Origin of the sequence: Mycolicibacterium bacteremicum (assembly GCF_002086115.1) — a bacterium.
Taxonomy (GTDB): domain Bacteria; phylum Actinomycetota; class Actinomycetes; order Mycobacteriales; family Mycobacteriaceae; genus Mycobacterium; species Mycobacterium bacteremicum.
The window spans coordinates 1-57,268 of sequence record NZ_MVHJ01000031.1; the positions used below are offsets into that span (position 1 = coordinate 1).

Annotated in this window: 55 protein-coding genes (1 of these 55 cut by a window edge); 24 read left to right on the plus strand and 31 right to left on the minus strand. The window is 68.9% G+C overall.

Annotation, left to right across the window (positions count from 1 at the left end; all coding sequences use genetic code 11):
• Positions 1–374 precede the first annotated feature (374 nt).
• The 4 genes from BST17_RS24155 to BST17_RS24170 are packed head-to-tail and all read left to right on the plus strand — an operon-like array spanning position 375 to position 4,598.
• Positions 375–1,256: a LysR family transcriptional regulator gene (locus BST17_RS24155; RefSeq protein ID WP_083061440.1), complete on the plus strand. Its 882-nt coding sequence runs from the start codon at positions 375–377 to the stop codon at positions 1,254–1,256.
• Between the two features lie 47 nt (positions 1,257–1,303).
• The gene (locus tag BST17_RS24160; protein ID WP_083061441.1) at positions 1,304–2,527 is read left to right on the plus strand and encodes an MFS transporter; all 1,224 of its coding nucleotides are present in this window, start codon (positions 1,304–1,306) and stop codon (positions 2,525–2,527) included.
• Positions 2,528–2,580: 53 nt separating this feature from the next.
• A complete protein-coding gene (locus BST17_RS24165) occupies positions 2,581–3,807 on the plus strand; it encodes an acyl-CoA dehydrogenase family protein (RefSeq protein ID WP_083061442.1) in 1,227 nt (408 codons plus the stop codon).
• Between the two features lie 5 nt (positions 3,808–3,812).
• A complete protein-coding gene (locus BST17_RS24170; protein ID WP_109750275.1) occupies positions 3,813–4,598 on the plus strand; it encodes a tyrosine-protein phosphatase in 786 nt (261 codons plus the stop codon).
• On the opposite strand, the gene BST17_RS24175 is transcribed toward BST17_RS24170, so the two are convergent.
• From BST17_RS24175 to BST17_RS24210, 8 genes are all read right to left on the minus strand, one after another.
• Positions 4,591–5,073 carry a DUF456 domain-containing protein gene (locus tag BST17_RS24175; protein ID WP_083061443.1) on the minus strand — a complete coding sequence of 161 codons (483 nt, stop codon included), beginning with the start codon at positions 5,071–5,073 and terminating at the stop codon, positions 4,591–4,593. The genes BST17_RS24170 and BST17_RS24175 overlap by 8 nt on opposite strands.
• 3 nt (positions 5,074–5,076) lie before the next feature.
• Positions 5,077–5,775 carry a haloacid dehalogenase type II gene (locus tag BST17_RS24180; RefSeq protein ID WP_083061444.1) on the minus strand — a complete coding sequence of 233 codons (699 nt, stop codon included), beginning with the start codon at positions 5,773–5,775 and terminating at the stop codon, positions 5,077–5,079.
• Positions 5,775–6,737, minus strand: a complete 963-nt coding sequence (locus tag BST17_RS24185; protein WP_083061445.1) for an NADPH:quinone oxidoreductase family protein — start codon at positions 6,735–6,737, stop codon at positions 5,775–5,777. The genes BST17_RS24180 and BST17_RS24185 overlap by 1 nt, the downstream gene beginning before the upstream one ends.
• The gene (locus BST17_RS24190) at positions 6,734–7,597 is read right to left on the minus strand and encodes an SDR family oxidoreductase (protein WP_083061446.1); all 864 of its coding nucleotides are present in this window, start codon (positions 7,595–7,597) and stop codon (positions 6,734–6,736) included. Before BST17_RS24190 ends, BST17_RS24185 begins: the two co-directional genes overlap by 4 nt.
• Before the next feature lie 97 nt (positions 7,598–7,694).
• Complete coding sequence (locus tag BST17_RS24195; protein WP_083061447.1) at positions 7,695–9,098, minus strand: aldehyde dehydrogenase family protein; 1,404 nt, start codon at positions 9,096–9,098, stop codon at positions 7,695–7,697.
• A gap of 93 nt (positions 9,099–9,191) precedes the next feature.
• Complete coding sequence (locus BST17_RS24200) at positions 9,192–10,124, minus strand: class I SAM-dependent methyltransferase (RefSeq protein ID WP_083061448.1); 933 nt, start codon at positions 10,122–10,124, stop codon at positions 9,192–9,194.
• 49 nt (positions 10,125–10,173) lie between these two features.
• Positions 10,174–10,809 (minus strand): TetR/AcrR family transcriptional regulator, encoded by a 636-nt coding sequence (locus BST17_RS24205; RefSeq protein WP_083061449.1) that lies wholly within the window; start codon positions 10,807–10,809, stop codon positions 10,174–10,176.
• An 82-nt stretch (positions 10,810–10,891) separates the two neighbouring features.
• Complete coding sequence (locus BST17_RS24210; RefSeq protein ID WP_083061450.1) at positions 10,892–11,863, minus strand: pirin family protein; 972 nt, start codon at positions 11,861–11,863, stop codon at positions 10,892–10,894.
• A gap of 140 nt (positions 11,864–12,003) precedes the next feature.
• Between BST17_RS24210 and BST17_RS28870 the strand changes: the two genes are divergently transcribed.
• Complete coding sequence (locus BST17_RS28870; protein ID WP_023985078.1) at positions 12,004–12,159, plus strand: hypothetical protein; 156 nt, start codon at positions 12,004–12,006, stop codon at positions 12,157–12,159.
• Between the two features lie 64 nt (positions 12,160–12,223).
• On the opposite strand, the gene BST17_RS24215 is transcribed toward BST17_RS28870, so the two are convergent.
• Complete coding sequence (locus tag BST17_RS24215) at positions 12,224–13,966, minus strand: phosphoenolpyruvate--protein phosphotransferase (RefSeq protein ID WP_083061451.1); 1,743 nt, start codon at positions 13,964–13,966, stop codon at positions 12,224–12,226.
• 39 nt (positions 13,967–14,005) lie between these two features.
• Between BST17_RS24215 and BST17_RS24220 the strand changes: the two genes are divergently transcribed.
• From BST17_RS24220 to BST17_RS24255, 8 genes are all read left to right on the plus strand, one after another.
• The gene (locus BST17_RS24220; protein ID WP_083061452.1) at positions 14,006–14,785 is read left to right on the plus strand and encodes a DeoR/GlpR family DNA-binding transcription regulator; all 780 of its coding nucleotides are present in this window, start codon (positions 14,006–14,008) and stop codon (positions 14,783–14,785) included.
• A complete protein-coding gene (pfkB, locus tag BST17_RS24225) occupies positions 14,782–15,759 on the plus strand; it encodes a 1-phosphofructokinase (protein ID WP_083061453.1) in 978 nt (325 codons plus the stop codon). The genes BST17_RS24220 and pfkB overlap by 4 nt, the downstream gene beginning before the upstream one ends.
• A 20-nt stretch (positions 15,760–15,779) precedes the next feature.
• Entirely contained in the window at positions 15,780–17,768 is a 1,989-nt protein-coding gene (locus BST17_RS24230; protein ID WP_083061454.1) for a PTS fructose transporter subunit IIABC, read from the plus strand.
• Between the two features lie 38 nt (positions 17,769–17,806).
• A complete protein-coding gene (locus BST17_RS24235; RefSeq protein WP_083061455.1) occupies positions 17,807–18,064 on the plus strand; it encodes an HPr family phosphocarrier protein in 258 nt (85 codons plus the stop codon).
• A gap of 172 nt (positions 18,065–18,236) precedes the next feature.
• Complete coding sequence (mycP, locus tag BST17_RS24240) at positions 18,237–19,610, plus strand: type VII secretion-associated serine protease mycosin (protein WP_083061456.1); 1,374 nt, start codon at positions 18,237–18,239, stop codon at positions 19,608–19,610.
• Complete coding sequence (gene eccE, locus BST17_RS24245) at positions 19,607–21,010, plus strand: type VII secretion protein EccE (RefSeq protein ID WP_083061457.1); 1,404 nt, start codon at positions 19,607–19,609, stop codon at positions 21,008–21,010. Before mycP ends, eccE begins: the two co-directional genes overlap by 4 nt.
• Complete coding sequence (locus BST17_RS24250; RefSeq protein WP_083061458.1) at positions 21,007–22,590, plus strand: PPE domain-containing protein; 1,584 nt, start codon at positions 21,007–21,009, stop codon at positions 22,588–22,590. The genes eccE and BST17_RS24250 overlap by 4 nt, the downstream gene beginning before the upstream one ends.
• On the plus strand, positions 22,587–22,910 hold the full coding sequence (locus BST17_RS24255) for a YbaB/EbfC family nucleoid-associated protein (RefSeq protein WP_109750277.1): 324 nt from the start codon (positions 22,587–22,589) through the stop codon (positions 22,908–22,910). Before BST17_RS24250 ends, BST17_RS24255 begins: the two co-directional genes overlap by 4 nt.
• On the opposite strand, the gene eccD is transcribed toward BST17_RS24255, so the two are convergent.
• The 12 genes from eccD to BST17_RS24315 form a co-directional block, all read right to left on the minus strand.
• Positions 22,907–24,445, minus strand: a complete 1,539-nt coding sequence (eccD, locus tag BST17_RS24260; protein WP_083061459.1) for a type VII secretion integral membrane protein EccD — start codon at positions 24,443–24,445, stop codon at positions 22,907–22,909. The genes BST17_RS24255 and eccD overlap by 4 nt on opposite strands.
• On the minus strand, positions 24,442–25,884 hold the full coding sequence (locus tag BST17_RS24265) for a MinD/ParA family ATP-binding protein (protein WP_083061460.1): 1,443 nt from the start codon (positions 25,882–25,884) through the stop codon (positions 24,442–24,444). The genes eccD and BST17_RS24265 overlap by 4 nt, the downstream gene beginning before the upstream one ends.
• 90 nt (positions 25,885–25,974) lie before the next feature.
• Positions 25,975–26,262 (minus strand): WXG100 family type VII secretion target, encoded by a 288-nt coding sequence (locus tag BST17_RS24270; RefSeq protein ID WP_083061461.1) that lies wholly within the window; start codon positions 26,260–26,262, stop codon positions 25,975–25,977.
• Between the two features lie 32 nt (positions 26,263–26,294).
• Positions 26,295–26,597: a WXG100 family type VII secretion target gene (locus tag BST17_RS24275; RefSeq protein ID WP_083061462.1), complete on the minus strand. Its 303-nt coding sequence runs from the start codon at positions 26,595–26,597 to the stop codon at positions 26,295–26,297.
• A gap of 91 nt (positions 26,598–26,688) precedes the next feature.
• The gene (locus BST17_RS24280) at positions 26,689–28,032 is read right to left on the minus strand and encodes a PPE family protein (RefSeq protein ID WP_234807801.1); all 1,344 of its coding nucleotides are present in this window, start codon (positions 28,030–28,032) and stop codon (positions 26,689–26,691) included.
• A 48-nt stretch (positions 28,033–28,080) separates the two neighbouring features.
• The gene (locus BST17_RS24285; protein ID WP_083061463.1) at positions 28,081–28,377 is read right to left on the minus strand and encodes a PE domain-containing protein; all 297 of its coding nucleotides are present in this window, start codon (positions 28,375–28,377) and stop codon (positions 28,081–28,083) included.
• A gap of 169 nt (positions 28,378–28,546) precedes the next feature.
• Positions 28,547–30,307, minus strand: coding sequence for a type VII secretion protein EccCb (eccCb, locus tag BST17_RS24290; RefSeq protein ID WP_083061464.1), 1,761 nt, complete (start codon positions 30,305–30,307; stop codon positions 28,547–28,549).
• A complete protein-coding gene (gene eccCa / locus BST17_RS24295) occupies positions 30,304–32,538 on the minus strand; it encodes a type VII secretion protein EccCa (RefSeq protein ID WP_083061465.1) in 2,235 nt (744 codons plus the stop codon). The genes eccCb and eccCa overlap by 4 nt, the downstream gene beginning before the upstream one ends.
• Entirely contained in the window at positions 32,535–34,085 is a 1,551-nt protein-coding gene (gene eccB, locus BST17_RS24300) for a type VII secretion protein EccB (protein WP_083061466.1), read from the minus strand. The genes eccCa and eccB overlap by 4 nt, the downstream gene beginning before the upstream one ends.
• A 2-nt stretch (positions 34,086–34,087) precedes the next feature.
• On the minus strand, positions 34,088–35,806 hold the full coding sequence (gene eccA, locus BST17_RS24305; RefSeq protein ID WP_083061467.1) for a type VII secretion AAA-ATPase EccA: 1,719 nt from the start codon (positions 35,804–35,806) through the stop codon (positions 34,088–34,090).
• Positions 35,799–36,302, minus strand: coding sequence for a hypothetical protein (locus BST17_RS24310; RefSeq protein WP_083061468.1), 504 nt, complete (start codon positions 36,300–36,302; stop codon positions 35,799–35,801). Before BST17_RS24310 ends, eccA begins: the two co-directional genes overlap by 8 nt.
• Positions 36,303–36,310: 8 nt before the next feature.
• Complete coding sequence (locus tag BST17_RS24315; RefSeq protein ID WP_083061469.1) at positions 36,311–37,165, minus strand: ESX secretion-associated protein EspG; 855 nt, start codon at positions 37,163–37,165, stop codon at positions 36,311–36,313.
• 222 nt (positions 37,166–37,387) lie between these two features.
• Here BST17_RS24315 and BST17_RS24320 point away from each other — a divergent pair, with 222 nt between their 5' ends.
• Positions 37,388–38,626, plus strand: coding sequence for a MinD/ParA family ATP-binding protein (locus BST17_RS24320; RefSeq protein ID WP_083061493.1), 1,239 nt, complete (start codon positions 37,388–37,390; stop codon positions 38,624–38,626).
• Between the two features lie 8 nt (positions 38,627–38,634).
• On the opposite strand, the gene BST17_RS24325 is transcribed toward BST17_RS24320, so the two are convergent.
• Positions 38,635–39,321, minus strand: a complete 687-nt coding sequence (locus BST17_RS24325) for a transcriptional regulator (protein ID WP_083061494.1) — start codon at positions 39,319–39,321, stop codon at positions 38,635–38,637.
• A gap of 357 nt (positions 39,322–39,678) precedes the next feature.
• Here BST17_RS24325 and BST17_RS24330 point away from each other — a divergent pair, with 357 nt between their 5' ends.
• A complete protein-coding gene (locus BST17_RS24330; RefSeq protein WP_083061470.1) occupies positions 39,679–39,969 on the plus strand; it encodes a WhiB family transcriptional regulator in 291 nt (96 codons plus the stop codon).
• 55 nt (positions 39,970–40,024) lie between these two features.
• Here the strand turns inward: BST17_RS24330 and BST17_RS24335 are convergent, their stop codons facing one another.
• A complete protein-coding gene (locus BST17_RS24335) occupies positions 40,025–40,471 on the minus strand; it encodes a hypothetical protein (protein ID WP_133053577.1) in 447 nt (148 codons plus the stop codon).
• A 279-nt stretch (positions 40,472–40,750) separates the two neighbouring features.
• Here BST17_RS24335 and BST17_RS24340 point away from each other — a divergent pair, with 279 nt between their 5' ends.
• The gene (locus BST17_RS24340; RefSeq protein WP_083061472.1) at positions 40,751–41,716 is read left to right on the plus strand and encodes a pirin family protein; all 966 of its coding nucleotides are present in this window, start codon (positions 40,751–40,753) and stop codon (positions 41,714–41,716) included.
• Positions 41,706–41,972, plus strand: a complete 267-nt coding sequence (locus tag BST17_RS24345; protein ID WP_083061473.1) for a GNAT family N-acetyltransferase — start codon at positions 41,706–41,708, stop codon at positions 41,970–41,972. The genes BST17_RS24340 and BST17_RS24345 overlap by 11 nt, the downstream gene beginning before the upstream one ends.
• A gap of 16 nt (positions 41,973–41,988) precedes the next feature.
• Here the strand turns inward: BST17_RS24345 and BST17_RS24350 are convergent, their stop codons facing one another.
• The 3 genes from BST17_RS24350 to BST17_RS24360 are packed head-to-tail and all read right to left on the minus strand — an operon-like array spanning position 41,989 to position 43,804.
• A complete protein-coding gene (locus BST17_RS24350; RefSeq protein ID WP_083061474.1) occupies positions 41,989–42,489 on the minus strand; it encodes a pyridoxamine 5'-phosphate oxidase family protein in 501 nt (166 codons plus the stop codon).
• A gap of 35 nt (positions 42,490–42,524) precedes the next feature.
• Complete coding sequence (locus BST17_RS24355) at positions 42,525–43,199, minus strand: enoyl-CoA hydratase-related protein (RefSeq protein ID WP_083061475.1); 675 nt, start codon at positions 43,197–43,199, stop codon at positions 42,525–42,527.
• Positions 43,196–43,804, minus strand: coding sequence for a TetR family transcriptional regulator (locus BST17_RS24360; RefSeq protein ID WP_083061476.1), 609 nt, complete (start codon positions 43,802–43,804; stop codon positions 43,196–43,198). Before BST17_RS24360 ends, BST17_RS24355 begins: the two co-directional genes overlap by 4 nt.
• A gap of 93 nt (positions 43,805–43,897) precedes the next feature.
• Between BST17_RS24360 and BST17_RS24365 the strand changes: the two genes are divergently transcribed.
• Positions 43,898–44,836, plus strand: a complete 939-nt coding sequence (locus BST17_RS24365) for a DUF808 domain-containing protein (RefSeq protein WP_083061477.1) — start codon at positions 43,898–43,900, stop codon at positions 44,834–44,836.
• A 58-nt stretch (positions 44,837–44,894) separates the two neighbouring features.
• Here the strand turns inward: BST17_RS24365 and katG are convergent, their stop codons facing one another.
• Positions 44,895–47,111 (minus strand): catalase/peroxidase HPI, encoded by a 2,217-nt coding sequence (gene katG, locus BST17_RS24370; protein WP_083061478.1) that lies wholly within the window; start codon positions 47,109–47,111, stop codon positions 44,895–44,897.
• Between the two features lie 36 nt (positions 47,112–47,147).
• A complete protein-coding gene (locus tag BST17_RS24375) occupies positions 47,148–47,573 on the minus strand; it encodes a Fur family transcriptional regulator (protein ID WP_109750279.1) in 426 nt (141 codons plus the stop codon).
• A 194-nt stretch (positions 47,574–47,767) separates the two neighbouring features.
• On the opposite strand from BST17_RS24375, the gene BST17_RS24380 reads away from it, so the two are divergent.
• On the plus strand, positions 47,768–48,922 hold the full coding sequence (locus BST17_RS24380) for an alpha/beta hydrolase family protein (protein WP_083061480.1): 1,155 nt from the start codon (positions 47,768–47,770) through the stop codon (positions 48,920–48,922).
• Between the two features lie 6 nt (positions 48,923–48,928).
• Here BST17_RS24380 and BST17_RS24385 read toward each other — a convergent pair whose 3' ends face one another.
• Positions 48,929–49,693, minus strand: coding sequence for a TetR/AcrR family transcriptional regulator (locus BST17_RS24385; protein WP_083061495.1), 765 nt, complete (start codon positions 49,691–49,693; stop codon positions 48,929–48,931).
• Between the two features lie 106 nt (positions 49,694–49,799).
• Between BST17_RS24385 and BST17_RS24390 the strand changes: the two genes are divergently transcribed.
• Entirely contained in the window at positions 49,800–50,222 is a 423-nt protein-coding gene (locus BST17_RS24390; RefSeq protein WP_083061481.1) for a hypothetical protein, read from the plus strand.
• 69 nt (positions 50,223–50,291) lie between these two features.
• Here the strand turns inward: BST17_RS24390 and BST17_RS24395 are convergent, their stop codons facing one another.
• Positions 50,292–52,580: an Ig-like domain-containing protein gene (locus BST17_RS24395; protein WP_133053578.1), complete on the minus strand. Its 2,289-nt coding sequence runs from the start codon at positions 52,578–52,580 to the stop codon at positions 50,292–50,294.
• Between the two features lie 651 nt (positions 52,581–53,231).
• Between BST17_RS24395 and BST17_RS24400 the strand changes: the two genes are divergently transcribed.
• The 3 genes from BST17_RS24400 to BST17_RS24410 all read left to right on the plus strand — a co-directional run bounded on the left by BST17_RS24400 (position 53,232) and on the right by BST17_RS24410 (position 55,346).
• Complete coding sequence (locus BST17_RS24400) at positions 53,232–54,179, plus strand: GGDEF domain-containing protein (protein WP_234807802.1); 948 nt, start codon at positions 53,232–53,234, stop codon at positions 54,177–54,179.
• Entirely contained in the window at positions 54,179–54,826 is a 648-nt protein-coding gene (locus BST17_RS24405) for a GNAT family N-acetyltransferase (RefSeq protein ID WP_083061483.1), read from the plus strand. Before BST17_RS24400 ends, BST17_RS24405 begins: the two co-directional genes overlap by 1 nt.
• An 85-nt stretch (positions 54,827–54,911) precedes the next feature.
• Positions 54,912–55,346 (plus strand): hypothetical protein, encoded by a 435-nt coding sequence (locus BST17_RS24410; protein WP_234807803.1) that lies wholly within the window; start codon positions 54,912–54,914, stop codon positions 55,344–55,346.
• 1 nt (position 55,347) lies between these two features.
• Here the strand turns inward: BST17_RS24410 and BST17_RS24415 are convergent, their stop codons facing one another.
• Positions 55,348–56,028, minus strand: coding sequence for a GAP family protein (locus BST17_RS24415; protein ID WP_083061485.1), 681 nt, complete (start codon positions 56,026–56,028; stop codon positions 55,348–55,350).
• 92 nt (positions 56,029–56,120) lie between these two features.
• Here BST17_RS24415 and BST17_RS24420 point away from each other — a divergent pair, with 92 nt between their 5' ends.
• Positions 56,121–57,268, plus strand: partial view of an alpha/beta hydrolase gene (locus tag BST17_RS24420; protein ID WP_234807804.1) — the 5' portion only. 679 nt of this gene lie beyond the right edge of the window; only the first 1,148 of its 1,827 coding nucleotides appear in the window; it begins with the start codon at positions 56,121–56,123; its stop codon lies beyond the right edge, outside the window.

A 57,268-nucleotide genomic window follows, 5' to 3' on the forward strand; every position in this document is an offset into this window, starting at 1 on the left:
GTGGCGTCCATGATGGATACCGGCTTTCACACTCGGTGCCCGAGGGCACGATGAGGCAACACATGCCTGGTCCCGCAGGACCAGGGCAACCTTGCCGCGACCGGGGCCACGGTCTGGCGCTCACCGGGTGAAGATTGGGAGCGATGTTGCATTCGAACTTATGTTCGATCTTACGCCGAATATCGCTGTCCCGCAAGGGAGAGATCGAAGGTCATCCGAACCACCCCGTGCCGTGCCGGACCGCTGCAGGACAGCGGCCAGTGCCGCGGTAGCTCCGGGTCGTCAACCCAGCCTTGTTGCGTCCACCGGCGAGTTCGGCCACCGCTCATCGCGACCGAACACACCCCGCACCTCCGCCGCCCTAGACTCCACCCATGGACCTCGACGAGCTGCACTGGTTCGTCGTCCTGGCCGAGACCGAGCATGTCACCGACGCGGCCGCCGAACTGGGAATCAGCCAGCCGACCCTCTCCCGCGCGCTGAGCCGGTTGGAGAGCAGGATCGGCGCACCGCTGTTCGACCGGGTGAACCGCCGCCTCCAGCTCAACACCTACGGCGCAATCCTGCTCGAGCACGCCCGCCGCAGTATCGCCGAAATCACCAGCGCCGCAGAGCGGATCGCCGCACTGCGGGATCCGGACACCGGGACGGTGCGGCTGGCCTTCCTGCATTCCCAGGCCGGCGGCTTCGTGCCGGACCTGCTGCGCCGCTTCCGCGCCGAGGCGCCGCAGGTGCAGTTCGAACTCTTCCAGGGCGCCACGCTGGACATCCTCGACCGTCTCGACGGCGGGCACGTGGACCTGGCCATCACCTCGCCACGCCCCGCCGGGTATCCGTGGCGGGTGCTCTACGGTGAGCGCCTGTGCCTGGCCGTCCCCCGCGAGCACCGATTCGCCGAGCGCAGCCGACTGCGACTGGCTGACACCGGTGATGAGCCCTTCGTGGCACTACAACCGGGGTTCGGGCTGCGTCAGCTGACCGACGAACTGTGCGCCGCCGCCGGTATCGCACCCACGATCGTGTTCGAGGCGATGGAAATCCCGACCGTAGAAGGCTTGGTGGCAGCGGGATTCGGCGTTGCCGTCGTACCGGTGCCACACCCCGATCGTGCCGACACCGGGGTCGCCTACATCCCGCTGTCCGAGCCCACCGCCAAGCGTCAACTGGGTTTGACGTGGCGACCGGATCGAGAGCTGCCGCCCGCGGCATCCCGGCTCGTCGAGTTCGTCATGCATAATCTGCATGAACTCGCCTAATTCCATACATTGGACACATTCGCTACGCCACTCTTAATCTCGGCTGAGTGACCACGACCCTGAGCCCGACCGACTGGCAGGGGCATTCTCGCGGCTCGTCCGAGTACCGTCGCCTGCTGGCCGCCCTGTTCTTCGGTGGTGTCGCGACATTCGCCCAGCTGTACTCGCCGCAGGCCGTGCTACCGATGATCGCCGGCGATCTGGGCACCGGTGCCGCCCACGCCGCCCTGCTGGTCTCGGCGGCCACCGTCGGTCTGGCCATCGGGGTCATCCCGTGGGCGGCCCTCGCCGACCGGGTCGGCCGCGTCCAGGCGATGACGTTGTCCATCACGGCGGCAACGGTTCTCGGACTGCTGGTTCCGCTGGCACCCACTTCGGAGCTGCTGCTGGCCGGCCGCTTCTTCGAAGGCCTCATGCTGGGCGGGGTCCCGGCCATCGCCATCGCCTATCTGTCCGAGGAGATCGATCCGGGCCATGCTGCCCGCGCCGCGGGCAGCTATGTGGCCGGCAGCACCATCGGCGGACTGACCGGTCGCCTGATCACCGGGCCGGTGGCCGAGTTCGCCGGATGGCGTATCGGCGTCGTCACCGTCGCGGTGCTGTGCGCACTGTCCGCCGCCGCCTTCGTCAAACTCGCACCGCCGGCGCGCGGATTCCGGCCGGCCCGCATCCAGGGTCTCGGCCGCCGACTGCTGGACAATCTGCGCTCGCCCCGCCAGCTCGTGCTTTATAGCCAGGCCTTCCTGCTGATGGGTGGATTCGTGGCGATCTACAACTTCCTCGGCTTCCGGCTGGCCGCGGCGCCGTTCGACCTTCCCCAGACGATGGTCAGCCTGGTCTTCCTCGCCTATCTGGCCGGCACCTGGGCCTCGGCCCGGGCCGGTGCCGAGGCCGGCCGGTTCGGCCGCAAGCCCGTGCTGCTGACCTCGATCGCCACCATGATCATCGGCACCGCGCTCACCATCAGCTCGCAGCTCCCGGTGGTACTGATCGGACTCCTGATCGCCACCGCCGGATTCTTCGGCGCACACGCGATCGCCTCCGGCTGGGTCGGCGCCGCGGCCGGGGCGGGCAAGGCGCAGGCTTCCGCGTTGTACAACCTGTTCTATTACGCGGGCTCCAGCGCCATCGGCTGGTTCGGCGGAGTGGCCTTCGACGCGGCGGGTTGGACCGCGGTCGCCGGTGTGGTGATCGGACTGGCGGTGCTGGCCGGCGCGCTGGCCTTCGCCGCGCTGGAGAATCCGTGTCGCGACCGGCTCCGGGCCGGCTGACCGATGCCGCCCGGGGTTTCAGTTATCTAACCTAGTGGCATATCGTGGCGGCCATGGACTTCGCGATGTCGGCCAAAGCAGCTGATTACCACAAGCGTCTCTCCGACTTCATGGTCGAGAACGTCCTCCCGGCCGAGGAGTCCTACCACGCCTACCGGGAGGAGAAGGGCCCCAAGGACCACACGGTGCCCCCGGTCGTCGAGGAGCTCAAGGCCAAGGCCAAGGCGGCCGGGTTGTGGAACCTGTTCCTGCCCTCGGAGTCCGGGCTGACCAACCTGGAGTACTCGCCGCTGGCCGAGCTGACGGGTTGGAGCATGGAGATCGCCCCCGAGGTGGTGAACTGTGCCGCCCCGGACACCGGCAACATGGAGACCCTGCACCTGTTCGCCACCGAGGCCCAGCGCGCACAGTGGCTCGAACCGCTGCTGGCCGGTGAGATCCGCAGTGCGTTCGCGATGACCGAGCCCGCGGTGGCCTCCAGCGACGCCCGCAACATCGAGACCACCATGCTGCGCGACGGCGGCGACTACGTGATCAACGGCCGCAAGTGGTGGATCACCGGTGCCGCCGATCCGCGCTGCAAACTGCTGATCGTGATGGGCCGGACCAATCCCGACGCCGCGTCACACCAGCAGCAGTCGATGATCCTGGTTCCCGCCGACACGCCCGGCGTCGACATCCAGCGGTCGCTGCCGGTGTTCGGTTGGCAGGACCAGCACGGCCACTGCGAGATCGTCTTCGACAACGTGCGGGTGCCCGCCGAGAATCTGCTGCACGAAGAGGGCAGCGGGTTCGCCATCGCCCAGGCCCGGTTGGGGCCGGGCCGCATCCACCACTGCATGCGTGCCCTCGGTGCGGCCGAGCGGGCACTGGCCCTCATGGTCGACCGCGTGCAGAAGCGCGTCGCCTTCGGTAAGCCGCTGGCCGAGCAGGGTGTGGTGCGCGAGCAGATCGCCACATCACGCAACGAGATCGACCAGGCAAGGCTGCTGTGTGAGAAGGCCGCCTGGACCATCGACCAGAACGGCAACAAGGCCGCTCACGTGCTGGTCTCCCAGATCAAGGCGGTGGCTCCGCAGGTCGCCTGCAATGTGATCGACCGCGCCATCCAGGTGCACGGCGGCGCCGGCGTGTCCGATGACTTCCCGCTGGCCCGGCTCTACGCGTGGCACCGCGCGATGCGGCTGTTCGACGGACCCGACGAGGTGCACATGCGCACCATCGCCCGTGCCGAACTGGGCAGGGAGAAATCGGCCCTCGCGGCGGCTGTGACACAGTAGAGAACGTGGAACTGACGGGAGCCTGGAACTTTCGCGACGTCGCCGAATCGACCGGTATCCGGCCCGGGCTCCTGTTCCGATCCAGTGAGCTGAGCAGGCTCACCGACGAGGGCCGCGCGGCGCTGCTGAGCCTGGGCATCCACGATGTGGCCGATCTGCGGTCGCGTCGCGAGCTCGAGCGCCGTGGCCCGGGTCAGGTACCGCCCGAGGTGGCGCTGCACCACCTGCCGTTCCACTTCGAGGACGACTCGGCCCAGGACGCGCCGCACGAGGCGACCTTCCAGCGGGTGATGTCGGAGTCGCCCGAGGGTGAGGATGTCGCCGAGTCCGCCAAGCGCTACATGACCGAGGTCTACGAGGAATTCCCCGCACTGACCGGTGCGCAGGTGGCGGTCCGTCAGGTGATCTCACTGCTGGCCGACGGACGACCGGTCATCGCGCACTGCTTCGCGGGTAAGGACCGCACCGGCTTCACGGTCGCCACCGTGCTGGAGGCCGTCGGCGTACCGCGCGATGCGATCGTGACCGACTTCCTGCGCAGCAACGACGCCATCGACCCGCTGCGCGAATCCATCATGGAGTCGGTCAAGGCCCGTGCCGGCGAGACACCCGAGGTGCTGACCTTCGCCGAGGCCCGGCTCACCGATGCCGTGCTCGGAGTGCGTGAGGAGTACCTCGACGCGGCGCGCCGCAAGCTCGACGAGCGATATGGTTCGCCGGCCGGTTTCCTGCAGGCCGCCGGTGTCACCGACGACGACCTGGCCCGGCTGCGGGCTCAGCTGACTAACTGAGCAGCACGCCGATCACCCAGGTGACGGTCGCGAGCAGCGCACCGGTCAGCTCCACCCCCACCGACAGCGCGACGCCCTTGAGCGCGTGCACCGTCGAGGCCCACGCGCGGGTGGGATCCCGGCGCAACGCCAGCTCGGCCAGATACACCCCGAGCACGAAACCGATCAGCAGACCGATCACCGGGATGACGAAGAATCCGACGATGCCGGCGATGGCGCCGAGCACCAGGACCGAGGTGCGGACATCGGCCCGGCGCATGCGTTGCACCGGCCAGGTGTACTTGATGATCTCGGCGGCCACATACAGTGCCGCCGCGATACCGAAGGTCACCCAGGACGTCGTCGAGCCCTCCACATAGGCCCACACCCCGATCGCCCCGATGACCAGCAGGCCGCCCGGCAGGATCGGCACGATGATGCCGACCAGGCCGATGGCGATCGCCAGCGCGACGCCGATGATGCCCAGCGTTTCCATCGGTCAGGCCCCCAGCTGTCGGGCCAGGTCGATGAAATCGTGTGCCACGACGTCGAACTCGCCGTCCTCGACGGTCGGCAGCGGGTGGCCGGGCCCGCGTTCCAGCGGCCGCACGACATAACCGGTACGCAGTCCGCTGTCCCGCGCGGCCCGCAGATCGCCCGGGTGACACGCCACCAGCATCAGGTCGCCCGGCGCCACGTCGAGCAGTCGCGCACACCCCTGATAGGCCTGCGGATCGGGTTTGTAGTGCCCGAACAGCTCGGCGGAGATGACGCAGTCCCACGGCAGCCCGGCATTCTTGGCCATATCGGTCAGCAACGAGACATTGCCGTTGGACAGCGTGGTGATGACGAAGCGCTGTTTGAGCCGTTGCAGTCCGGGGACCGCGTCCGGCCACGGAATCAGCCGGTGCCAGGCCCGGTTCAGGTCGTCGATATCCGACTCGGGCACTGCGGCATCACCGAGCAACTCGAGCAGGATCTCCCGGTGCAGATCGTCGATGCGGGTCCACGGCAGCTCACCACGACGTACCCGATCCATGGCCGGGGCATAACCGGCCCGCCAGGCGTCGGCGAACGACACCCAATCCCGTTGCAGGCCCTGGCGGGATCCGAAGGATTGCAGTTCGGCGATGATGCCGGACCGCCAGTCCACCACCGTGCCGAACACGTCGAATGCCAACGCGCGCGGGCCGGTCACTACGGCTCCAGGACGAGCTTGCCGTGAATCTTGCCGTCCGCCAACGCCTGCAGTGCCGCGGCACCGTCGGACAGCGGATACCGCACCGGCGGCGGTGGTCGCAGACCCGCCTGCACCAACGCGCCGAGACCGGCCGCCATCTCCGCACCCGCGCCCGGGGTCACCCGGGCGAACTCACCCCAGCCCACCCCGACGATGCTGATGTTGCGCAGCAGCAGCCGGTTGACCTTGACGGTGGGGATGCCGCCCGCGGCGAAACCGATGACCAGCAGCCGACCTTCGGGGGCCAGCACCCGCACGGCGTCGTCGAACGGGTCACCCCCGACCGGGTCGACGACCATGTTCACGCCTCGACCGCCGGTGGCGTCCAGCACGGCCTGGCGCCAGCCGTCGGCCAGCGGCAACACCACGTCGGCCCCGAGGCCGGTGACGAAGTCGATCGCGTCCGGACGGTGCACCATCGCGATCACCTTGGCGCCCAACGCCTTGGCGATCTGGATGCTCGCCACGCCGATACCGCCGGCGGAGCCGAGCACCAGCACGGTCTCCCCGGCCTGCAACGCGCCGCGACGGGTCAGGGCGAAGTACATCGTGGTGTAGTTGCCCAGCAGGCACACCGCCGTCGCATCGTCGATCCCGTCGGGGACCGGCAGCAGCGAGTCCGGGGCCACCGCGACCTGCTCGGCGTATCCGCCGATCATGGTGAATCCCGAAACATGCTGCCCGACGGCAAAACCGGAGTCGGCCGGCGCCGACCGTACGGTGCCGGCCACCTCCAGGCCCGGGGTGAACGGTGCCTCCAGCCGGAGCTGGTACTCACCCCTGGTCAGCAACAGGTCGGGAAAGCAGACGCCGGCCGCACCGACATCGACGATGACCGCGCCACCGGCAAGGGGCGCGTCGACATCGGTGTAGACCAGCCCCGCGGGTCCCGTGAGCTCCTGTGCTACAAGCGCTTTCATCCGAGCTTGAAGCTGGCCTGCTGTGCTGCCGACAGGTCGGTGATCTCGCCCCACTTGGCGGCCACATCGTCGACCGACGGAACCTCACCGAAGGTGATGCCCTCGTTCTGGAACAGCGCGGTGCGCTGCACCTTGCCGCCGCCGACGATGAAGATCGAATCGGTGTCGGGCAGTTCCTCGGTCATCAGGTAGGCGACCACCGGGGCCACGTACTCGGGGGTCAGCTTCTCGAAGACCTCCGGCGGCAGGATGTCCTGCGTCATCCGGGTCGCCGCGATCGGCGCGACGGCATTGGTCTTGATGTTGTACTTGGCGCCCTCCTGGGCCAGCGTGTTGATCAGGCCGACCAGGCCCAGCTTGGCCGCGCCGTAGTTGGCCTGGCCGAAGTTGCCGAACAGGCCACTGGTCGAGGTGGCGACCACGACGCGGCCGAAGCTCTGCTCGCGGAAATGCGGCCAGGCGGCGCGGATGACGTTGTAACCGCCATAGAGGTGCACCTTGAGCACGGCGTCCCAGGCCTCGAACGTCATCTTGTGGAAGGTGCCGTCGCGCAGGATGCCGGCGTTGCTGACCACGCCGTCGACCTTGCCGAACTCGTCGATGGCGGTCTTGATGATGTTCTCGGCGCCCTCGGTCTCGGCGACGCTGTCGTAGTTGGCGACGGCACGGCCGCCGGCGGCCTTGATCTCCTCGACGACCTGATCGGCCATGTTGTGTCCGGCGCCGGTGCCGTCACGGGCTCCGCCGAGGTCGTTGACCACGACGCTGGCACCTTCACGGGCCAAAGTCAGGGCGTACTCACGGCCAAGTCCACCGCCGGCACCGGTGACGACGACAACGCGATCCTGCACTCCGGGCATGGGATTCCTCTCTGAAGGCGCTAACAGGCATGACTATCGAGACGTTCCATCTCTGTATACGTCGCGCGATCCGGTCCCGGTGACCCGGGTCACCGCTTTAGAACAGCTTGCGGGCCAGCTTCCACGCCCGGTCGGTGTAGGGCGGGTAGATCAGCTTGCCCAGGTCGGGACGAGTCGGCTTGGTGAGCACCGACTTCCGGTGGCTGAACTCCTCGAAGCCGTACCGGCCGTGGTAGGCCCCGGTACCGGACGGACCGACCCCGCCGAACGGCAGCTTGGTGGTGGCGAAGTGGAAGATCAGGTGGTTGACGACCATCCCGCCGGCAGGCACGTCACGGATCACCCGTTCGCGGACGGCCTTGGCCTTGGTGAACAGGTAGGCCGCCAACGGCTTGGGCCGGGCGTTGACGAATTCGATTGCCTCGTCCAGGTTCTGGACGGTGACGATCGGCAGCACGGGGCCGAAGATCTCGTCGGTCATCAGCGGCTCGCTCAACGACGGGTCGACGACGACGGTCGCGTCGAGTTCCAGCGCGTCCGGGTTGGCACCCCCGCCGATGACGACCTCACCCTCGGTGGCTGATACCGCGGCGGCCAGCCGGTCGAAGTGGCGGCGGTTGACGATCCGCTTGCCGCCGGTCGCCTCGGATTCGAAGGTCTGCACGGCGGCCTTGATCTTGGTGACCAGTTCATCCCGGATCGAGGCGTCGGCCAGCACATAGTCCGGGGCGATGCAGATCTGCCCGGAGTTGATCAACTTGGTCCAGGCGATGCGCTGGGCCGCGACGTCGATATCTGCGTCGGCGGCCACGATCACCGGGCTCTTGCCGCCCAGCTCGAGGGTGACCGGGGTCAGGTGCGCCGCGGCGGCCTGATAGACCTTGCGGCCGATCTCGGTGCCGCCGGTGAAGCAGATCTTGTCGAAACCCTGATCGATGAGTGCCTGGCTGACCAGACCGTCACCCTCGATGACGGCGACCGCCGCGGGGTCGAGGTACTTGGGGACCAGATCGGCCATCAGTGCCGAGGACGCCGGGGCCAACTCGGACGGCTTGAGCGCGACGGTGTTGCCGGCGGCCAGCGCGCCGACGGCGGGGCCGAGGGTGAGCGCGAAGGGGAAGTTCCAGGCACCGATCACCAGCACGGTGCCGTAGGGCTCGTATTCCACCCACCCCATACCGGGCAGCTGCGAGAGCTCGAGGAGCCGGTACCGGCGCTTGGCCCACTTTCCGACATTCTTGGCGGCGTCGGCTGCCTCGGCGGCGGTGCTGGCGACATCGGCCAGCCACGCCTCGAAGGGCTGGCGACCGAGGTCGGCCTTCAGCGCGGCGGCAATGGCCGTCTCGTTGTCGACGACCAGGCGCTCCAGCGCCCGCAGCTGGCCGCGGCGCCATTCGATATCGCGGGTGCGACCGGTGGCGTAGGTGGCGCGCAGCCCGGCGACCACGGCCGGGATGTCCGCGCCGACCATCGAGGTGGGCGCATCGGCATGAGTGGTCATGGGACCGTCCTTCCTGAGGAGAGGAAATTCGATCCTAACCAGTTGGTTGGGTCGGCCGTAAGAGCCGAAATCGTCGGTACGCGAAACCCGTCGTCAGAGCCGCGTGGCGGTGACGAACTGCGAGAAGGCGTCGTCGTCGGGCACATCGGGTCCGGCCGGCAGCGCCCACCGATCGAGTCGGCGCATCTCATCGGCGGATTTGCGGACCGTGCTGTCCCAGCCGTGACCGGCCAGCCAGGTCGCCAGGTCCGCCCGGTCGGGGTCGTTGTACATCAGCTCGCCGACGTCGATGCTGTCGTCGAGGCCGAACTTCTCCCGGATCGCTGCGAACCGTTCCTTCATCTGTGCGCGGCGTTCCTCGGCCTGCATCGGCGCCGTCTCGGCCGCGATCCGGCTGCCCGCCGCGCTGAGGTCGGTGATCTGCTCGAACAGCCGGTCCTGGGCGTCGGCGGGCAGATACATCAACAGGCCCTCGGCCAGCCAGGCCGTCGGCACGGTGGCGTCGAAACCGGCGGCGCGCAGGGCGGCGGGCCAGTCCTGGCGCAGATCCACGGCCACCTCGCGGCGGGTGGCGGTCGGCTGCACACCGTGCTCGGTGAGCACCTGCTGTTTGAACTCCAGCACCTTGGGCTGGTCGATCTCGAAGACGATGGTGCCCGCGGGCCACGGCAACCGGTAGGCCCGCGAGTCCAGGCCCGAGGCCAGGATCACGACCTGGTGCAGCCCGGCCTCGGCGAAATAGTCGTCGAAGAAGCGGGTGCGCACGGCCTGGTAGTTGCCCATATGGGTGAACAGCAGCGCAGCCTCGGGGTCGGTCTCGTTGGCGCGGGTGACGAACTCGTCGTCGAGCATGACGCTCCACGGGCCACCGCCGGCGGCGTCGACCAGGGTGCGCGCGTAGGGGTCGGAGATCAGCGGGTCCGCCGCAGCGGTCTCGGCGGCGCGGGCGGCAGCGACCATGACGGCGGTGGTGCCGACGCTGGTGGCGATGTCCCAGCTGTCGTCGTGGGTGCGCAGTGAGCTCATGGCGCCATGCTACCGATCGTTAGCCTTGCTATCGGCCGGCGCCGGTCAGCTATCCGGCGGGCTTCCAGAGCTTGTTAGCCAGCAGCAGTTCCAGCTGGGCGATGACGGCCTCCAACTGGTCATGGGTGCCGACGTACCCGGCGTAGAAGCCCATTCCCCACATCACCGCGACCAGCATCTCCACCAGGGTGTCGACGTCGGTATCGGTGGTTAGCTCGCCGTTGTCGACCGCTTCGCCGACCGCCCACCGGACGAACTCGCGGGAACTGGCCAGCGAGTCGTGATCGTCCTGGCTGAGCTCGGGATGCCGCTGCGCCTCGAGCACCGAGGTCACCAGGAACGCCGCGACCGAGCGGTCCTTGCTGTCGGCCTGGACGGCGATCGAGAAGAACGCCGAGAGCCGACGCAGCAAGGTGGTCTCGGACCGGGCGCGCTCCAGTCCGCTCTGCACCACGATCGAGTTGGTGTGCTCGACCACCTCCCGGTAGAGCACCCGCTTGCTCGGAAAGTAGTGGTTGATGGCCGGCCGCGTCAGGTCGGAGCGAACCGCGATCGCCTGGAAAGTCGCTGCGTCGTAACCGAGTTCGCTGAACACCTCACGGGCGGCCTGCAGGATCCGCTCACGGGTCTCGGCGGCCTTGGCGGCCGGCGGACGACCCGGACCCCTGCTGGCTATATGCGGCACAGTCAAATTGTGCCACAAATCACCGGCCCCACTACCACCTGATCGTTGCGTACCGACGGGATGATGCAGATCCAGCAAACACTCAGCGGCTCCGGTGCGGCATCAGCGCATCGGGCGGCAGCGAGCCGAACCGGCCCGCGTTGAAGTCTTCCAGAGCCTGCAAGACCTCCGACTTGGTGTTCATCACGAAGGGCCCGTACTGCACGACCGGTTCGCGGATCGGCCGGCCGCCGAGCAACAGCACCTCCAGCGCGGGCCGGTTGCCGTCCTGGCCGGCGTCAGCGGTGATCTCGATGCGGTCGCCGGGGCCGAGCACCGCCAGCTGTCCCTGCTGGATCGGATGGCCGACCGGGCCGACGCCGCCCCGGCCGGACAGCACGTAGACCAACGCGTTGTAGGTGCGATCCCAGGGCAGATTCAACCGCGCGCCGGGTGCAATCGTGCTGTGCGCCAGGGTGATCGGCGTGTGGGTACTGCCCGGACCGGCATGCCCGTCGATCTCCCCGGCGATGACGCGCACCAGCGCGCCGCCGTCCTCGGAGGACAGCAGGGCGACCTGGCCGCCCTCGATGGACTGGTAGCGCGGTGCGGCGAACTTGTCCTTCCGCGGCAGATTCACCCACAGCTGCACGCCGTGGAACAGGCCGCCACTGTCGACGAGTTCGGCCGGCGGGGTCTCGATGTGCAGGATGCCCGACCCGGCCGTCATCCACTGGGTGGCGCCGTCGGTGATCAAACCGCCACCGCCGTGGGAATCCTGATGGGCGAAACGTCCGTCGAGCATGTAGGTGACGGTCTCGAAGCCGCGGTGCGGATGCCAGTCGGTGCCGCGCGGCTCACCGGGCTGATATTCGATTTCGCCCATCTGGTCCATGTGCACGAACGGGTCGAGGTCGGCGGCGCTGACGCCGGCGAAGGCGCGCACGACGGGGAATCCTTCGCCCTCGTAACCGCGGGGGCCGGTGGTGATGGACCGGACCGGGCGGTCGGTGTCGGTCGGGGTGGGCCCCGCGATGCGGGGCAGGGTCAGGGTGTCGGCTGTGACGGCAGGCATGTCCGAATTAACCGGACCGCAGTCCGAATCATTCCCGTCTCGTTTCGGCCGCAAAACGAACTCAAGATCGAAAACCGGTTTGAGTTTTGACGGTTAGGGAAATTCACCGTCCGACAACACTTCTACGGATGGGAATCATCATGATCATCCTCGGCGTCATCCTGCTGATCATCGGGTATTTCACGAGCCTGTCGATCCTGTACACGATCGGTGCGATCCTCGTGGTCGTCGGCGTGGTGCTCTGGATCCTCGGCGCGGTCGGCCGTCCGGTCGGTGGCCGAAAAGCCTGGTTCTAGCGCAGATTTCCACCCGCTCGCCGCGAGCCGTGCATCCCCACGCACGCTCGCGGCGAGCCTCGTCTCAGCTCAACGCGTCGGATGCCACCGCACGCGCCTCGGCGGCGCTTCCCGTCGACAGCACCGCCCGCGCCGCGGCCCGACACTGCTCCAACGTCACCGCAGCCAGCGCCGCACCCACGCCGGGCACCGCCGTGGCGGCCGCCGACAGCGACGTGATGCCCATCCCCACCAGCACGCAGGCCAGCAGCGGATCGGCCGCGGCTTCGCCGCAGACACCGACCGGCTTGCCGGCCGCCGCACCCGCCCGTGCGGTCATATCCACCAGTGCCAGCACCCCGGGCTGCCACGGATCGGTGAGCGTGGCCAGTTCGGCCGACATCCGGTCGGCGGCCATCGTGTACTGGGCCAGATCGTTGGTGCCGATCGACAGGAAGTCGACGTGCTCCAGGATGTGGCCGGCCAGCAGCGCCGCAGCCGGGATCTCGATCATGACCCCCGGCGTCAGTCCGAACGAACGCGCCTGCTCGGCAAAGGTTTTGGCCTCGTCCGGGGTGGCGATCATCGGCGCCATCACCCATGGGTCATTACCGGTGGCCGCGGCCGCGGCGGCGATGGATTCGAGCTGCCGGGTCATCAGGCCCGGGTTGCCGAAGGAGATCCGGACGCCGCGCACCCCGAGTGCCGGGTTGGCCTCGTCCGGATGGCCGGCGAACTTCAGCGGTTTGTCCGACCCGGCGTCCAGCGTGCGGATGACGACCTTGTGGCCGTCGAAGGCCGTCAGCACCTCGCCGTAGATCCGCGCCTGCTCCGGCACCGAGGGTTCGGTATCGCGGTTCAGGAAACACAGTTCGGTGCGGAACAACCCCACACCTTCGGCCGGCGTCTGCCGGGCTGCCTGCGCGGCCGCGCCGTCCTGCACGTTGGCCAGCACCGCGACGGCGTGTCCGTCGGCGGTCGCGCCCGGACCCTTCCACTGCGCCACCCGCTGCGCCTCGACCCGCGAGGTCTGCACGGCGCGTTCGGCCTCATCGGCATCGGGTGCGACGGTGACCGTGCCGCGCGCACCGTCGACCATCACCGCGACACCGGCGGGCACCTCATCGAGACCGTCGACGGCCACCACGCACGGTATCCCCAACTGGCGGGCGATGATGGCGGTGTGGCTGGTCGGCCCGCCGAGGGTGGTGGCCAGCGCGACTACCAGGGCGGGATCCAGGCCCGCGGTATCGGCCGGCGCCAGATCCTCGGCGCACAGCACCGACGGGACATCGGGCATCGGCACACCCGGTTCCGGCAGCCCGGCCAGCTGGGCCAGCACGCGGTCGCGCACATCGCGCAGGTCGGTGACCCGCTCGGCCATCAGATCGCCGGCCTTGGCCAGCGCGTCGGCGATCTTGCCGATGGCGCCGCCGACGGCCTGCTGCGCCGGACTGCCCGCGGTGATGCGCTTCTCGGCATCCTTGAGCCACGCGCGGTCCTGGGCCAGTGCGGCGGTGGTGGCCAGCACCTCGGAGGCGACGCCGGTGGCATGGCCCGCCCGGTCGCGCAGCCGGGCCGCCACGGTGGCCGCCGCCTCCTTGAGCCGGTCCACCTCGCCGGGCCGGTCGGCCTCGGACAGTTCGGCGGCGGGTTCGGTGGCGACCGCCGGGCGGGCACCGGGCCGGATCACCGGTGCGTAGGCGACGCCGGCGACCACCGGGACGCCCGACAGCACCTTGGTCTCAGTCACGGGTGAGGAACTCATGTGATTCAGATTACAAGAAAGCATTGACAAGTCAACAGAATCAGGCGTAAAACCACACATATCAACATTTCACCTGGAGCTCGTGCCGAACGGAGCCCGATGTACGCCGAGGAACGTCAGCATGCGATCGCCGCTCTGGTGATGCAGCAGGGACGCGCCTCGGTCGCCGAGCTGGCCGCCGCCTACGACGTCACCACCGAAACCGTGCGCCGCGATCTGGCCGTCCTGCACAAGGCCGGCCTGCTGCGCCGGGTGCACGGCGGCGCCGTCCCGGCGCGCGCACTGCACCTCGTCGAGCAGGACGTCGACGAACGCGACGCCACCCGGGCGCAGCACAAGGACGCCATCGCCGCGGCGGCATGCGAGTTCTTCCCGGTCGGCGGTGGCAGTGTGCTGCTCGACGCCGGCACCACCACCAGCCGGATCGCGGCGGCCATCCCGACCGATCGGGAGCTGGTGGTGGTGACCAACTCGATCCCGGTGGCCAACCGGCTGTCCACCGTGCAGTCGGTATCCCTGCAGCTACTCGGCGGGCGGGTCCGCGGACTCACCCAGGCCTGCGTCGGCGAGCAGGCACTGCAGACGCTGGAGCAACTGCGGGTCGACATCGCATTCATCGGTACCAACGGCATCACCGCCCGGCACGGTCTGTCCACCCCCGATGCCGATGAGGCCGCCATCAAACGGGCCATGGTCAACTGTGCCAACTACGTTGTGGTGGCCGCGGATTCGACCAAGATGGGTCGTGAGGAGCTGCACAGCTTCGCCCCGCTGTCCAGCGTCGACGCCGTCATCACCGACAGCGAGGTCAGCCCGGACGCCCGCATCGAACTCACCGGCCTCGGCATCGAAATCATCTGCGCAGGAGCAACCGCATGATCGTCACGGTCACCCCGAACCCCAGCATCGACCGCACCGTCACGCTGCCCGGCACCCTCACCCGCGGAGCCGTGCACCGGATCCGCACCGTCACCGACGAACCGGGCGGCAAGGGTGTCAACGTGGCCCGTGCGCTCGGCCTGGCCGGGCTGCACGCCGTTGCCGTGCTGCCCGCCGCAGAGGATGATCCGATCCTCACCGCGCTGCGCGCCGCCGAGGTGCCGTTCACCGCCGTACCGGTGCCCGCACCCGTGCGCACCAATATCGCGGTCACCGAGACTGACGGCACCACAACCAAACTCAATGCTCCCGGCGCAGCCCTGGATGCCACCACCCTGGACGGGCTGACCCGTACCGTCATCGACACGGCGCGCACCGCGTCCTGGGTGGTGCTCTCCGGCTCGCTGCCGCCGGGCGTGCCGGCGAGCTGGTATGCCGATGTGGTGGCGCAGCTGGCCGGTTCGGACTGCCGGGTCGCGGTCGACACCTCCGATGCCCCGTTGACCGCACTGGCCGACGCGTTCGGCACCGCCGCACCGGATCTGATCAAGCCGAACGCCGAGGAGCTGGCCGGGTTGACCGGAACCTCCGGGCAGGAGCTGGAAGCCGCTGCGGCCCAGGGTGATCACGGTCCGGTGGTGGCGGCCGCCCGGCAGTTGGTGGACCGCGGTGCCCGCAGCGTGCTGGTCACCCTGGGCGCCGCGGGTGCGGTGCTGGTGGACCCGTCGGGCAGCTGGCTGGCCGGTTCACCGCCGATCACCCCGCGCAGCACCGTCGGCGCCGGGGACTCCGCACTGGCCGGTTATGTGCGCGCCGAACAGGCCGGGGCCGACCCGGCCGAGCGGTTGCGGATGGCCGTGGCCTACGGCAGCGCCGCCGCTGCCCTACCCGGTTCCGCCCTGCCCTCCCCCGACCAACTCGACCTCGACGCCGTCCCGGTGCGGGCGATCTCGCCCGCGCACACCGAATCCTGACCCTCACAGAAAGTTTGGCCATGTCCACTTCATCTCCGGTCATCACCACCGATCTGGTGCTGCTCGACGCCGACGCCGGGACCGACAAGGAGGCCGTCATCGGCCGGCTGGCCGGGCTGCTGGCCGGGGCCGGCCGCACCTCCGACGCCGAAGGCCTGATCGCTGCGGCCATGGCCCGAGAGGCGCAGTCGGCCACCGGACTGCCCGGCGGGATCGCCATCCCGCACTGCCGGTCGCCGTACGTCGACACCCCTACCATCGGATTCGCCCGGTTGTCCCCGGCCGTGGACTTCGGTGCCCCAGACGGCCCGGCGGACCTGGTGTTCCTGATCGCCGCACCGGAATCCGGCGGCTCCGACCACCTGAAGCTGCTGTCCAGCCTGGCCCGCGCACTGGTCCGCAAGGACTTCGTCGAGCAGCTGCGTGCCGCCGGCACCGCCGGTGAGCTGGTCGGGCTGGTCGACGGGGTGGTGAATCCGGCACCGGCCGCCGCCACGCCGGCACCGGCCGCCGCCACGCCGGCCCCGGCCGCGCCCGCCGCACCGGCCGGCAAGAAGAGCATCGTCGCGATCACCGCCTGCCCCACCGGGATCGCCCACACCTACATGGCCGCCGACGCACTGAAGCTCGCCGCCGAGCGTGCCGATGTCGAGCTGGTGGTGGAAACCCAGGGTTCCTCGGGCAGCACGCCGCTGCCGGCCACGACCATCGCCGCCGCAGACGCCGTCATCTTCGCCACCGATGTCGGTGTGAAAGACCGGGGCCGATTCGCCGGTAAGCCGGTGATCGCCTCGGGCGTCAAACGGGCCATCAACGAGCCCGATGCCATGATCTCCGAAGCCGTTGCCGCGGCAGACAATCCGAAGGCAGCGCGGGTCGAGGGCAGCGGTCCGGCCGATGACACGACCGAGGGATCGGCGAATGTCGGCTGGGGTACCCGGACCCGGCAGATCCTGCTCACCGGGGTCAGCTACATGATCCCGTTCGTGGCGGCCGGCGGCCTGCTGATCGCACTGGGCTTCCTCTTCGGCGGTTACGAGATCGCCGATGTCGCCAATGACATCGCGCTGAACAATTCGCTGACCAACCTGCCCGACGGCGGACTGGCCCAGTACTTCGGTGCCATCCTGTTCAGCCTCGGCGGCCTGGCATTCGGATTCCTGGTGCCCGCGCTGGCCGGTTACATATCGTTCGCGATCGCCGACCGGCCGGGCATCGCACCGGGCTTCACCGCGGGCGCGCTGGCCGTCTTCGTCGGCGGCGGTTTCATCGGCGGCATCGTCGGTGGTGTGATCGCCGGCTTCACCGCCCTGTGGATCAGCCGCATCGACGTCCCGCGCTGGCTGCGCGGCCTGATGCCGGTCGTCATCATCCCGCTGGTGGCCTCGCTGGTCGTCGGCCTGATCATGTTCCTGCTCATCGGCCGGCCGCTGGCGCTGATCAACACCGGCCTGACCGACTGGCTCAACGGCCTGACCGGAACCTCGGCCATCCTGCTGGGGGTCATCCTGGGCCTGATGATGTGCTTCGACCTCGGCGGCCCGGTCAACAAGGCCGCCTACGCCTTCGCCACCGCCGGTCTGGCCGCCGCCACCACCGCATCGTTCGAGGTGATGGCGACCGTGATGGCCGCCGGTATGGTGCCGCCGCTGGCCATGGCGCTGGCCACCACGGTGCGTCCGAGCCTGTTCAGCGAGCCCGAGAAGGAGAACGGTCGCGCCGCCTGGCTGTTGGGTGCGGCTTTCATCTCCGAGGGCGCCATCCCGTTCGCCGCGGCCGACCCGCTGCGCGTCATCCCGTCGATGATGTTCGGCGGTGCCATCACCGGCGCGCTCTGCATGGCGACCGGAGTGACCCTGCGCGCCCCGCACGGCGGCATCTTCGTGTTCTTCGCGATGGGCAACCTGGCCTGGTTCCTGATCTCCCTGGCCGTCGGTACCGCGGCGGCCGCCGCCGCGGTCGTCGCCGCCAAACAGTTCGCCAAGCCGCGCCGGCCCGTCGCCGCCTGATCCCGCATCACCCAACCCCCAACAGAAGGAGAAACCGAATGCCCGAGAAGACCGTCACCGTCGGGTCCTCGATCGGCCTGCACGCCCGTCCCGCCGCGATCATCGCCGAGGCCGTCGTCAATTCGGGTGCCGAGGTGACCCTGTCACTCGACGGTGGCGAACCGGTGGACGCCGGTTCGGCACTGATGATCATGACCCTCGGGGCCGGCAACGGCGCCCAGGTGACGGTCAGCTCCGATGACGCCGACGCGTTGGCCACCATCGCCGATCTGGTGACCAAGGATCTCGACGCCTGAGCGGGCCCAAGAAAGCGGAACGCACCCTGCCTACACCCCCGTAAACTTGCTCTGACGAAGGCCGACCTAGGCTGACGTGACACGATGCGTCGCCGAACGGCGGCCTTCGCTTTGCTGCGGGATGTGCCAGCACATCCGGCAACCGGGGATTGCAAAGGGGAGTGAACAGACCGTGCGACGCATCGGTGTGCTGCTGGCCACGCTGGCGCTCGTCCTGTTGACGGCGCCGCCGGCAGTGCTGATCGTCGCGGCTCCGCCGGCGGCGGCCATCGAGCCGCCGGTGATCGATGCCGCCGCTGTTCCGCCGGATGAGACGGGCCCCGACCAACCCACCGAGCAACGCCGTCAGTGCTCGGCGCCGATCGTCTTCCCGAATTCGAACTTCACCGACAAGCCGTGGGCCAGCGAGTACCTCCGGCTGGCCGATGCGCAGAAGTTCGCAACGGGAGCCGGGGTAACTGTGGCGGTGATCGACACCGGCGTGAACGGGTCCCCGCGGGTGCCGGCCGAGCCCGGTGGCGACTTCGTCGACAAGGCCGGCAACGGGATGTCGGACTGCGACTCGCACGGCACCCTGACCGCCGCCATCATCGCCGGCCGTGGTGCGCCGACGGACGCGTTCATCGGCGTCGCCCCCGAGGCCCGCATCCTGTCGCTGCGCCAGACGTCGGACAACTTCCAACCGGTGGGCGCCCGCCAGGATCCGAACAACCCGAACACCACCCAGACCGCGGGCTCGCTGCGCAGCCTGGCGCGTTCGATCGTGCACGCGGCCAATCTGGGCGCCCAGGTCATCAACATCAGCGAGGCCGCCTGTTACAAGGTGACCCGGCCGATCGACGAGGCCACCGTCGGGGCCGCCATCAACTTCGCGGTGAACATCAAGGGCGCCATCGTCATCGTCGCCGCGGGCAACACCGGCCAGGATTGCGCCCAGAACCCGCCGCCCGAGGCCGATGAGCCCGACGATCCGCGCGGCTGGCGTCAGGTGCAGACCATCGTGTCACCGGCCTGGTATTCACCGCTGGTGCTGACGGTCGGCGGGATCGGCCAGACCGGGCAGCCGAGCACCTTCTCGATGTCCGGGCCGTGGGTGGATGCCGCCGCGCCCGCCGAGAACATCACCGCGCTCGGCTATGACGGCAACCCGGTCAACGCCCTGGCCGGAGCCGACGGCCCCATCCCGATCGCCGGGACATCTTTTGCCGCCGCCTATGTTTCGGGCCTGGCCGCGTTGCTCAAGCAGCGCTTCCCCGAGCTGACGCCGGCCCAGATCATGCATCGGATCACCGCGACGGCGCGCCATCCGGGCGGGGGTGTCGACAACTATGTCGGCGCCGGCGTCATCGACCCGGTCGCGGCGCTGACCTGGGATGTGCCGGAGGGACCCGCGGTCGCGGCCTACCGCGTCAAGCAGCTGCCGCCGCCGGTCGTGGTGTTGCCGCCGGATCGTGGGCCCATCACCCTCGTGGTGCTGACCGGCGTCGGGCTGGCGCTGGTGCTGGGCATCGGGGCACTGGCCCGCCGCGCAATGAGACGCCGATGAGGGAGTTCTTCGGCCAGTTCGGATTCCGGTTCAGCACCGGGCATCTGTTGTGGGCGGCGGTACTGACCCCGGCGCTCATCGCGGTGTTCACGACGTTGGACCTGCTGTGGCTCGGCATCACGCTGAGCGTGCTGCTGGCCATCGCGACGACCCTGACGGTGCGCGGACGCCGGTTCACCGGTTGGATCGCGGCACTGTTCTCCTGGCGCCGGCGGTTGTCCACCCCGCCGCCGCCGCCGTCGGAGCCGGCCGTCGGCGCGACCGTGCTGCCCGGTGATCACGTGGCGGTGCGCTGGCAGGACGGATATCTGGTCGCGCTCATCGAACTCGTCCCCCGCCCGTTCACGCCGACGGTGTTGGTCGACGGCGAGGCGTTCACCGACGACGTGGTGGACACCCGGGTGGTGGAGCACCTGATCGCCGCACACTGTCCGGAGTTGGAGGCCGACGTGGTCGCGGCCGGTTACCGGGTCGGCAAGACGGCACCGGCGAGTCTGGTCGCGCTCTACGATCAGGTGGTCGGGCCGTATCCGGCGCCGGCCAACCGGCGCACCTGGATCATGCTGCGCGCCGATCCGGAGTCGACCCGCCGCCCCGCACTGCGCCGCGACACCGGCGTGTCCGGGTTGGCGCGGTATCTGGTCGCCTCGGCAACCCGCATTGCGGATCAGTTGGCGGGCAACGGGATCGACGCGCGATGCAGTCGCAGCTTCGATGATTTCGACCGCGCCACCGAGATCAGCTTCGAGCGCGAGTCGTGGTCTTCGATCAAGGGCCGCAGCAGCTTCACCGTCGCCTATGTGGCTCCCGGCGGTCCCGACGTCTGGTGGTCGGCGCGGGCCGACCACACCCTCACCCGCGTGCGGGTGCGTCCCGGATACGCCCCGACCACCACGGTGCTGCTGACCACGCTGGCCAATCCCTCCACGCCGCGCGGCTTTTCGTGCCTGTTCGGCGGTCAGCGCGCAGCACTGCTCGGCGAGAGCCCGGTCACCGACCGGCATTACGAGTTACCCATCGGCTCGGCCGGCGTGCTGATCGGTGAGACCGCCGACCGCTATCCGGTGTACATGCCCTTCGACGACGTCGATGTCAGCGTCAACCTCGGCGACGCCCGGTTGTTCACCCAGTTCGTCATCCGGTCCGCCGCGGCCGGCGGCGTGGTGACCCTCGGCCCGCAGTTCGGCGAGTTCGCCGGATTCGTCAACGGCCGCATCGGGCAGGTCGCCAAGGTCTCTTGGCCGAACTCGACCACCTACCTCGGACCCCATCCGGGCGTGGGCCGGGTGATACTGCGCAGCAACTACATCGACACCCCGCGCCACAGCCAGCTGCCGATCCGGCTGATCAACCCGCGCGAGGAGAGTCGCTACCAGATGGCCTTGGAGGGGGTGTCATGACAGGTGGTTTGACCGTCCAGCCGGAAGACCTGCGCGGCAAGGCCATTGCCCTGGACGTGCCGTTGCCGCCACCGCCGGCGAATCCGAACCCGCCGTGCGGCCTGGAAATGGCCAGTATCGCCGTGGCGCAGGTACAGGCCGAGGGCGACGGGATGAAATCGTTCATCTCGGCGGGCGAGGAGGAAGCGCAGCTGCTGTCGATGTCGCTGAACGCGGCCGCCAGCGTCTACGAGAAGACCGATGCGGCCGGGCGGGCGGCGATCGAGGGCACCGTCACCGAGATGACCCAGGCGACCATTCCGGGTCTGGGGACGCAGGTATCCATACCGCAGATGCCCATCGCGGCCTGCCCGGCACCCCCGGGTTATCTGGCCGTCGAGGCCGCCGCGGAGCAGATCGCCCAACCCGACCAGGCCGCCACGCTGGACCAATTCGCCCAGGAGTGGACCGATTACGGTCGCGCGCTCATCCAGCGGGCCGACGAGTTCGACCTCGATGCGGTCGACTGGACGGGCAGCGCCGCCGAGGTTGCCGGGACCGCACTGGCGCGACACAAGGCCTGGTTACAGGAGATGGGCGAGTCAGCCCTGCAGATGTCGGATCATGCGCGGGAGCTCGCCCAGGTCCACCGCTGGGCGGCGGCCTCCCACCCGACCGTCGCCGAAGTGCAGGCCATCACCGCGCAGATGGCCGTCGCAACGGACGCGAACCAGATGTCACTGCTGTTGGCCGAATACCAGAAGCTGCAGACCCGCTCGGAAGAGGTTCTCGCCGAGTACGCCGCCGCATCGGCGGTGACTCCGGTACGTCCGCCCACGCCGCCCATCCGCGAGACCCTCAAGAACGGCACCAAGCCCGATCAGCAGCCCGCCCCGACCACCCCGCCACCGGGCAGCGAACCTAGCACCGGCACCGCAGGTGGCAGTCAACAGTCCGGCGGCGGATCGCCCGGCGGCGGGCAGCCAGCGGTGTCGCCGACGTCGACATCGCCACAGGGCGGCCGGCCCGGTGGATCGCCGTCGACGGGTTCGGGGTCACCGTCGGGTCAGGGATCGCCGGCCGGCGGCGGATCGCCCGCCGGTGGTGGTTCACCCTCCGGTGCCGGAAAGTCCGGTGGTTCGCCGTCGGGCGGTCTGCCCGGTGGCGGTCTGCCCGGTGGCGGCATCCCCGACACGGGCCTCGACGGCCTCGGGCTCGACGATCCGGGCGTCTCGCCGGCCGGCCTGGGCGGCGGCTCCGGTGGTGGATCCGGCGGTGGGTCGGGCGGCGGTGGGGGCGGCATGCCGTCGATGCCATTGCAGCCCAGTGTCGGAGCAGAGACCGTGGCCCCCGCGCCTGCGGCCGGCGGCGCGCGTCCCGGCGGCAGCGGCGGCGCCATCCCGGCGTCGGCCATGGGCGGCGGGATGGGCATGGGCGGGATGGGCGGCATGGGGCACGGCGGCGCCCAGCAGGGCCAGCAGAAGCGCCGCGACGCCCGCTTCGCCCCGGACGAGGAGCTCTACACCGAGGATCGCGCGTACACCGAACCGGTGATCGGCAATCGGCGGCGTAAAGATGTGCAGGACAAGGAGTCCAAGTGAGCGAGCCGATGCATCCGGAGGTGGCCGCAGTCCTGCGTCAGGCGGGCCGGCTGCAGGAGCTGATGGATGAGCAGCTGCACAAGATGGCCACCGAGTCCTTCACCGCGACCGACGAGTCACACACCGTCGAGGTGACGCTCAACGGCCACCACCGCCTGGTCGACGTGTATCTGGCCGACGGTCTGCTCCGATTGGGCTCGGGCACCGTGCAGGAACGGCTCAACGAGGCGCTGCGCAACGCCACCGAGGTGGCCGCGGAATCGATTGCCGCCGACCGTGATCGGCTCAACGACGCGGTCGCCGAGATCACCGGTACCTAGAAGCGCAGATTCCGCAGCAGGTCGTAGACACCGGCGATCCACAACAGCAGCGGGATCACCGCGGCGATGGACGCGCCGTCGAACAGCTCGAGGATCCGCTTGGTCACCGGCGAGAGTCGGTTCACGTTGTCCGTTGCCCCGACCATGATCAGCGCGACCGCCGCCAGCAGCAGGTAGATCGCCAGCACCAGCCACGCCCGGTCCGGGTACCACAGGCACAGCCGCACCGTCACTCCGGTGGGGACCGCGACGGTGACCGCCATGAGTGCCCAGGCACACCACCGTTCGGCATACAGCCGGGAACGGAAGCCGCAGATGACGGTGACCAGCGCAGCGACGATCAGGCTGTGCACGAAGAAGTGCCCCTGCACCACCACGGCGATGGCACCGGTCGCCAGCACGGTCGACCCGGCGGTCAGGAAGCCGATCAGCAGTTGTTTGGACAGTTCGCTGCGCTCGGTGAGCCGCGCGGCGGATTCCGGGACCGAGGCGATGATCGCCTGCCAGGTCGGGGTCTCCTCGTCGGCGATGTCCGGTCGCGACACCGGGTCCAGGAGTTCGTCATTGGCCACCGCCTCGCCGGGGGCGGGGATCGGTGGCAGCGCGATACGGGCCACCGCGACGGTGAGCTTGGCGGCGTTGGTCACCACGATCAGGCCGAACGCGATGGCGCCGGCCGGCACCCATTCCTGGCCGCCGTAGCCGAAGGCGATTGCCCCTGCGGTGATCGCGACCGTCAACACCGCCCCGAACGCGGCGACGCTGGACCGCCCGCGCGGACCGCCCCGGGTGGCCAGGGTGTAGAGCAATGCGACGGCCGCGGCACCGGCGACCTGGGGTGCACCGAGCCCATCGGCGTCGCGGGGTAACGGCACCGCCAGCGCCGCCGCGCCGGCCAACGCCGGAAGTGCCGCCACCAGCAGGCTTTCGGACAGATTCTCGTTCTGATAACGCGAGCGCGACACCATCCCGCCGGTCAGCAGGCCAAGCCCCAGTACCGCGAGCGCGACCGACCACCACCAGTCCTTGCCCGATTGTGTCCAGGCCACCAAAGCGACGCCGGTGGCGATCGTCGCCACCAGCGGGATGGCCAGACCGACGAACCGGTTCAGTGCGGTGCGGTCGAATTCCGGGGATTCGTCGAGCACCGCGATGGCGTCGATGACATCCTCGACCAACGGTCGATACCGCTCGGTGCGGCTCACCGAGACCAGGGTCAGCAGCGCGCCGTCGACGACGCCGGCTTCATCGAGGGATTCGCTGGCCTTCATCGGGGGCGCGCCCGGGCGGGCGAACGCCCACACACCCTGGGCCTTGAAGTCGAAGCCCGCCAACACATCCGCCGGTGAATCGTCGAGCAGTTCGGCGAGCACCGAAACGGTCTCGTCGATGTAGGTCTCGATCGGCGCGGATGCCGGCAGCACCAGATCGGTCATCCGGCGCCCGGTCAGGATCGTCACCCGGGTGGTGGACGGCCGGCCCGGCGTGACCGACGATGTCGCCGGCGCGCCGGACGGCGCCGCGGTCGCGGTCAACGCCGTTCGAGCCGGTCGAAGTCGTCGGACAGGCCCGCCGCCAGTTCCAGGATCCGGCGCTGGAAGGTCCGGCCGAGTAGGTCGAGCTGGATCTCGGTACCCGCGGCGATGTGCTTGTCCCAGGGCAGGACGACGACGCGGCCCGGGGGTACGTGCCGCTCGAACTGCTGCACCAGATCCTCGACGTCGATGTTGGTCTTGCCCGGCGTGACATGGTTGATCACCACGCAGGACCGGCCGAGCAGATCCTGATATCCGTTCTGCCGCAACCAGTCCATGGTCATGGCGGCCTGGCGGGCACCGTCGATCGAGGCGCTCGCGACGATCACCATGCCCGACACGGTGGACAACACGCCGCGCGATGCCGGCTGGAACAGGCCGGCACCGCAGTCCGCGAGTACCAGGTTGTAGTACCGCGACACCACATTGACGGCGCCCTTCCAGTCCTCCTCGTTGAACTCGCGCCGGGCCGCGCTGTACTCCTCGGAGGACAACACCTCCAGGTTGGCGGCGTTCATGCTGGTGTAGGCGCGGATGTCGTTGTACCGGGACAAGTCGTTGTCGGACAACAGGTCTGCGATGGTGGCCGCCGACTGCCTGCCGGCCCGGTCGGCGAGGTTTCCGCAGTCGGGGTCGGCGTCGATGGCCAGGATGCGGTCACCGCGCACCCGGCTGAGCGCGGAGCCGAGGGCGACCGTGACGGCCGTCTTGCCGACACCACCCTTGAGCCCGAAGACGCCGATCTGATAGGAGTCCCTGGCGTTTCGGCGGACCCGGGCCTGCAGATCCATCTCGTACAGCTCGTCCGGCGAGGGGCCCATGTTGATGCGGGTCAGCAGATAGAGCCAGTGTCGCCAGCCACGCTGGGAGGGCATCTTCACCGCGGTGCGCACCCCGACGTGCGAGAGCGCGTCAATGGCACGGTGGTTGCCCATGGTGGCCGCCGATGTCGGCGCCGGCTGACCGGTCGGAGCGGGCGCGCTCGACGGGGTCCACGCGGTCTCGGTTGCCTCGGTGTAATGCGCGCTCGGTGCCGGGGCGGGCGCCGAGCGGGCCTGCGGCGCGGGAGCGGCGAAGTGCTGCTGCTCGTACCGCGCACCGGCCGGCTGGGCGGCCTGGGGGGTGCGCAGCATGCCGTTCTGGACGTGCTGGGGACCGGTGACCGGGATCTGACTGGTGATCTCGGACGCCCGCGGCGGCGGAACCGCCGATCCGCTCTGCGGTGGTGCCGATCCAGTCTGCGGTGGTGCCGCGGAGGCCTGGGTCTGCGCCGGCGTGATCGGCATCGGCGGCGGCGTGCGCTCGCCGCTGTACCCCGAACCACCCGCACCCGAGGCATTCACGGGCATGGGCGGTGCACCCTCGCGGTGGGCTGCATCCTCGTCGGCGGCGTCGGACGCGCCGGAGGAATGGAACAGCCGGTCATAGTCGGCCGACATAAGCACCTCTCAAAGTCGTGCTGTTGCTGAGAACGCACGGAGTGGGCGGACGCCCGAAGGCTATCCGCCCACCCCTGGGTGCGGTCGGTTCTACGCGAACATCCCGGTGACGCCCTGCTCCGTCTGGAGCATCGACGAACCGGCTTCGCTGATGGTCTGCGCCAGGTTCTGCAGGGCGGCATTCAGTTCGGCCGACGTGCTGTCCCAACGCATCTGGACGGCCTGGTAGGCCTCCGAACCGGAACCACCCCACACCGAGGCCAGCGAGGCCAGCGAGGCCTTGCCCTCGTCGAGCAGACCCTGGGTGACGCCGACGGCGCCGTTGATCTCACCCGCGGAACCTTCGATCCCGCCGAATTCCCAAACCTGATTGGTCATCTGTTATCTCCTTCTGGAAGTTTTCTCTTGCGTCAGAGGTTCATCGCCGCCGACAGATTGCCGGCCTGGTCGTCGTCGGCGGTGGTGTACTGCATGCCGGAGGTCTGGATGTTCTGGGAGATGTCGTTGAGCTCCTGGACCTGTCGCGCGGCGGCCTCGTGGAAGCGCAGCAGCGCCGCCTGCGCGGCGGTACCGGCTTGACCGACCATCTGGGCCGCGAGCGATCCGCCGGTCGCCTCGACCTGCGAGATGACGCCCTTCAGTTCGCCGGAAATGCTCTCGAAGTGGGCCGCCTCCTTGGCGAGGACAGCGGCATCTGTATTCATCTGTGCCATGCTCGGTACTCTTCCTTTATTCCTGTGTCCTCACCACTGGTGGCGAGTCTTCCAGCCCCCTCGGCCGGGAAGTCTTGTGTGAGTTGACGATTCACCAGTCGTCATCTTCTTCTTCGTCTTCACCCAGGTCGTGGGCGAGGGCGGATGGCGCCGCCAGACCCTGCCGGGTGGTGCCCCGCTTGGCGCCGTGCCCCATACCGCCCATCGGTCCGCCACCGGCGCCGGCATTCCCGACCGGCGCAAGACCCGCGCCCGCACCGCCCGCCGCCGCACCGACCGGCGCGGCCGTGGCGGCGGGGGTCTGGCCGAGCAGACCGTTCATCAGCGACGTGCCGGCCAACGTGCCACCCGCGCCGGGCAGCGATGCCGCGCGGACCAGTCCGGCCCCGGCGCTGGCACCGCTGCCGCCGGCCAGCGGATGGTTGGAGAAGGGATTGGCACCCACGAGGCCGAACTGCGCGCCGTGGTTCATCCCGCCGCTCAGCTGACCGAACATCGAACTGACCTGCTGCAGCGGCGCGACGAGTTGCTGCACCGGCTGAGTGACCGACTGCATCATCTGCTGCGGCGCCTGTGTGAGCATCGACCCGACCTGCGAGGCGACCTGCATACCCATCTGTGCGCCCTGCTGCGCACTGCTCATCAACTGCTCGGGTTCACCCTGGGCCTGCTGCGCGGTGTTCTCCGCCTTGCGCGTCTGGCTCTGCGCCGCAACCGCGGCCTGGTTGCCCATCGCCGCGGCCCGGCCGCCCAGCAACTTGGCCGACTCCATCGTGGCCTGGGCGCCCACGTGCGCGAAGGCCATCTCCCGCATCGCCGATCCCGGCAGGGAGGCCGCGAGCCGGCCGGTCGCCATCCCGAGGGCGGCCTCGCCGACGCCGGGCATCACGATCGGCTTGAGCGGCGGAATCGGTTCGAACACGGTGTTCGCCGCCGTCTCGGCCTGGTAGCCGTGCATCGCGCCGGCCGCCTGCGTCCACATCCGCACGAAGTAGTCGAACTCGTTGACCGCGATCGGCACCGCGTTGACACCCAGGAAGTTCGTCGCCTCCAGCACCGCATGCGTGACGTGGTTGGCCTCGATCTCGACCAGCGGCGGGGTCACGGCCATCGCCAGCAGATAGGAGTTCGCCTGGGCGATCGCCTGCATGGCCCGCTTCTGCGCCTGCACAGCGCTGGTCCGCAGCCACACCACCATGGGCATGGTCGCCTGGACGGCCCGCTCGCTGGCCCCACCCTGCCAGGACCCCGCCAGCGAGGCCAGGCTGGCGGAAAGCTCCTCAGCCTGGGTCTCCAGTGCGATGGCGAGTGCCTCCCAGGCCGCGGCGGCCTGGTACATCGGCACCGCACCGGCGCCCGCCATCAACCGGCCGGTGTTCACCTCCGGTGGCAGCGCGCCGTACAGCATCGGCACAATTGCGGGCAGTGTGGTCATGGTTTGCTGGACTCAGTCTCGACAGCCGGCCGACGGCCGGATCCGGGCCTAGGAAAGGGTGGCGGCGGCTTCGCCGTCGACCGTCGTGTAGATGCCGGTGGCCTCCAGGTAGGCGGCTCCGGCGCGCGCCAGTTCCTGCTGCGCGTAGGCGTTGAGGGCGGCCATCTGCGCTGCCTCACCGGCGAAGGCCAGCACGGCCTGCGCCGAAACTTCCTCGGCACCTGCCGGCAGCAGGGCCGCAGCCTCGGCAGTTGTTGCGGTGCCGGTGGCCAGACCACGCGACCCATTTGCGATCACCTGTCCGCCGATACCGAGAACGGCGGGATTGTGCGCCAACGGTTGCATTTGCAGTTCCTCCTCACATCGTCCGAAAAGCCTGGATGCCAAAGCTGAGAAGGGAGACAGAAAACTTGCTCCGTCGCATAAGAATCGTTCCCCCGACCCATTTGCTATCTAGCCGACATCGATTTTGCTGGTCGGCTACGAATCCATATTAACCGTGGTTTGGGGGTGCTCAGAACACTTCTTCTGCGGGGGGATCGATATAGGCCGCCTGGACGACCTCCTTCCCATCCGGGGACACCAGAAGCGCCTGGCCAGGCGGCCGGCGCTTGAGTTTGAACTCGCTAGTCGGGAACTCCGTCTTCTCCCCGGAGAGGAACAGAGTAGGAGATCCGGCGCCGTAGGCCGCCCCGACGAACTTGTCCATGGTGGCGCGGTGCGCCTGGCTCATCTGGCACGTGACGACGATGTGCAGCCCGATATCCGCCGACGCCGGCAGCAGCGGGGCCAACGGGGCCATCGGCGGGATCATCCCGCCGGCCGCCACGATCATGTGCCAGTCGTCGACCAGCAGCACCACGTCGGGGCCCGTCCACCACGACCGGGAGCGCAACTGGGCGGTGGTCAGGTCCGGCGGCGGCAACCGCTTCTTCAGGTTGACGGCCAGGGCCTTGATCGACTCCTCCAGCGAGGTGCTGTTGCGGTTGACCGCACCGGCGTCCAGCAGATGACTCTGCGGGACCGCGTCGAGCAGACCGGACCGGTAGTCGGCCAGCATGAAGCGGACCTGCTGCGGGCTGTTGCGGGCACAGATCGCCTGCGCCACCGCGTGGGCGATCGTCGTCTTGCCGGACTTCGGTGCCCCGAAGATCAACAGGTGCGGGGTGACCTGCATGTTGTTGTAGGCCACCGACAGATCGGATTCGCGGATCCCCACCGGGATCGTCCACCGGGTGCGGTAATCGGAATCCGGCCCGGGTGGTGCCGGATCGAGCTCGCGCAGATGGATACGTTCGGGTAGCACCCGCACCCGCGGCGCCTCGTCGGTGTGCAGCGAGGCGATGTGATCCACCGCGGCGGTGATCGCCGGCACGATGTCGGCGGCGCTGTGCACGCCATCCAACCGCGGGACGCCGATCATCAGATGGTGCTTCTCCCCGGAGATGGCCCGTCCCGGCCGATTGGTGGGGATGTCGCGGGTCATCCGGTCGACCTGTGTCTCGTTGACGTCACCGAGCCGGAACTCGACCTTGGTGCCCAGGTAGTCGCGCACACGTGACTTCAGTTCGGTCCAGCGCGGTGTCGAGATGATGGTGTGCACGCCGAAAGCCAGGCCCTGGCCGGCCAGGTCCTGCACCACCGGCTCCAGGTCCGGGAACTCGGCCACGAACGCCGGCCACCCGTCGATCACCAGGAACACGTCCCCGAACGGGTCCGCCGACGCCGGGTGGTTCGGATCCTCGCGCATCTGGCGATACGTCGCGATCGAGCCCACCCGGTACTGCTTGAACATCGCCTCCCGTTGCCGCAGAACGGCCTTCATCTCGGCGACGGCGCGGTTGACGCGGTCCGGCTCCGACCGGGTCGCCACCCCGCCGACGTGCGGCAGATCCTCCAGGTACATCAGGCCGCCACCGCCGAGGTCGATGCAGTAGAACTGCACCTGTCGCGGCGTGTGGGTGGCCGCGGCCGACAGCACGAGTGTCTGCAGGAACGTCGACTTGCCGGTCTGCGGGGCCCCACCGATCGCGATGTTGCCCGCCGCCGCCGAGACGTCGATGCCCCAGACCTCCTGGCGGTGCCGGCGCGGCTCATCCATGATGCCGAGCCCGAACCGCAGCGGTTGGCGCTGATCGCGCTCGACGAGTTCGTTGACCGGGGTCGGGTCGGTCAGCGGTGGCAGCCACATCCGGTAGGCGCGGATCTCGCCGGTGGTCAACTGATTCAGCACCACCTCGCGCAGGACGCGCGGCTCGGATTCGGTCGATGTCACTGTGTCACCCCCGAGGCGTCCATCATCGGTGCGGCCGTGAACGGTTGGATGCGTAGCTGACTGGGCACCTGGATCCGCGGGGCCGAGTCGCCGCCCACGCTGACCGCAGACGCCGGGACGTAGTTGGTGCCGGTGTACACACTGCGGAACTTGACCGGATCCTCCATACCGACGCGCAGGAACCCGACGCCGCTCTCCTTGTTCGTGATGTATTGCGCCTCCGGCGTCCCGATCACCGCCTTGGATTCGGCGGAACTGGTGGTGCGCAACGCGATCCGATAGGTGAGGTTGGGCTCCAGCTTGTCGATACGCACACCACCGGTGTTGAGCGACTGGGTGGCCAACAACAGATGCACCCGCAGCGACCGGCCGACGCGGCAGATCCGGTCGAACAGCGCGATGAAGTCGGGATGGTTCTGCAACAGCTCGGCGAACTCGTCGACGACGACGAACAACGTCGGCAATGGCGGCAGGTCGGCGCCGCGTTCGCGGTGCTTCTCGTACTCCGCGACACCGGAGAGGGCGCCCGCCGCGCCGACCTGGATACCGGCCTGGCGCAGGATGGATTGCCTGCGGTCGAGTTCACCGGAGAGCACCTCGCCCATGCGGCTGACCAGCTCGGCCTCCTCCTCCATGTTCGTGACCACCGCCGCGGTGTGCGGCAGCTTCTCCATGCCGAGGAAGGTCGAACCGCCCTTGAAGTCGGTGAGCAGCAGGTTGACCTGGTCGGGATGGTGCGTGGCGGCCAGTGAAAGAATCAGCGTACGAAGGAATTCCGACTTACCGGAACCGGTCGTACCGATCAGCATGCCGTGCGGGCCGGCGCCGAATTCGGCGCCCTCCTTGATGTCGAGATACATGATGTCGCCGGTCTTGAGCTCGTGCCCGAACGGGATCTTCAACCGGTCGCGGTCGGTGTCGGTGAACATCCGCCAGCGCGAAGGGGTCACCTCCTCGACCGACTGCGCGCCGACCAGCTGGTGCCATTCGGTGGCGACCTTCTTGTGCACCCGGGTGCTCTTGTCGATGATCGTGCCCGTGATCGACCAGCCGGCCAGCTTGCGCGCCACCCGGCCGGCCTGCGTCGGGGTCATCTGGTCGGCGGTGTTGGCGACCAGCCGGAAGGTCTGGTTGGGCAGCCGATCATCGGCGCTGCCATCCGGATCGAGGCGGATGCGATAGGCCGACCCGCGGTGATTGCCCAGCGTGATGACGGTGACCCCGGCCCGGCCGTCCACCGGGAAGCCGGCCTTGCCGCCGGTCAGATCGATGACCACGACGTAGGGTCCGCTGGGCGCGGCGTCGGCGGTGTGCGGGCCGCGCGCCGTCAGGTCGGACAACCCGTCCGGCCGGGTGAACACCAGCCGGGTCGCGCCGGCCGCGTCGGTATCGGTCTGATGCTGCACGTGCGGCAGCCATTTCAGCCACGCCCAGTCCGGGTCCTCCGGATTGTCGGTCAGCACCCGGATCTGCATGAGGTCGGGCGGATGGAAGACCGCCAGGTGACAGATCATCGCGCGCAACAGTGCGCCCGCCCGCGCGGTGTCGCCACCGACGGCGATGGTGGGGAATGTCCGCAGCTGCACCAGCTTCGGGCAGTCGTGGATCAGACCGTGGGTGCGCAGGAACTTGATCAGCCACATGTGGCTGACCGGCTCCAGGTGTGGTTGCGGGGCTCCCGACGGTCCGGACAGTTCGCCGCCCACCGACGGTTTGAGCAGCCGGTCCACCGCAGGTTCGGAGCCGACCCCGATCCGGGTGGCCGCGTAGAAGTCGGCGTTGGACTGTCGCGACCACTGCCGGTTGGTGCCGATGATGGACAGCAGATCCTCGGGATGCGGTGCGTGATAGCTGAAGAACGTCACCTGCGCGGCGGCCGATGTCGTCACCCGCGTCCGCAGACCGGCCAGATACCGCAGGTACTCCTTGCGGTCGGCGTTGATCTCGGGCACCCGCTTGCCACCCGGCCCGCCACCGGCCATGAACCCGACCGTGGCCATGATCATCATCAGCGGCATCATCAGCATGTACGGCGACAGCTGCCGGATACCGGTGAAGATCATGATCGCGATCATGCCGAGCATTCCGCCGCCCATCACCCAGGGCAGCGCCTTCTGGATGCCCGACGGCGGGATGTCGATACCGAGGTCATCCGGTGGGGTGATGGTGATTTCGCCGGGCGTCAGCCGCGGGCCGCGCTTGATGATCGGCGTGAACTTCTTGGTGGTCATCCACCTGCTCCTTCCGGAGGCAGCGGGGATCCGGGGGCCTGGGCCGGCAGGTTGCTGCCGGGTGCGGGTGCCGGCGCCCCGGGCACCGGCGAGACGGCGCCCACCGGAGCGGCCAGTTCATCGGTGATCTTGCGCGGGTTGGGGCTCGGCGGCAGGGTGTCGTGCTCCAGCAGCGCGGCCTGCTTGGACAGCACCGGGCCGTCGATCAGCCAGCTGACCACCTGCCACGGCGCCGTCAGCGGCCCGCTGAGGCCCAGCGCCGCCGCGGTGTCCTCGTTCGGCAGCCCGTAGCGCACCCCCTGCGGATCGATGTAGTAGAGGCTCTCGCCGTAGCGCGGGTCCGGGGACTGCAACCGGACATACTGTCCGCCGTCGATGAACACCGTTGCGTTCCCGGAGATCTGGTCGATTCCGCCGTTCATCCGGGCCGGCGGGACGGGTAGGTGCCTGCCGCTGATCACCGTCTGCCGCGGTCCCTGGTCACCCGGGTCGCGTTGCCACGCCCAGCACAGCGTCGGGGCGTCCTGGCGCAACCGGATGTCCATCGGCTCGTCGGGCAACGGGGAGATGAACACCTGCTCGGCGATGCTGGCCACATCGCTGGCCTCCACCGAGGGCGGGGTGATCAGACCGAAGGAGTTGGTGGCGCGCAGCGCGGCCGAGGTGGTGCCGTTGACCTTGGCCACCCCGTCGGACAGCACCACATACCGTTGCTCGACATCGTTGTTCAGGGTCCGGAACACCGAGCCGATGACCAGATTCGGCGGCAGCCCCAACGTGTTGGGGGCACCGGCGGCCGGGACGGCAGGCAGCTTCCACGGGCCGACATTGGGCAGCGCGTTGAACAACGCCTCCGAAATCGGGGTGGCCCGTGCCGTCACCGGGATGCCGACGGCGGAGGTGACGGCGCGGTCGGCCAGGTCGATGGAGTGCCTGCCGTCGGCGGTCACCAGCCAGGTGAGGTCCTTGTAGCTGACCAGCACGCCCTGATTGGGTCGCAGCGGCCCGACGGAGGCGTCCAGCGCCAGCGGCATCACCAGCGCCGAGGTCTCGACCTGGGGCGCCACACTGTCGGGCTTGATCACGTTGTCGCACAACGACCATGTCGCCGAGGGCGCTCCCACCGGCGTCGCATAGGGCGCACCCGGGATGCCGATCGGTTGACCCTTCGGCAGTTGGTTGAGCTCCTCGGACTTGACCGCCGACGGCTCGGCCGGGTTGCCGAGGACCAGCCGTGCCGAGGTCAGGTTGTACACCGGGCGGATACCGTCCGACCCGGGCACCACCACGTACAGCTGATTGGTGCTGCGGTCCACCAGCAGGGTGTCCGAGCCGCGTTTGCCCAGAGGCTTGAAGTAGGCCAGCAGCGCGGCGCCGAGGCAGATGATGACGGCGATGACGACACCGCACATCACGGCCCGACTGTAGAACTGCAGCGGATCGTCGAACATCCGGGTGTCGCGACGCACGATGGCGTGCTCGACGCGGCGCAACAGGAAGCGCCAGCCGCTGACCTGGACCTTGGTGGTGAGCCGGAAACCTGCCATGGCTATCCGATGTTCAGCCGGGCGTGCACGGCGTCGATCGCCGCGGTCATGTCCTCACCGCTGATCTCGCTGAGCTGGGCCACGTCCAGGCTCTCGAAGTCCAGTGAGCGGGCCAGTCGCATATCCCGGCTCTGCTCGCCCGCTTCCACCAATTGCCGGGCATAGCGGCCGTTCCCGGCGATGTCGAGGGCGGGTTTGCCGCCGAGCGTCCGGTCGTGCAGCAGCGTCGCGGCGTCCAGGACGCGTTTGGCGGCCTCCTCGCTGAGCTGTGAATCGTTGGCCGCGGCGATCACCTTGGCGATGTCGACGATCTCCTCCGGTGCATAGGAGTCGAACTCGATGCGGGTCGAGAAGCGGGACCGCAGACCGTCGTTGGTCTCCAGCAGCCGGTCGATATCGCTGCCGTAACCGGCGATGATGACGACCAACCGGTCCCGGTCGTTCTCCATCCGGGCCAGCAGGGTGTCCAGCGCCTCGGTGCCGAACGGATCGGCCCGGCCGTCGCGTTCCTGCACCAGCGTGTAGGCCTCGTCGATGAACAGCACGCCGCCGAGGGCGCGGTCGATGGTCCGCGAGGTCTTCACCGAGGACTGGCCCTCGTACTCGGCGACGAAATCCTTGCGCGAGGTCTCCACCAGTTTGGGCTCACCGATCACGCCGAGGCCGGCCAGGATGTTGGCCACCACCCGGGCGATGGTCGTCTTGCCGGTACCCGGCGGGCCGGTGAAGATCATGTGCTTGGACTGCTGGGCGACCTTCATTCCGCGGGCGGCCCGGACCTTGGCCATCTGCGTTGCGGCGCGGTACTTCTCGATCTGTTCCTTGACCCGACTCAGGCCGATCTGGCGCTCCAGCTCGGCCTGCGCGTCGGCGAGCAGCTTCTCCCGGCCGGAGGTGTCGGCGACGACGCTGGCCGGATCCCACGGATCGGTACGCTGGGCGATCTTCTCGGCCGTCGTGGTCACCAGCCGATACGCCGGATCCCGCAGCGCTGCGGTCACCTTCGGGGACGGGTGGGTGGCCTGCAACCATTCCAGCAGGGCCATCGCGGCGTCCTCGTTACCCTGGCTGCGGCGGGCCATCGCCAGGTACCACGCGATGGCAGGCGCGCACGCCTCTCCGGCCGGGGAGGCGTTGGATTCGGTGAGCCGTCGCTCCGCCTCGGTGAACAGGCCCAGATTGGTCACCGCGACGCCGTGCGCCACACCCGCTGCCGCACCGAGGAACTTGTCCGGCCAGCTGCCCGCGGAGCGGACCTCGTCTATCACGTCGGTCCAGCGTTCGGCGGCGCCGTAGATGACCGCCCGGATCCAGGACACCAGGTACTCGCCACCCATCGCGGGTGCGTCGTCGAGGGCCTCCATGGCGTCGGCGTGGTTGCCCTCGGCGGCCTCGCGCACGGCGAAGGCCATGGTGATGGCCAACGGCGAGTTCACCGGGTAGGTGATGTCACCGAACATCCCACCGATGGGGATGCGCGCGCCCAGGCTGTTCATCGAGATCTCGGCGGCACCGGCGAGCTGTCCGAAGTTGTTGCGCGAGAACCACGCCCGGAACAGCGTCGCGCGGTCGGTGTCACCGCACCGGATGCGGCCCACCCAGGCGTCGCACGCGGTCTCGTCCGCGGTGGTGATCTCGGTGAACAGTTCCAGGGAGCGGGCCGGGGCGCTGGGGAGCATGCCGACCGCGGAACCGAACAGGGCGGCCAGGTGGTCAGTCATCGAGGCCTCCGTACCGTGTCGAGAAGACGTGCGCCTGCGTGGCCCTGGCCTGCTCCGGGGACGGCAGTCCGACGCTGCGGGTGAGGAAATCACGCGTGTCGATGGTGTCGTGGCCGTGACTCTGCATACCTTCCAGTACATAGGAGTACTGGGCGGAGCGGGCCTGTTCGATGGCCAGATCGGCGATGACGACGATCTCGGCGGCCAGCTCCGCCTCGGTCTCGGCCAGGGTGGTCGCCTCGGGGGACAACTCGATCTTGTGGATGCGGCCGTCCAGGAGTGCGGCGACGGTGACGGTGCCCGGCGGGTTCGTCACGGTGAAGAGTGGCTCGGCGGCAACCTCTTCGGCGTCGCCGGGTGCCACTTCGAAGGCATCCAGATCCGACGGACCGTCCTGGCCGGGCACGGTGAAGAGGTCGTCGAAAGCGGCGAGGTCGCTACCGGTATCCACGGTGTCGACCTCGTCGTCGTCGTCAAAGGGCTGGGTGCCCACCATCAAGGTGCTCAGTCTCCGTCGTCGTAGTAGGTCGTCTCGGCCTTGGCCTCGAACCAGGCCCCCGAGGGGAGAAAGGACATCAGCCCGTCCAGCGCGCGCTGCATGTTGTCACTGGTGCCGGCAAGGAAGCTGCCATACAGCTCGCCGTTGACCTTGCGCGGGATGGACACGATGCGTCCCTGCGCGGAGTCCAGCACACCGGCGGCCACGTCGGTCCGGGTGAACGTCCCGCCGGAGTGCCGTTCACTCGCCGTGATCTCCACCCAGCTGTTCGGGTTGGCCGTGGCCTCGGCATACGTTCGCGCGGATGCAGGGGAAATACCGAACTGCGACAACTGATTCGGTGTCCGCGACTCGGCCAGCCGGGTGGAAACGGCGGTCATCGGCTCGACATCGGCCGGATCCGCCGGACCCAGCACCGCGGTCACCATGCCGGCCAGGCCCACCTGCGGTGCGACCCGTTGCAGCACCAGCAGATCACCGTCGCGGGCCGCGATCACATGCCGGTCACCCTTGCGGCACACCGCGAATCGCACCATCTTGCCGCCGACGTCGCGCCGCCACCAGCGGCCCTCGAGGGTGCGGTCGGGCCGGGACAGGGTGTCGGTCATGGCCGCCACCTCGGGGTGCGGCGCACCGAAGGCGTCCAACACCCCCTGTTCGGTCAGATCACGGGCGACCTGATCCCAGACCTTGTCGCGGAGTTCGGGTTGCGGGATGTTGGGACGTATCCCCAGCGCCGGGGGAAACTCCTCGAGCTGGAGGCGGTCGGCGATCACCAGCATTCCGTCGATGGTGACCTCGACGGCGACCACATCGTCATAGTGCGTGGGTTCGCCGTGGCCGGCGAAAGAACTGGTCATCGCTGCATCCCCCTCCCCCTTGCGAGAATATCGTCACGCCCGGGGCGGCTTCGCGGATTCCGCAGCACCGGATCTGTCGCGTACGACCAACCGACCCTAACAGCGCGCCGAGCACCCCGGATGCACCAATTTGGGCAGGCCAGACCGTTTGCCGGGCCACCTCGGTACCGGCCGGCGCGGGGGCCGTGGTTGATACTGGGATGACATCGGAGAGGAGATGTGGTGACCGACCGCGACGACGCATTGCGCCGCGAGCTGGGCTGGACCGGTCCGGAGGGCGCGGAGTTCGAGCCCGAGGTGCCCCCGGTGCACGACCAGCCGGTACGCGGCGTGGACACCGGCCTTATCCCCGGCCAACGACCGGCGCCGCCGCCGTGGCCGGCCCCGGCGAGGCAGGCACCACCGGGTCGACCGCCCGCCGGACCGCCGGGGCCCGCCCGACCGCCCTATCCGCCGCAACCGTGGCCTGCGCAGCAACCGGCTCCGGGCCGGGTCACCCCGCCCGCTCCGCCGGCCTCCTACGCCGACCGGATCCCCGTGCAGGATCTCGTGCCGACCCGGCGCACCCAGCCCGCGCGCGGCTGGCGGCGGGCCGTCTTCCGCGCCTCCTTCGGGCTGATCAACCTGGGGCCGTCCCCGGACGAGGTGCGCCAGGCCGAGCTGGAGGCCAGGGTCCGCGGTGCGCTGCGGGGTCACTACAAGATCGGCGTACTGGGCAAGGGCGGGGTCGGCAAGACCACGGTGTCGGCCAGTGTCGGTTCGGTACTGGCCGAACTTCGCCAGGACGACCGGGTGGTGGCCGTCGACGCCGACACCGCCTTCGGCAAGCTCGGCAGCCGGGTCGACCCCCGGGCCGTCGGCTCGTACTGGGAGTTGGCCGGCGATCAGCATCTGGAAACCTTCGCCGATATCCGCAGCCGGGTCGGGCACAACGCCGCGGGGCTGTTCGTGTTGGCCGGGGAGGGCACCCCGGCGCGCCGGCGGGTGCTCGATCCGGCCATCTACCGGGAGGCGACCTCCCGGCTGGACCGCCACTTCTCGATCTCGATCGTGGACTGCAGTTCCACGATGGACAGCCCGGTGACCCAGGAGGTGCTGCGCGACCTCGACGCGCTGATCGTGGTGTCCTCCCCGTGGGTCGACGGCGCGGCGGCGGCCGGACAGACGATGGACTGGCTGGCCGCGCGCGGGCTCACCGGACTGCTGCAGCGCACCGTCGTGGTGCTCAACGACTCCGACGGGCACGCCGACAAGCGGACCCGCAGCATCCTGGCCCAGCAGTTCGCCGGTCAGGGGCAGGCCGTCGTCGAGGTGCCGTTCGACGGCCGGCTGCGCCCCGGCGGCGTCATCGCCGGCACGGCGGTGATGTCCCCGCAGACCCGCCGCAAGTTCGTCGAGATCGCTGCCGCGTTGGCCGCGCATTTCCCGACCAGCGACGACCGCCACCGCGAACGCTTCTGAAAAGTCGTTCAGCGCCAATCTATCTGCGTGATCAGTGTCTCGATCGCCTCGGCATCGGCCGCGGTGAGCGCTCGTTCGGCCTCGGCATCGGCGATCGCGTCGTCGCTGAGACCGGCCACCTGGGCGGTCTCGGTGATGGTGAGGTTGGCGCGTCGGCGGGCGGCATAGAGGCGTTGGCCCAGCGTGGCGGTCGGTGCGCCGGCGGCCCGCAGCGTCAACTCGTCGATCCGGCTGCGGACTGTGCTCAGCGCGCGGATGAGTTCCGGGGTCACCTGGATGCGCGCGGCCCGCGCGGCCACCGTCTCGAGCTGGCGTAGATCGGCCAGGATGGCCGTGGCTCGGGTGGTGAACTCGGGATCCGTCACCGCGGGTAGTCCGGCGATCGCACCGGCGAAGGTATTGGCCGCGGCCACGACCGCCTGGGCGATCAACGGCACCTCGTCGGCAGCCGTAGCGGCCGGGCGGCGTGGGGCGGCGGGGGTGGCCGGTTCACCACGGCGGATCCGCTCGATGGTGCCCGGCGGCCACTGCAGGACCGCCTCGAGCTTGGTGCGGGTACCCAGACGCGGCCAGCTGCGGCCCTTCTCGAACGCGATGAGGGCGCCGGCATTGATGACGCCGTCGGCGGCCAGGCGGCGTTGGCTCACGTTCAGCTCGCGTCGACGGGCGGCGGCGGCGGCACCGGCGCGGACCATGCCGGGATCGTCGGCGGGCCCGGCGCTCCCGGTCTCGACCACGTCATGTCCCTTCTGGTGCCCACGATGGGTGTGCTGATCCTAGCCAGAGCTGGAGCACTGCTATGGCTTGGGGTGCCGTTCACCGTGATGTCGCCACAGCCGAACCGTATCAATGCAATGCATCAAACCGTTGCAGTGACGCGCTGTCCGCGACATCATTCGCGCAGCACAGAGCTCATTTATCTGCCTACCGGCGGCGCTACCGCGCCTTCTGGCTGCGGCGGTCGATCTACAAACTGTTGCATTGCTACGGTTTGTGATCTAGATTCGTCCGCAATGCGGCAGTCGAGCCGCCGCGGTACGAGGAGACACACCATGAACGCACTGGGCCTGGACGGATTGCCGGTCGGCGACTGCACCCGCGATCCGGAGCGCTGGACCAACACCGCCGACGAGGAGGCCAAGGCGATCTGCCGGATGTGCCCACGCCGCTGGGCGTGCGCACGCGAGGCATGTGAGCTGCCGCGGGCCGAGGGCCTGTGGGCCGGCATCGTCATTCCCGAGGGCGGCCGCGGACGGTCCTTTGCGCTGAAGCAACTGCGCTCACTGGCCGAACGCAACGGCTATCCGGTGCGTATGCGTCGACTCTTCCTGGAGTCCGCCTAGAACGGGTCGCTCCCGCTGCCGTTTTCGAGGGGCCGGCAGCGGGAGCGGCGCCCGATCAGACCGCGGCGATGAAATCCGAGGTGTACACCTCGGCGGGCTGCTGCGAATACGGGTCGGGTCGCTCGACGGAGACCCAGATGCCGGTCGTACCGGCGTCGATCGGGGCGTTGACGGTGATCGTCGCCGCGCCCACGGCGTCGGTGCGCACCCCGATCGGAGCGACGGCGCAGTCGGCCGAGCCACGCGGCATCTGGAAGACCTTGACGTAGTAGTCGGTGTTGGGCACCGCGGTCTGCAGCTGCACCTCCACCGGCACCGAGCCGGCGGCCGCCAGACGCACCAGCGCGACGGCCCGGGCATAGCCGGTACGCCAGGTGTGCGGCGAGACGCTGAAGTCGCACGCCCGCACCACGCTGGTCATCGGCATCACCTTGGCATCCGCCTCGGCCGCCGCGGGTGTGGCAAGTGCGGTCAGTCCTGATATTCCGGCGACCGCTGCCACCAGCATCCTTGCGCCCCGACGCGCCATCCCTGCCAACCCTTCACAAAAGTTACTCGTCGGTACAACAGTAGCCACCCGAACGTCAATTTTGACGGCCACAGCGGGTGACGATGATCACCTCACCGGGGTCCGGAATAGCCGGGGCCGGTGTCCTGTTGAGATGAGCGACGGTGCCGGACATGCCCCGGGTACCACTGAGAAAACCGTCGCTTCGTGCGACCACTTGCCGAGAGGCGACATGCCGGCACCGTCCCTTAATCTGCAGCTAAGCTCGACACGGTGAGCAACGCCGAACCCGCTCCCGATGAAGTCGATTGCCGCGCATCCACATTCACCGGCGTACTACATGCCCGCGACGTGCCGCTCGGTGGTCCGCGTGCCATGACGGTGCGGCGCACCCTGCCGGCCCGGGAGCGCTCGATGATCGGCGCCTGGTGTTTTGCCGACCACTACGGCCCCCACGACATCCGAACCGGCGGCGGCATGGATGTCCCGCCGCACCCGCACACCGGATTACAGACCGTCAGTTGGCTTTTCAGCGGCGAGATCGAGCACCGCGACAGCAACGGCGTCCATGCGATGGTGCGTCCCGGCGAACTCAACCTGATGACCGCCGGTGCCGGCATCTGCCATTCCGAGGTGTCGACCGCGGCCACGGATGTTCTGCACGGCGTCCAGCTCTGGGTCGCCCTGCCCGACGCCGACCGGCACACGACGCGCGATTTCGCCCACCATGCGCCGCAACCGCACCCGATCACCGGTGCGACGCTGCGGGTCTTCCTCGGCGAACTCGCCGGTGACCGCTCACCGGTGCACACCTTCACACCGCTGCTCGGGGCGCAGGTCGATCTCGAACCGCACGCCGAGGTGGACCTCCCGGTCGACCGGACCTTCGAACACGGGGTCCTGCTGGACGAGGGGTCCGTCGATATCGGCGGCATCGCTCTGCATCGTGCCGACCTGGCCTATCAGTCGCCCGGCTGTGACCGGTTACGGCTGGCCAACACCGGAGACGGCCCCGCTCGGGTCATCCTGCTCGGCGGCCCGCCCTTCGGTGAGGCGCTGCTGATGTGGTGGAACTTCGTCGGCCGCAGCCACGAGGAGATCGTCGCCTACCGGCAGAACTGGCAGTCCGCCGAGCACTCGGCCGATCAGTTCGGCGAGGTCATCGGCTACCGCGGCGCGGTCCCCCGGCTACCGGCGCCGGGCCTACCCGGCACTAGGCTCAAGCCTCGTGTCCGCTGAACAGAATGCCGCCGTGGTGACACCCGGCGAGAATCGGTTCACCATCGCGCTGGACGGCAGACAGGTCGGCCTGATCGATTTCCAGGACCGCGACGGTGTCCGGATCTTCACCCATACCGAGATCGATCCGGCGTTCGGGGGCCGCGGGCTCGGCACGCAACTCGTCGCCGAGACCGTCGCCGCCACCCGTGCAGCCGGACTGCAGATCGAGTCCTACTGCTCCATGGTGACGCAGTACCTGCACAAGAATCCCTGACCCCGCGGGACCGGGTCTAGCCGAGGTACTGGGCGGTGGTGCCGCCCAGCGGAACTGCCGGCATCCCGAGCTTGCGGTGATCCCAGCTGCGGGTGCGTTGCGGCACGACCCGCACGCACACCCGGTTGTTCATCATCTGCTCCACGAACGGCTTCATCTCCTCGGTGTAGGGCCCGGTGTAGCGCTCCCACACGCTGATGCCCACCCGCAGATTGGTGTCCGGGTCGTCGATGATATCGGCCGTGCCGTCGATCGACACCCCGCGCAGGGTGTCGTAGGTGTGGCCGTCCTCGATCATCACGGTGACGGTGGGGTCGCGGCGCAGGTTGACGGCCTTCTGTGATTTGGCCTTGGTCTCGAACCAGATCTCGCCGTCGAGCACGGCGTACCACATGGCCACCAGATGGGGCCGGCCGTTGGGCAGCACCGTCGCCATGGTGGCGGTGCGGCTGCGATTGACGAACTCGGCGATCTCCTCGTCGGCCATCACGATCTTGGCGCGCTGATTGGTTCCCATGATCAATCCTTATCAGGCGCTCGACGTGGCGACGGTCACCGGGATGCCATTGAGTCGGCGGCCGTGAGTGCCGACGCGGCGGCACCGAACATGGTCGTCTTGATCGCGGCCAGCGTGCCCGGGTCCTTCCCGGCCAGCGGCCGGGCCAGATCCAGCGCCGCGTCGGTCACCGCACCCTCGTCGGCGGTCACATCCACGATTCCGTAGCGCAGCGCGTCGGGGCCGCCGAACCGGCGACCGGTGGTCATCGACGCGACCGCCGCCTGCGGGGTCAGCTTTGCCTGGATCAGCGCCGCCATGCCCGCGGTGAACGGGATCTGGATATCGGCTTCCGGGAAGCAGAAGTACCCGCGGTCGGCGCGCATCACCCGGAAGTCGTGGGCGGTGGCCAGCATGGCGCCGGCACCGAAGGCGTGGCCCACGACGGCCGCGACCGTCGGCACACCGAGCGTGAGGACCCGCGCGAGCAGAGCCTGTACCCGGCCGACGTACCACTGGGTCTCGTCACCATGGGCGGCCAGCCAGTCCAGATCGAGACCGTTGGTGTAGAACTTGCCGGTCGCGGTGGTCACCAGAGCCTGGACCCCGTTCGACTGCACGCGGTCCAGCAACGCGTGCAGCGTGTCGAGAAGGTCTGGTGTGAAACGGTTTTCGTCGTCACCGAGGTTCAGGACGGCAATACCGTCCAGGATTTCCATGCTCGCGGTCATCGATGTCGTTCCTTTCGTGGTGGCGGTCCTGTCTGCAGGACCGCCCGGACGGCGGCGCGCAGGTGTGCGCGGGCGGTGGGGTCGGCCAGGCGGTCCCGGTTCAGCAGGATCGCGGTGGGCAGATCGACGATGCAGATGGTGATCGTGTCGACCGCGGCCGCATCCCGGCGCCCCCAGACGTCATCGGCCAACGCGACCAGGACCGACACCAGCTGGCGATCGAGGTCGCGCAGGTCGGCGTCGAGGCCGTCGGACAGCTCCGGTCCGAGGACCTCCTCGCGCCGGACGGTCAACACCAGCCTGGCCGAGTCCGGATACCGTTCGGCAAAGTCCGCCGGCGCCTCGGCCGCCGCCACCACGGCGTCGACGCCGGTGGTCGCCGCCGCCGCCGCGCGTTGCAGCGCGAGGAAGCGCGCACCCGCCCGCAGCCAGGCGCGGCCCAGCAGATCCGCGCGTGACGAGAAGTTGTGGTAGAGCGCCCCATTGGACAACCCGGCCGCGGCTGCGACGGCCCGCACGGTCACCGCGGCCGGGCCCTGGGCGACCACCAGCGCCTCGACGGTGTCGAGCACCGTGTCCAGGTCGTACACACGCGGGCGGGGCATGCCGATAATAATAACAGAGCACTTGCTCTGTTATTTCGCGGTTGATCGCCACGGGGATCGCACCGCGGTGTCCTACCGGCTAGCCTTCGGTACATGAGCGCAGGTCTGTTCGGACTTCTCGATGATGTGGCGGCGATGGCCCGGCTGGCCGCCGCCTCGGTCGACGACATCGGCGCCGCCGCCGGAAAGGCCACCGCCAAGGCGGCCGGCGTGGTCATCGACGACACCGCGGTGACCCCGCAGTACGTCCAGGGCATCAGCGCCTCGCGCGAACTGCCGATGATCAAGCGCATCGCGATCGGCTCGCTGCGCAACAAGCTGGTGTTCATCCTTCCCGCCGCGCTGCTGCTGAGCATCTTCGCGCCGTGGGCGCTGCCCTACCTGCTGATGGCGGGCGCCACCTTCCTCTGCTTCGAGGGCGCCGAGAAGGTGTGGGGCTGGATCCGCAAGGACACCCACGACGCCCACGCCGCACCGGCGACCGTCACCGGCGAGGATGCCGAGAAGACGATGACGGCCGGCGCCATCCGCACCGACTTCATCCTGTCGGCCGAGATCATGGTGATCGCCCTCAACGAGGTCGCCGAGCAGACGTTCTGGCTGCGGTTGGCCAGCCTGATCGTCGTGGCCATCGTCATCACGGCCGCCGTCTACGGGGTGGTCGCGTTGATCGTGAAGATGGATGACGCCGGATTGGCTCTGGCGCAACGGAGTTCGGCCTTTGCTCAGCGGCTCGGCCGCGGCCTGGTCGCCGCGATGCCCAAGGTGCTCTCCGCCCTGTCGATCATCGGCACCGTCGCGATGCTGTGGGTGGGCGGGCACATCCTGCTGGCACAGAGCTACGAGGCAGGCCTACGCCCGCCCTATGAGCTCGTGCACGATGCCGAGCACTGGGTCGCGCACGCCATCGGTGTCATCGAGGGCGGGGTGGCCTGGCTGGTCAACACCGGCATCTCGGCTGTCCTCGGCCTGGTGGTCGGCGCGATCGTCGCCACCATCGTGCACTTCCTGCCCTTCGGCAAGAAGCACTGACCCGCAAACCACAACCAGGCCGGTCCCCGAAGGGACCGGCCTGGATCGGGGGCTGCAGTCAGCTCAGGTCGTAACGGTCGGCGTTGGTGAGCTTGGCCCACACCGCGACGAAGTCCTCGACGAACTTGGCCTCCGCACCGTTCTCGGCATACACCTCGGCCCACGCCCGCAGCTGCGAGTTCGAGCCGAACACCAGATCGTTGCGGGTGCCGGTGTACTTCTGCGCGCCGGTGGCCCGGTCGTTGCCGACATAGGTGCCGTCGTCAGCCGGCGACGGCTCCCACTTGATGCCCTGATCGAGCAGGTTGACGAAGAAGTCGTTCGTCAACGCGCCCGGCCTGGCGGTGAACACGCCGTGCTGGGTGCCACCGAAGTTGGTGTCCAGCACCCGCAGACCACCGACCAGTGCGGTCAGCTCGGGTCCCGAGATGTCGAGCAGGTTGGCCCGGTCGATCAGGTAGTACTCCGCGGGCAGGCGCAGTCCCTTGCCGAGGAAGTTGCGGAACCCGTCGATCTTGGGCTCGAGGTAGGAGAACGACTCGACATCGGTCTCCTCCTGGGTGGCGTCACCGCGACCGGAGGTGAACGGCACCGTCACGTCGTGACCGGCGGCCTTGGCCGCCGTCTCGACGCCGACATTGCCGGCCAGAACGACCAGGTCGGCAAAGGACACGTCCACTCCGGCCGAGCCCTGGATCTCCTCGAGTGTGGCGATCACCCGGGCCAGCTCGTCGGGCTCGTTGGCCTCCCAGCCGACCTGCGGCTGCAACCGCAGCCGGCCGCCGTTGGCACCACCTCGCTTATCGCTCTCCCGGAAGGTCGAGATGGCCTTCCACGCGGTCGACACCAGCTGCGAGACGGTCAATCCGGAGGAGCTGATGGCCTGCTTCAGCGTCGCGACATCGGCATCCGAGAGCGGCTTGCCCGCCGGGATCAGGTCCTGCCAGAGCCAGGTGTCTTTCGGCACCTCGGGGCCCAGGTAGCGCGACACCGGTCCCAGATCGCGGTGCAGTAGCTTGAACCACGCCTTGGCGAACTCCTGGGCCAGCTCCTCGGGATGGTCCAGCCAGCGGCGGGTGATCTTCTCGTAGACCGGGTCGACACGCAGCGCCAGGTCCGAGGTCAGCATCGACGGGTGGGTGCGGCCCTTGAGGTCCGCCGTCGGCACCGAGTTGGCCCAGCCGTTGTCCTTCGGCCGCCACTGGTTCGCGCCGGCCGGGCTCTTGAACAGCTCCCATTCGTTGCTGTAGAGGATCTCCAGGAAGCTGTTGTCCCACTTGGTCGGCGTGTGCGTCCAGGTCACCTCGAGGCCGCTGCTGACGGCGTCGATACCGACACCGGTGCCCTGCGGGTTGTGCCAGCCCAGGCCCTGCAGTTCCAGCGGCGCGGCCTCCGGCTCGGGGCCGACCAGTTTGGCATCACCGTTGCCGTGCGTCTTGCCGAAGGTGTGGCCACCGACGATCAGCGCGGCGGTCTCGATGTCGTTCATCGCCATCCGGCCGAAGGTGTCGCGGATATCGGCCGCCGAGGCCCGCGGATCCGAGTTGCCGGCCGGGCCTTCGGGGTTGACGTAGATCAGGCCCATCTGGACCGCGGCCAGCGGGTTCTCCAGGTCGCGCTCACCGCTGTAGCGCTTGTCGTCCAGCCACTCCTGCTCCGGGCCCCAGTAGACATCCTCCTCGGGCTCCCAGCGATCCTCCCGGCCGAAGGCGAAACCGGCGGTGCGGAAGCCCATGTCCTCCAACGCCACGTTGCCGGCGTAGACCAGCAGGTCGGCCCAGGACAGGTTCTTGCCGTACTTCTGCTTCACCGGCCACAGCAGGCGACGGGCCTTGTCCAGGCTGACGTTGTCCGGCCAGCTGTTCAGCGGCGCGAATCGCTGCATGCCGGTGCCACCACCCCCGCGGCCGTCCTGCACCCGGTAGGTGCCGGCGGCATGCCAGGTCATCCGGATGAAGAACGGTCCGTAGTGCCCGAAGTCGGCGGGCCACCACTCCTGCGAGGTGTGCATGACCTCGATGATGTCGGCTCGAAGCGCCTCGACATCAAGGGATTTCACCGCTTCGCGGTAGTCGAAACCGGGATGCGGGTTGATGACATCGGGGTTCTTCTGCAGGATCTTCAGGTTGAGCTGACCGGGCCACCAGTCCCGGTTGCTGCCACCGGCGACGGGGGGCTTGACCGTGCCGAAGCCCGCGGGGCAGCCGCCCTGGGCAGCATCGGTCTGGGCCTCGCCGATCGGCGGGCTGTCTTCGATCGGGCGATCGTCAGGCACGTTGATAGATCCTCTCCGGGCTGTCGGGCTGGGTTGTTACTTCGGGCCGGCGTGCGGCTGAAGACTCTGTGCGGCAACGCACTCGGGGCACAGGCCCCAGTAGATGACCTCGGCCTCGTCGATGGCGAACCCGTGGTCATCGGATCCGGTCAGGCAGGGCGCCGCACCGACGGCGCATTCGACGTCGGCGATGGCCCCACACGTCCGGCACACGACGTGATGGTGGTTGTCGCCCACCCGCGACTCATAGCGCGCGACCGATCCCGTCGGCTGGATCCGGCGGACCAGACCGGCGGCGGTCAGCGCATGCAGCGCGTCGTACACCGTCTGATGCGACACATCGGGCAGCGCGGCGCGTACCGCGCGGATCACCGAATCCGTGTCGGCGTGCGGGTGTTCGGCGACGGCACCGAGTACCGCCACCCGAGGGCGCGTCACACGCAGCGCGGCACCCCGCAGCATCTGCCGGACGTCCGCTGTCGTGGTCACGGCACCGAGTGTGTCCCCGTTTCTGGAATTAGTCAAGATAAGAATCGACGTGAGTCTGGCGCGGCCGGACTGTGCCGCCGCGTTGTCGGGTCCGACACGTGAGGTGCCCGCCACCGCGGCCTAGGGTTGTCGGTGTGCCCGGATCACGACGCGCCGCCCGCGCCCTCATGCTGTTCATCGCCGCCCTCGTACTGACCGTCCCCGGTACCGCCGTGGCCGCGGTGCCGGACTGGTCCGGGCTCGACGCCCGCTTCTATTCAGGCCCAATTCCAGCGGCGGGCAGTCTGATTCAGACGGAACCGCTCGCGCCCGGGCTGTCGCTGTCCGGCGCGGGCTCGGCGTATCGGATTCTCTATGCCACCACCGATCAGCACAGTGCACCGGCGGTCAGCACCGCGGCGGTCTTCGTCCCGCGCACCCCGGCGCCCCCTGGTGGTTATCCGGTGATCGCCTGGGCACACGGCACCGTCGGCCTCGGTGACGACTGCACGCCGTCGGCGCTGCCGCGCACACCCCGCGACGACGAGTACCTGTCGCACTGGCTCGAACAGGGGTACGTCGTGGTCGCCAGCGACTACGCCGGTCTCGGCACCCCGGGCCTGATGAGCTACCTCAACAGCGTCACCACCGCACACGGTGTCATCGACTCGGTGATCGCCGCGCACAAGATGCCCTTGGCGCTCTCGCCGAAGTGGGCGATCGTCGGCCAGTCCCAGGGCGGCGGCGCGGCGGTCGCCAGTGCCCGGTGGGCGACCGAATTCAGCGCGGGAAGCGGATTGGACTATCGCGGTGTGGTCGCCACCGGTACCCCGGCCAATATCCAGAAGTTCATCGCGCAGGCGGGGCCGGACTTCCAACTTCCCGAACTCGGCCCGGTCGCCAACGCCTATACGGCCTACATCATCGCCGCTCTGCGCGAGGCGCGCCCCGATCTCGACATCGACAGCGTGCTGTCGCCGGCCGGACTGGAGGCTGCCGCGCGCGCCGAGACGGTGTGCGTGCATCCGCTGACCGACGAACTGGCGCACCTGAGCCCGGCGGCGATGTTCGCGCGGCCGCTGTTGACGATTCCCGGGATCGAGGCCGCGCTCAACGATTTCATGGGCACGCCGGTGACCGGATACGACCGCCCGATCTTCCTCGGCGTCGGGCTGTTGGACCGGGACGTGCCGCCGTCATCGACGCTGGCGTTCTATGACCAGCTGGTGGCCAACAATCAGCATGTGGAGCTGCGCGTCTATCCCGAGGAGGACCACAGCGGGACCGTGCTGGCCTCCCTCGTCGACTCGACGCCGTTCCTGCGCAACGCCTTCGGTAGCTGACCGAATTCAGCTCTCGATCAGCGCGGCCAGGCCGTCGAGCACCCTGGCCAGGCCGAACTCGTAGGCGTGGTCGGCGTCGTAGGCGCTGTTGTGCGTCTGGCCCGCCGCCGCTCCGACCCGGACGGCCAGCGGGTAACGCTCGGCATCGAGCACGCGGTCCAGTAGCGGCCCGACGCGCTGCCACCACTGCTCGTCGGTTTCACCGCTGTCGTCGGCCGCGGCCCGGGTGTCGATGCCGATCCGGGCGACGGCGGTCACGAAGCCCAGGACGTGGGTGAGCGCGGCGTCCATCTCCAGATCGCTGAGGCCCAGTCCGTCGAAGGCGCTCAGTTCGTGATCGTATTTGGCGATCAGGCCGGGGCCCAGCGGCGGCCTGGTGCTGGGCAGTTCGGTGATCCACCGGTGTTGCTCGAGCATGGCGCGGTTTTCCGCAGCGACGGCCGAAACCTTTGCCCGCCAATCCGACCCGGTGAATCCGGCACGGGGCAACTGTTGGTAGACGGTATCGAGCATCAGGTCCAGCAGTTCGGCCTTGCCGGGCACATAGGTGTAGATGGCCATCGGCGCGACGCCCAGCGCGGCGGCGACAGCCCGGATGGTGAGCGCGGACAGGCCGCGGGAGTCGGCGATGTCGATGGCGGCCGCGATGACCTGCTCGACGGTGATGCGCTGCCGGGGTCCGCGCGCCGGGGCGCGGGCGGGCTCCCGCCAGAGCAGTTCCAGTGTGCGCGCGGGATCGCCCGCGCTGGAGCGCTGCGTGCCGCTGGGCATACCGGCCACCTCTCTGTCGACGCTCCGATCGTAGACAGCACCTACCGCCCTTCTCAGTACTGTGTACGCTGTACGCTGTACGAAGTTTCCGATCAGGAGGAGCACCATGGCCGAACCGACCCGCACCGTGCCCGAGCCAAGCGATTTCACCCCGAGCTCGACCGACATCGCCGATGTGCTGGCCTGGTTCGCCAACTTCGACGCGTTGGCGACGGCCAAGGACGTGGAAGGCATGGCGGATCAGGCGATGTTCCCCATCAATGAGGTCAGCGACACCAAGGCCGAGTCCTGCGACCGGGCCCGCTACGTCGCGCAGATGACCGAGCAACTCGTCGGTGCTGCGGAGGTCGACATGACCTCGGTGCGGACTCCACACTTCCTCAACGAGAATCTCGTGTTCGTCATCACCGATGCGACCATCGCGATGGGCGATGTCGAGCACCGGGTCCGCTACGGGGACCTGCTGGTGAAGGCCGGCGGTTCCTGGAAGTTCCAGACCATGGTGCAGGGCGGCTGGGGCGATTTCTGATGCGATGACGGACACGCGAACGGGCCGGGTGCGATCGTATGGTCGCACCCGGCCCGTCGGCGGGTCAGATCAGAACGGTCGCTTCGGACTGACCGGCACCGTGATGATGGCGCTGGAACTGGAGATGCCGTTGGAGACCGTCACGGTGAACACATCGTTGAGGTTGCCACCGGCCGCCCACGACGCGGTGCGCGCCGCGGTGGACGGCTGGAATGTGAAGTCACCGTTCGCGCTCACCGTGTAGCTGCCCTGGATCCCGCCCAGGGTGAGTGTGTAGGTCAGCGGTAGCCCGTTCGGATCGGTCGACACCAGCTTTCCGGTGACCAGACCGGTGGTGCTGTTGACCACCTGGTTGGTCTTGACGGGCGTGCTCGGCGGTGCCGGGTTGGGCGCGATCGGCACGGTGATGGTGGCGATGCCGCTTGTGCCCGCAGCATTTATCGCCACCACGGTGAAGACATCGGTGTTGACACCGGTGGCCGCAAGGGTCCGAGCGGCGGCCGACGGCGTGTAGGTGTACGTCCCCGTCTGCTCGTTGAAGTTCAGCGTGCCACCCAGGGTCGAGGTGATCACGTCATAGGTCACACCCGCGCCGATCGGATCGGTGGCCGACACACTGCCGGTGACCACACCGGTAATGAGGTTGGTGTTCTGCGCCCCGCCCACCGGGGTTCCCGGCTTACCCTCGATCGCGGTGATGGGCACCGTGATGACCGACGGGGTGCTGGGAAGAATCCCGTTCGTGGCCACCACGGTGAACACATCGGACACGCTTCCCAGCCCGGCGGCGGCCAGCGCCATCGCCAGAGCCGACGGTTGATAGGTGTACTGGCCGGTCTGGCTGTTCAACGTCAGCGTGCCGCCCAACGTGGAGGTGATCACCGTGTACGTGAGCGATTGGCCACCGGGATCGGTGGAACCCACCTGACCCGTCACCTGGCCCGTCAGCGGATTCACGGTCTGCGACAACGACACCGGTGCGGTCGGCGTTGCGTTACCCGCGGTGATCGGCACCGAGATGACGCCCGGCAGGCTGGTCAACGAGCCGTTCTTGGCGACAACGGTGAACGCGTCCCCGAGCGCCCCGAGGCCCAGGCTGGCCAGCGCCATCGCGACGGCAGAGGGCTGATAGGTGTACTGGCCGGTCGCGCTGTCGAAGTTCAGCGTGCCGAACAGCGGCGGGGTGAGCACCTGATAGGTGATGGGATGCCCGGCCGGACCGGTCGAGCCCACCTGGCCGGTCACCAAACCCGTTGTGGTGTTGGTGCTCTGGGACACCGTCGACGGGATGCTCGGCGTCCCCGCGGTCGTCGCGCCGATCGGCACCGTGACCAGGGAGTAGCTGGACGCGATGCCGTTGGACACCGTGACGGTGAAGACGTCGCTGATCGGGGCGAGGATGGCCGCCAATCGCGCGGCCTCCGACGGGGTGTAGGTGAAGGCGCCATCGGCACCGACGGTCACCTCACCGAGCAGCGGGTCGATGGTCACCTTGTAGGTCAACGCCAGACCCGACGGGTTGGTGGCGGTCAGGACGCCGGTCACCTTGCCCGTCTCGGGATCGGGCTCACCCGAGGTCGCCACCACGTTGGACGGCGGGGCCACGCCCCACTCGGTCTGGAGCTGGCGGAACCAGGTCCACGCGGCAGCCAGCCCCAGATCAAGCGGTGGCAACGGGGAATTGGTGTTTACCCCGAACAGGTTCAGGAACCCGCCGACGAACTTGAGCACCGGCACCGCGATGGCCTTCGGGATGGCTGCGGGTGCAGGCTCGTCGGCCGCCGTGCTGAGGTTGGACGACGAGGTGCTCGACGCCGCCGACGTGAACGTCGTGGGCGTCTGGACTCCGATGACCTCCGGCGCTGCAGTGGGCTCGGCACCGATGCCGCCGGAATCCCCCTCCTCGACAAGGGCGGAACCGTCCGCGATCACCGTCGCCGTCGCCACCTCCGCGGTCGAGAGCACGGCATGCTTCTTCGTCGTCGTCGAACCGCCGCTCTGGGCCGCGGTCAGATCCGGCTGCAGCAGCCCGCCGCCCGCACCGTCGTCGGACTCGTCGTCGGCGTCGTCATCATCCTCGACGTCGGTGTCGCCGTCGGGACCATCGAGTGCGGAGTCGTCTCCGGCGTCCTCGTCCTCAGTCTCGCCGTCATCGGCGTCGGCAGGACCGCCCGCGCTCTCGCCGGCATCAGCACCGGAGGCGGCACCGTCACCCGCGTTCGAACCGGCCGATGGTGCACCCTGGCCACCGTCGGAGCCCGAGGGCGATGACGACTGACTGCTGGGTGAACCCGAGCCCTCCTCGGCGTAGGCGACGCCCGTGCCGGTGGTCAGTGCCGCACCGAGGCCCAGGGTCACCGCCCCCACGCCGAGCCATGCGTATGGCTCCGGCCGGGTCGGCTTCGCGCGGTGCGTGCCACGTCCGCCGCGCTTGCCAGAACGATTCGCCTTGGCGCCTTTCGGCAACCGATGCCCACCTGCCATTGAAGTCCCCACTTCGTTTGGAGTGATCGTCGTGAAATTTCGCTGAGACCGAGATCACAGACAGCGGTATATTAACGCCCTCGTCAGGAAACGCACAGGTTTGCGTCAAAGATGTCAAAACTCGATCCCTCGTGGTCAGCAGCCATAAACCTGAGGTTTACCCTTGGCGACACGGTTGCTCTTCTCGCATACCGGCGCGCATTTGCCGGTATGGCGGGGTGCTCTCCACCAGGCGTTTGCAGGCGCAAAATTGCTGTTTGGAATTTGCCAGACCACCTCGTCAGGGGATGGTCGGACCATCGGTTCGCGCGAGCCGACCAGCTCAGCAAATGACACCTGTCGATACTTTGCCGACCGGCTCACAGACGACCAATGCGCACCCCCGCCACGACATCCCGACCGGCACGGCCGTAGTCGCCGGGTGCCCGGCAGGCGGGCGCCGGCATTTCACAACGTCCTGCAGTATCCGGTAGGAACGTAGACAATCGGTTTGCTGAGTGGGCTTTTGGTGGGGACGAGGTGGGAGTGCCGGTACTGAATGTGGTGCTGCGCCGCCGCATGCTCACCAGCTATCTGGCCGTCTGCCTCACCCTGTACGCGTTGGCGATCGCGACCGCTCTGGGGCATCCCGACGCGTGGAGCGAGTGGATCTCGGTCGGTGTCTGCGGTGCGGGACTGCTGGCCTGCGCACCCAGGCCGCTGTGCGGGTGGCGCTACCTCGCGGCCCTGTTCTGCGCCGGTGCCGCACCCGTGACGGCGCTGCTCGGCCACCGGGAGCCGGCCGCGCAGGTGTGGACGCTGATCCCGCTGATCCTCATCGCGATGTTCATCCGCAGTTGGCACCGGCCGCGTACCGCCCGCATCGCAGCGCTCGCCCTGGCCGCCGCCGCGGTCACCGGCCTGGTGGTCGCGCCCGCACCGGTGCCCCCACTCTGGCTGGTGCTCTTTCCGGTGTGCATCGTCGGCGCCACCGAGGTCATCGGGCTGCTGCACGCCGCGCTGCTGGATGCCGCGCTGCGCGATCCGCTGACCACCGTGTGGAACCGCACCGGCCTGAACCGCGAACTCGACGAGCTGCTGCCCCGGGCGCGCCGGCGCGGCGAGGACCTGGCGGTCATCGTTCTCGACATCGACGACTTCAAGTCGGTCAACGACCGTGACGGCCACGCCGCCGGGGATACCGTGCTGGCGCAGCTGACCCGGCGCTGGCTGACCCAGGTTCCGGACTCGGCCCTCATCGGCAGGCTCGGCGGCGACGAGTTCGTCGCGGTGCTGGCCGGGTACGACACAGCCGCTGCCCACGAGCTGGCGCGCACGCTGCGCGGGGAGGGCCCGGTGCATGTCAGCACCGGCATCGCGGTCGGACCGGCGTACGGCCCGGCCGCGTTCGCCAAGCTGCTCGCCGAGGCCGACCGCGATCTGTACCTGGCGAAGAGCACCAAGAACCGGCCGCCCGAGGCACCGGCGCTGTGATGCCCTCGCCGGCAGGCACATTGCGCATCACCGTCGCCGATGCCGAACTGGTGGCGCCGACGGATGCGCAACTTGCCGTGCTCGCCCGCCACGCCGCGACCCCGGGCGCGGTGCTGCCCGCCGGCCGGACGCACTACGTCAAGTGGATCGACGGCAGGACACCCGATGTCATCGAACGGCAACGCATCGCCCGGGTACAGGCCAACCGTGACCTGACCGAAGGCCCGGGCTGGACGCTGGACCTCGCCGTGCTGGTCGACGGTCGACCGGTGGGCCTGCAGAGCATCTCCGGTTTCGCGCAGTGGCCGCGCCACCGGGTCGTCGGCACCACCTCCTGGTTGATCGCCGAGTTCCAGCGTCGCGGCCTGGGTACCGCGGCTCGGGCCGGCGCGCTGGAACTGGCGTTCGCGCACCTGCGGGCCGAGACCGCGAAATCCTGGGTACTCGTGGAGAACATCGCCAGCGCGGCGGTCTCGACCCGGCTCGGCTACCGGCCCACCGGGTCGGAGACGTTCGACGAACACGGCCGGCAACTCACCGAGGTGGTGTACGAACTTGCGGCCCGGGACTGGCTGGCCGGCCCGGCACGCCGGAGGTTGGCCCCGGTCGTCACCGGAGCCGAACCCCTCGTACAGCTCCTCGGCTGAAGGTCGCACACTGAACATGTTCTGTTAAAACGGATTTCAGTTCCCGATGCGCTGTCCGCGGCGCGGTGCGGCCTATCCTCGAGGTGTGACTGCAGCAGGCGGATCATCCGACTCGCACACCGAAGCGTTGCTCGAAGCTCTCACCAGGGCCCGCATCACCACCGACAACCACACCTTCATCCGGCAGCTGACCGATGCGGTGGGTATCACCGGCTACCGCACCGTGGACCGCCACGCCAAGCCCTACATCATCGCGACCCGCCGCAACGGGTCACGCGATCTGTACATCCACTACGGGTACACCGCCGGATTCGGCTCGGAGGCCGAGATCGTCGAGCTGCTCGGTGATGCCGTCGGGCGCGGGCCGAGCAGCTCGATGAAGGGCACCTGGTACGTCGAGCATCCGTCGAACCGGATCCAGCACGGGAATTCGCGGCGCGGCGACGTGCGGCGTGCCGCCCAGCTGTGCCCGTGCGGGCTGGAGTTGTCCCTGACCGGCGTCTGCGCCAGCTGCGACTGACTCACAGCACCCGGCGGTGGATCAGCGCGTCCGCGACCAGTGCCACCCCGGCGACGACGAACAGGACGCGCACGCCGATCGGCCCGTATCTGGTGAGTGTCCGCACGACCGCGCGCTGCAGCCGGTCCGCCCGCTTGCTCCGACTGGTGGATAGGGCGAGCACGAGCATGCACGGCACCAACGCGATCGCGCAGTAGGCGAGCACCAGCAACGGCCAGCCCGTCGGCAACGGTTGGCGGGTCGCGATCATCGCCAGACCGGCCAGGTACGGAACGGCGGTCGGCGCCTGGCCGAGACCCACTGCCAGGCCGACGAATCCGAGCAGCCACGGCCGCTGTTTGAGGGCGGCCAGCGCCCAACCCGGAGCCGTCGACTGCGCCACCAACGGGAAGAACGCCAGCACGATCAGTCCGATGCCCAGCCCCAGCTCACCCCAGTAGCGGATGCCCGGCGTGATCTCGAACTCGGTGACGTCGGTCAGCAGGTCCAGGCCGAGCACGAAGCACATCCCGAACGTCGTCGTGACCGCGAAGACCCCTGCGATGAAACTCAGACCACCGGGCAGCGCAGACTGGCGGTTCAGCCGACTCCCGTAGACCACCGCGGAGACCACCCCGATGTTCAGGACGCTGAGAGAGTCCAGGAACGCCAGCCCGAGCAATGCCAGCAACAGACCCGTCACCGTATCGACCCTACGGGCCGGATCCCCGGCGACGAATTGGTGCCGGGACGGCCCGGCGCACCGTGGGAGGATGAATTCGGCGGAGGGGGTCGATGTTGTCGGTGACGGTGTCCACGGTGGAGGCGTCCCGACCCGACCGGTTGCTGACGGCGGCGGCCGACCTCGGTGGCAGGATCGCGGCGCTGGATTCGGCGATGACGACCCAGCGCCAGGCCCTGGCGACGATGCGTTCGTGGTGGCAGGGGCAGGCTGCCCGGGCCGCAATCCTCAAGGCCGAGCAGAACCTCGACCGCCAGGAGGAACTGCGCGCGCGGCTCTCGGCGCTGCAGCAGGTGCTGCGTTCCGGCGGTACCCAGCTGTCGTTCACCCGGACCGGCTTGCTCTCCGTCGTCGAGATGTTGCGTGCCGTCGGCTGGCAGGTGGCCGACGACGGGACCGCCACCCCTCCCCCGGCGCCGCCGATCCTGCGGCTGCTGGCACCGGCCTGGACGGCCCTGCTGCAGAAGCTGCTCGCCGTCTTCGCCGACATCGACGCACAGACCGCGGCGGGGGTCACCGCCGCGCTGGGTGGCCCGGTCCCGCAGACACCGGCCGGCACGCTGGGCGATCCCCGACAACTGCCGCCGCCGGGCACTGCACCCGAGGACGTCAAGACGTGGTGGGATTCGCTCAGTGATGCCGAACGCTCCGAGCTGATCGCCGCACACCCACCGGAGTTGGGCAACCTCAACGGAATCCCGGCCGAGGCGCGGGACGCGGTCAATCAGGCCGTGCTGGGTGACGACCTGGCCCGCGTCCGGGATGCGGCCACCGCGCACGGGGTGTCCACCGATGCGGTGCTGGCCGACCCGGGCCGATACGGGCTCAGTTCAGCGGATGCCACCCGCTACACCAACGCCGTCAAGACCCAGCAGGGCCTGGAGACCATGGCGGACAAGGGTATCCAGGACCGTCCGGTGATGCTGTGGGCCTATGACCCGTTGGCGTTCAACGGCCAGGGCAAGGCTGCGGTGGCGATCGGCAACCCGGACAAGGCCCAGAACACCGCCGTCGTCGTGCCGGGCACCGGCAGCAGTGTCCGCGACGGCTGGCTGGCAGGCGACAACGCCACCAACCTGTACGACCAGATGCGCAAGGGTGCTCCCGGCGAGTCGACATCGGTGATCGCCTGGATGGGGTACGACGCACCCGACAGCCCGACCGACCCCCGCATCGCCACCCCGTGGCTCGCGCGGTCCGG

Bases quoted from the DNA above. Each gene is read 5' to 3' on its own strand.
- BST17_RS24265 (WP_083061460.1), bottom strand. From the start codon at position 25,884: ATGTCGGCCGACTATGACCGGCTGTTCCATTCCTCCGGCGCGTCCGAC.
- BST17_RS24405 (WP_083061483.1), top strand. From the start codon at position 54,179: ATGCCCTCGCCGGCAGGCACATTGCGCATCACCGTCGCCGATGCCGAA.
- BST17_RS24195 (WP_083061447.1), bottom strand. From the start codon at position 9,098: ATGACCACTCATGCCGATGCGCCCACCTCGATGGTCGGCGCGGACATC.
- BST17_RS28870 (WP_023985078.1), top strand. From the start codon at position 12,004: ATGATCATCCTCGGCGTCATCCTGCTGATCATCGGGTATTTCACGAGC.
- BST17_RS24210 (WP_083061450.1), bottom strand. From the start codon at position 11,863: ATGCCTGCCGTCACAGCCGACACCCTGACCCTGCCCCGCATCGCGGGG.
- BST17_RS24220 (WP_083061452.1), top strand. From the start codon at position 14,006: ATGTACGCCGAGGAACGTCAGCATGCGATCGCCGCTCTGGTGATGCAG.
- BST17_RS24375 (WP_109750279.1), bottom strand. From the start codon at position 47,573: ATGCTGCGGGGTGCCGCGCTGCGTGTGACGCGCCCTCGGGTGGCGGTA.
- BST17_RS24390 (WP_083061481.1), top strand. From the start codon at position 49,800: ATGGCCGAACCGACCCGCACCGTGCCCGAGCCAAGCGATTTCACCCCG.
- BST17_RS24185 (WP_083061445.1), bottom strand. From the start codon at position 6,737: ATGAAAGCGCTTGTAGCACAGGAGCTCACGGGACCCGCGGGGCTGGTC.
- eccCa (WP_083061465.1), bottom strand. From the start codon at position 32,538: ATGACCACCAAGAAGTTCACGCCGATCATCAAGCGCGGCCCGCGGCTG.
- BST17_RS24360 (WP_083061476.1), bottom strand. From the start codon at position 43,804: ATGCCCCGCCCGCGTGTGTACGACCTGGACACGGTGCTCGACACCGTC.
- BST17_RS24270 (WP_083061461.1), bottom strand. From the start codon at position 26,262: ATGACCAATCAGGTTTGGGAATTCGGCGGGATCGAAGGTTCCGCGGGT.
- BST17_RS24165 (WP_083061442.1), top strand. From the start codon at position 2,581: ATGGACTTCGCGATGTCGGCCAAAGCAGCTGATTACCACAAGCGTCTC.
- BST17_RS24355 (WP_083061475.1), bottom strand. From the start codon at position 43,199: ATGACCGCGAGCATGGAAATCCTGGACGGTATTGCCGTCCTGAACCTC.
- BST17_RS24325 (WP_083061494.1), bottom strand. From the start codon at position 39,321: ATGGTCCGCGCCGGTGCCGCCGCCGCCGCCCGTCGACGCGAGCTGAAC.
- eccA (WP_083061467.1), bottom strand. From the start codon at position 35,806: ATGACTGACCACCTGGCCGCCCTGTTCGGTTCCGCGGTCGGCATGCTC.
- BST17_RS24280 (WP_234807801.1), bottom strand. From the start codon at position 28,032: ATGACCACACTGCCCGCAATTGTGCCGATGCTGTACGGCGCGCTGCCA.
- BST17_RS24285 (WP_083061463.1), bottom strand. From the start codon at position 28,377: ATGCAACCGTTGGCGCACAATCCCGCCGTTCTCGGTATCGGCGGACAG.
- BST17_RS24275 (WP_083061462.1), bottom strand. From the start codon at position 26,597: ATGGCACAGATGAATACAGATGCCGCTGTCCTCGCCAAGGAGGCGGCC.
- BST17_RS24365 (WP_083061477.1), top strand. From the start codon at position 43,898: ATGAGCGCAGGTCTGTTCGGACTTCTCGATGATGTGGCGGCGATGGCC.
- BST17_RS24235 (WP_083061455.1), top strand. From the start codon at position 17,807: ATGCCCGAGAAGACCGTCACCGTCGGGTCCTCGATCGGCCTGCACGCC.
- eccB (WP_083061466.1), bottom strand. From the start codon at position 34,085: ATGGCAGGTTTCCGGCTCACCACCAAGGTCCAGGTCAGCGGCTGGCGC.
- BST17_RS24200 (WP_083061448.1), bottom strand. From the start codon at position 10,124: ATGAGCTCACTGCGCACCCACGACGACAGCTGGGACATCGCCACCAGC.
- BST17_RS24190 (WP_083061446.1), bottom strand. From the start codon at position 7,597: ATGCCCGGAGTGCAGGATCGCGTTGTCGTCGTCACCGGTGCCGGCGGT.
- eccE (WP_083061457.1), top strand. From the start codon at position 19,607: ATGAGGGAGTTCTTCGGCCAGTTCGGATTCCGGTTCAGCACCGGGCAT.
- BST17_RS24250 (WP_083061458.1), top strand. From the start codon at position 21,007: ATGACAGGTGGTTTGACCGTCCAGCCGGAAGACCTGCGCGGCAAGGCC.
- BST17_RS24380 (WP_083061480.1), top strand. From the start codon at position 47,768: ATGCTGTTCATCGCCGCCCTCGTACTGACCGTCCCCGGTACCGCCGTG.
- BST17_RS24155 (WP_083061440.1), top strand. From the start codon at position 375: ATGGACCTCGACGAGCTGCACTGGTTCGTCGTCCTGGCCGAGACCGAG.
- BST17_RS24350 (WP_083061474.1), bottom strand. From the start codon at position 42,489: ATGGGAACCAATCAGCGCGCCAAGATCGTGATGGCCGACGAGGAGATC.
- BST17_RS24385 (WP_083061495.1), bottom strand. From the start codon at position 49,693: ATGCCCAGCGGCACGCAGCGCTCCAGCGCGGGCGATCCCGCGCGCACA.
- pfkB (WP_083061453.1), top strand. From the start codon at position 14,782: ATGATCGTCACGGTCACCCCGAACCCCAGCATCGACCGCACCGTCACG.
- BST17_RS24310 (WP_083061468.1), bottom strand. From the start codon at position 36,302: ATGGTGGGCACCCAGCCCTTTGACGACGACGACGAGGTCGACACCGTG.
- BST17_RS24230 (WP_083061454.1), top strand. From the start codon at position 15,780: ATGTCCACTTCATCTCCGGTCATCACCACCGATCTGGTGCTGCTCGAC.
- BST17_RS24330 (WP_083061470.1), top strand. From the start codon at position 39,679: ATGAACGCACTGGGCCTGGACGGATTGCCGGTCGGCGACTGCACCCGC.
- BST17_RS24315 (WP_083061469.1), bottom strand. From the start codon at position 37,165: ATGACCAGTTCTTTCGCCGGCCACGGCGAACCCACGCACTATGACGAT.
- BST17_RS24215 (WP_083061451.1), bottom strand. From the start codon at position 13,966: ATGTGTGGTTTTACGCCTGATTCTGTTGACTTGTCAATGCTTTCTTGT.
- BST17_RS24175 (WP_083061443.1), bottom strand. From the start codon at position 5,073: ATGGAAACGCTGGGCATCATCGGCGTCGCGCTGGCGATCGCCATCGGC.